At 65.1% G+C, this 57,486-nt stretch carries 49 protein-coding genes, 1 tRNA gene and 1 other RNA gene (1 of these 51 cut by a window edge); 30 read left to right on the top strand and 21 right to left on the bottom strand.

The window, feature by feature from the left end; all coding sequences use genetic code 11:
* On the top strand, positions 1–266 hold the end of the coding sequence (gene thyX / locus MLE18_RS02120; RefSeq protein ID WP_243366920.1) for an FAD-dependent thymidylate synthase. The gene continues 475 nt to the left of window position 1, outside the view; the window shows 266 of its 741 coding nt (coding positions 476–741); its start codon lies off the left edge, out of view; the stop codon is at positions 264–266.
* A 115-nt stretch (positions 267–381) separates the two neighbouring features.
* Here thyX and pabB read toward each other — a convergent pair whose 3' ends face one another.
* From pabB to MLE18_RS02100, 4 genes are all read right to left on the bottom strand, one after another.
* Complete coding sequence (gene pabB / locus MLE18_RS02115; RefSeq protein WP_243366918.1) at positions 382–2,115, bottom strand: aminodeoxychorismate synthase component I; 1,734 nt, start codon at positions 2,113–2,115, stop codon at positions 382–384.
* 272 nt (positions 2,116–2,387) lie between these two features.
* Entirely contained in the window at positions 2,388–3,308 is a 921-nt protein-coding gene (locus MLE18_RS02110; protein ID WP_243366916.1) for a DUF1848 domain-containing protein, read from the bottom strand.
* Positions 3,305–4,981, bottom strand: coding sequence for a glycoside hydrolase family 3 protein (locus MLE18_RS02105; RefSeq protein WP_243366915.1), 1,677 nt, complete (start codon positions 4,979–4,981; stop codon positions 3,305–3,307). Before MLE18_RS02105 ends, MLE18_RS02110 begins: the two co-directional genes overlap by 4 nt.
* Before the next feature lie 122 nt (positions 4,982–5,103).
* Positions 5,104–6,429 carry a malic enzyme-like NAD(P)-binding protein gene (locus tag MLE18_RS02100; protein WP_243366913.1) on the bottom strand — a complete coding sequence of 442 codons (1,326 nt, stop codon included), beginning with the start codon at positions 6,427–6,429 and terminating at the stop codon, positions 5,104–5,106.
* Positions 6,430–6,562: 133 nt separating this feature from the next.
* Between MLE18_RS02100 and MLE18_RS02095 the strand changes: the two genes are divergently transcribed.
* From MLE18_RS02095 to MLE18_RS02030, 14 genes are all read left to right on the top strand, one after another.
* A complete protein-coding gene (locus MLE18_RS02095; protein ID WP_243366911.1) occupies positions 6,563–8,125 on the top strand; it encodes a glycosyltransferase family 9 protein in 1,563 nt (520 codons plus the stop codon).
* 81 nt (positions 8,126–8,206) lie between these two features.
* A complete protein-coding gene (locus MLE18_RS02090; protein WP_243366909.1) occupies positions 8,207–8,815 on the top strand; it encodes a DUF8043 domain-containing protein in 609 nt (202 codons plus the stop codon).
* A 17-nt stretch (positions 8,816–8,832) separates the two neighbouring features.
* Positions 8,833–9,183: a hypothetical protein gene (locus tag MLE18_RS02085; protein WP_243310165.1), complete on the top strand. Its 351-nt coding sequence runs from the start codon at positions 8,833–8,835 to the stop codon at positions 9,181–9,183.
* A 220-nt stretch (positions 9,184–9,403) separates the two neighbouring features.
* Entirely contained in the window at positions 9,404–10,570 is a 1,167-nt protein-coding gene (gene ercA / locus MLE18_RS02080) for an alcohol dehydrogenase-like regulatory protein ErcA (RefSeq protein WP_243366907.1), read from the top strand.
* Positions 10,554–12,242, top strand: a complete 1,689-nt coding sequence (locus tag MLE18_RS02075) for a PAS domain-containing sensor histidine kinase (protein WP_243366905.1) — start codon at positions 10,554–10,556, stop codon at positions 12,240–12,242. Before ercA ends, MLE18_RS02075 begins: the two co-directional genes overlap by 17 nt.
* Before the next feature lie 113 nt (positions 12,243–12,355).
* A complete protein-coding gene (tig, locus tag MLE18_RS02070) occupies positions 12,356–13,678 on the top strand; it encodes a trigger factor (RefSeq protein ID WP_243366903.1) in 1,323 nt (440 codons plus the stop codon).
* 1 nt (position 13,679) lies between these two features.
* On the top strand, positions 13,680–14,288 hold the full coding sequence (gene clpP / locus MLE18_RS02065; RefSeq protein WP_243366900.1) for an ATP-dependent Clp endopeptidase proteolytic subunit ClpP: 609 nt from the start codon (positions 13,680–13,682) through the stop codon (positions 14,286–14,288).
* Positions 14,289–14,346: 58 nt separating this feature from the next.
* The gene (gene clpX, locus MLE18_RS02060; protein WP_243366898.1) at positions 14,347–15,600 is read left to right on the top strand and encodes an ATP-dependent Clp protease ATP-binding subunit ClpX; all 1,254 of its coding nucleotides are present in this window, start codon (positions 14,347–14,349) and stop codon (positions 15,598–15,600) included.
* Between the two features lie 169 nt (positions 15,601–15,769).
* Positions 15,770–16,354, top strand: a complete 585-nt coding sequence (locus tag MLE18_RS02055; protein ID WP_243366896.1) for a hypothetical protein — start codon at positions 15,770–15,772, stop codon at positions 16,352–16,354.
* 199 nt (positions 16,355–16,553) lie between these two features.
* A complete protein-coding gene (locus tag MLE18_RS02050; protein WP_243366894.1) occupies positions 16,554–17,366 on the top strand; it encodes a papain-like cysteine protease family protein in 813 nt (270 codons plus the stop codon).
* 196 nt (positions 17,367–17,562) lie between these two features.
* Positions 17,563–20,019 carry an endopeptidase La gene (lon, locus tag MLE18_RS02045; RefSeq protein WP_243366892.1) on the top strand — a complete coding sequence of 819 codons (2,457 nt, stop codon included), beginning with the start codon at positions 17,563–17,565 and terminating at the stop codon, positions 20,017–20,019.
* Positions 20,020–20,377: 358 nt separating this feature from the next.
* Positions 20,378–20,893: a 4Fe-4S dicluster domain-containing protein gene (locus tag MLE18_RS02040; RefSeq protein WP_243366890.1), complete on the top strand. Its 516-nt coding sequence runs from the start codon at positions 20,378–20,380 to the stop codon at positions 20,891–20,893.
* Between the two features lie 203 nt (positions 20,894–21,096).
* Entirely contained in the window at positions 21,097–23,946 is a 2,850-nt protein-coding gene (locus tag MLE18_RS02035) for an FAD-binding and (Fe-S)-binding domain-containing protein (protein WP_243367470.1), read from the top strand.
* 562 nt (positions 23,947–24,508) lie between these two features.
* The gene (locus MLE18_RS02030) at positions 24,509–26,470 is read left to right on the top strand and encodes a monovalent cation:proton antiporter family protein (RefSeq protein WP_243366888.1); all 1,962 of its coding nucleotides are present in this window, start codon (positions 24,509–24,511) and stop codon (positions 26,468–26,470) included.
* A 356-nt stretch (positions 26,471–26,826) separates the two neighbouring features.
* Here the strand turns inward: MLE18_RS02030 and MLE18_RS02025 are convergent, their stop codons facing one another.
* From MLE18_RS02025 to MLE18_RS02015, 3 genes are all read right to left on the bottom strand, one after another.
* Positions 26,827–27,540, bottom strand: a complete 714-nt coding sequence (locus MLE18_RS02025; protein ID WP_243366885.1) for a FlgO family outer membrane protein — start codon at positions 27,538–27,540, stop codon at positions 26,827–26,829.
* A 195-nt stretch (positions 27,541–27,735) separates the two neighbouring features.
* On the bottom strand, positions 27,736–27,996 hold the full coding sequence (locus tag MLE18_RS02020; RefSeq protein WP_243366883.1) for a hypothetical protein: 261 nt from the start codon (positions 27,994–27,996) through the stop codon (positions 27,736–27,738).
* 7 nt (positions 27,997–28,003) lie between these two features.
* Complete coding sequence (locus MLE18_RS02015) at positions 28,004–28,930, bottom strand: FlgO family outer membrane protein (RefSeq protein WP_243366881.1); 927 nt, start codon at positions 28,928–28,930, stop codon at positions 28,004–28,006.
* Between the two features lie 206 nt (positions 28,931–29,136).
* Between MLE18_RS02015 and MLE18_RS02010 the strand changes: the two genes are divergently transcribed.
* The 7 genes from MLE18_RS02010 to MLE18_RS01980 all read left to right on the top strand — a co-directional run bounded on the left by MLE18_RS02010 (position 29,137) and on the right by MLE18_RS01980 (position 34,981).
* Positions 29,137–30,141 carry a sulfite exporter TauE/SafE family protein gene (locus MLE18_RS02010; RefSeq protein WP_243366879.1) on the top strand — a complete coding sequence of 335 codons (1,005 nt, stop codon included), beginning with the start codon at positions 29,137–29,139 and terminating at the stop codon, positions 30,139–30,141.
* 118 nt (positions 30,142–30,259) lie between these two features.
* The gene (locus MLE18_RS02005; protein ID WP_243366877.1) at positions 30,260–30,637 is read left to right on the top strand and encodes a desulfoferrodoxin; all 378 of its coding nucleotides are present in this window, start codon (positions 30,260–30,262) and stop codon (positions 30,635–30,637) included.
* A gap of 3 nt (positions 30,638–30,640) precedes the next feature.
* On the top strand, positions 30,641–31,156 hold the full coding sequence (locus tag MLE18_RS02000) for a ferritin (RefSeq protein ID WP_243366875.1): 516 nt from the start codon (positions 30,641–30,643) through the stop codon (positions 31,154–31,156).
* A 116-nt stretch (positions 31,157–31,272) separates the two neighbouring features.
* Positions 31,273–32,952, top strand: coding sequence for a 2-oxoacid:acceptor oxidoreductase subunit alpha (locus MLE18_RS01995; protein WP_243366873.1), 1,680 nt, complete (start codon positions 31,273–31,275; stop codon positions 32,950–32,952).
* Between the two features lie 8 nt (positions 32,953–32,960).
* Positions 32,961–33,812, top strand: a complete 852-nt coding sequence (locus MLE18_RS01990; protein ID WP_243366870.1) for a 2-oxoacid:ferredoxin oxidoreductase subunit beta — start codon at positions 32,961–32,963, stop codon at positions 33,810–33,812.
* Positions 33,813–33,860: 48 nt separating this feature from the next.
* Positions 33,861–34,208 carry a cytoplasmic protein gene (locus tag MLE18_RS01985; RefSeq protein WP_243366868.1) on the top strand — a complete coding sequence of 116 codons (348 nt, stop codon included), beginning with the start codon at positions 33,861–33,863 and terminating at the stop codon, positions 34,206–34,208.
* Positions 34,208–34,981 (top strand): alpha/beta fold hydrolase, encoded by a 774-nt coding sequence (locus tag MLE18_RS01980; RefSeq protein WP_243366866.1) that lies wholly within the window; start codon positions 34,208–34,210, stop codon positions 34,979–34,981. Before MLE18_RS01985 ends, MLE18_RS01980 begins: the two co-directional genes overlap by 1 nt.
* A 23-nt stretch (positions 34,982–35,004) precedes the next feature.
* On the opposite strand, the gene glpX is transcribed toward MLE18_RS01980, so the two are convergent.
* The 7 genes from glpX to MLE18_RS01945 form a co-directional block, all read right to left on the bottom strand.
* The gene (gene glpX, locus MLE18_RS01975; protein WP_243366864.1) at positions 35,005–35,988 is read right to left on the bottom strand and encodes a class II fructose-bisphosphatase; all 984 of its coding nucleotides are present in this window, start codon (positions 35,986–35,988) and stop codon (positions 35,005–35,007) included.
* A 195-nt stretch (positions 35,989–36,183) separates the two neighbouring features.
* Positions 36,184–36,474 carry an RNA recognition motif domain-containing protein gene (locus MLE18_RS01970; protein ID WP_243366861.1) on the bottom strand — a complete coding sequence of 97 codons (291 nt, stop codon included), beginning with the start codon at positions 36,472–36,474 and terminating at the stop codon, positions 36,184–36,186.
* Positions 36,475–36,730: 256 nt separating this feature from the next.
* Positions 36,731–38,725, bottom strand: a complete 1,995-nt coding sequence (tkt, locus tag MLE18_RS01965) for a transketolase (protein WP_243366859.1) — start codon at positions 38,723–38,725, stop codon at positions 36,731–36,733.
* A gap of 19 nt (positions 38,726–38,744) precedes the next feature.
* Positions 38,745–39,179 carry a ribose 5-phosphate isomerase B gene (gene rpiB / locus MLE18_RS01960; RefSeq protein ID WP_243366857.1) on the bottom strand — a complete coding sequence of 145 codons (435 nt, stop codon included), beginning with the start codon at positions 39,177–39,179 and terminating at the stop codon, positions 38,745–38,747.
* 121 nt (positions 39,180–39,300) lie between these two features.
* Positions 39,301–40,128: a hypothetical protein gene (locus MLE18_RS01955; protein ID WP_243366854.1), complete on the bottom strand. Its 828-nt coding sequence runs from the start codon at positions 40,126–40,128 to the stop codon at positions 39,301–39,303.
* Positions 40,125–41,792, bottom strand: coding sequence for a tetratricopeptide repeat protein (locus MLE18_RS01950; protein WP_243366852.1), 1,668 nt, complete (start codon positions 41,790–41,792; stop codon positions 40,125–40,127). Before MLE18_RS01950 ends, MLE18_RS01955 begins: the two co-directional genes overlap by 4 nt.
* Positions 41,793–41,799: 7 nt before the next feature.
* Complete coding sequence (locus MLE18_RS01945) at positions 41,800–42,855, bottom strand: sigma-70 family RNA polymerase sigma factor (RefSeq protein ID WP_243366850.1); 1,056 nt, start codon at positions 42,853–42,855, stop codon at positions 41,800–41,802.
* 115 nt (positions 42,856–42,970) lie between these two features.
* Here MLE18_RS01945 and MLE18_RS01940 point away from each other — a divergent pair, with 115 nt between their 5' ends.
* Genes MLE18_RS01940 through MLE18_RS01905 form a run of 8 tightly spaced genes read left to right on the top strand, consistent with a single transcriptional unit; the run spans position 42,971 to position 50,752 of the window.
* Positions 42,971–45,373, top strand: a complete 2,403-nt coding sequence (locus MLE18_RS01940) for a homocysteine S-methyltransferase family protein (protein ID WP_243366849.1) — start codon at positions 42,971–42,973, stop codon at positions 45,371–45,373.
* 57 nt (positions 45,374–45,430) lie between these two features.
* The gene (locus MLE18_RS01935) at positions 45,431–45,901 is read left to right on the top strand and encodes a TlpA family protein disulfide reductase (protein ID WP_243366848.1); all 471 of its coding nucleotides are present in this window, start codon (positions 45,431–45,433) and stop codon (positions 45,899–45,901) included.
* Position 45,902: 1 nt separating this feature from the next.
* Positions 45,903–46,370, top strand: a complete 468-nt coding sequence (locus MLE18_RS01930; protein ID WP_243366847.1) for an N-acetyltransferase — start codon at positions 45,903–45,905, stop codon at positions 46,368–46,370.
* Between the two features lie 3 nt (positions 46,371–46,373).
* Positions 46,374–46,904, top strand: a complete 531-nt coding sequence (gene hpt / locus MLE18_RS01925; protein ID WP_243366846.1) for a hypoxanthine phosphoribosyltransferase — start codon at positions 46,374–46,376, stop codon at positions 46,902–46,904.
* A 4-nt stretch (positions 46,905–46,908) separates the two neighbouring features.
* Positions 46,909–47,874: a DUF3426 domain-containing protein gene (locus MLE18_RS01920; protein ID WP_243366845.1), complete on the top strand. Its 966-nt coding sequence runs from the start codon at positions 46,909–46,911 to the stop codon at positions 47,872–47,874.
* A gap of 3 nt (positions 47,875–47,877) precedes the next feature.
* The gene (gene radA, locus MLE18_RS01915) at positions 47,878–49,215 is read left to right on the top strand and encodes a DNA repair protein RadA (RefSeq protein WP_243366844.1); all 1,338 of its coding nucleotides are present in this window, start codon (positions 47,878–47,880) and stop codon (positions 49,213–49,215) included.
* Positions 49,216–49,258: 43 nt separating this feature from the next.
* Complete coding sequence (locus tag MLE18_RS01910) at positions 49,259–49,867, top strand: TetR/AcrR family transcriptional regulator (protein WP_243366843.1); 609 nt, start codon at positions 49,259–49,261, stop codon at positions 49,865–49,867.
* Positions 49,868–49,924: 57 nt separating this feature from the next.
* On the top strand, positions 49,925–50,752 hold the full coding sequence (locus MLE18_RS01905) for a hypothetical protein (protein WP_243366841.1): 828 nt from the start codon (positions 49,925–49,927) through the stop codon (positions 50,750–50,752).
* A 335-nt stretch (positions 50,753–51,087) separates the two neighbouring features.
* On the opposite strand, the gene cysS is transcribed toward MLE18_RS01905, so the two are convergent.
* The 7 genes from cysS to MLE18_RS01870 form a co-directional block, all read right to left on the bottom strand.
* Entirely contained in the window at positions 51,088–52,545 is a 1,458-nt protein-coding gene (gene cysS / locus MLE18_RS01900) for a cysteine--tRNA ligase (RefSeq protein ID WP_243366839.1), read from the bottom strand.
* A 57-nt stretch (positions 52,546–52,602) separates the two neighbouring features.
* Positions 52,603–53,817: a 2-C-methyl-D-erythritol 4-phosphate cytidylyltransferase gene (gene ispD, locus MLE18_RS01895; protein WP_243366836.1), complete on the bottom strand. Its 1,215-nt coding sequence runs from the start codon at positions 53,815–53,817 to the stop codon at positions 52,603–52,605.
* 157 nt (positions 53,818–53,974) lie between these two features.
* An RNA gene (rnpB, locus tag MLE18_RS01890) (RNase P RNA component class A) lies at positions 53,975–54,343 on the bottom strand.
* Between the two features lie 32 nt (positions 54,344–54,375).
* Positions 54,376–55,125: a zinc ribbon domain-containing protein gene (locus tag MLE18_RS01885; protein ID WP_243366834.1), complete on the bottom strand. Its 750-nt coding sequence runs from the start codon at positions 55,123–55,125 to the stop codon at positions 54,376–54,378.
* Between the two features lie 37 nt (positions 55,126–55,162).
* Positions 55,163–56,185 (bottom strand): Nif3-like dinuclear metal center hexameric protein, encoded by a 1,023-nt coding sequence (locus tag MLE18_RS01880; RefSeq protein WP_243366832.1) that lies wholly within the window; start codon positions 56,183–56,185, stop codon positions 55,163–55,165.
* 125 nt (positions 56,186–56,310) lie between these two features.
* Positions 56,311–56,386 (bottom strand) — tRNA-Ile (locus MLE18_RS01875).
* Positions 56,387–56,455: 69 nt separating this feature from the next.
* Complete coding sequence (locus tag MLE18_RS01870; protein WP_243366830.1) at positions 56,456–57,349, bottom strand: NAD(P)/FAD-dependent oxidoreductase; 894 nt, start codon at positions 57,347–57,349, stop codon at positions 56,456–56,458.
* Between the last annotated feature and the right edge of the window lie 137 nt (positions 57,350–57,486).

Here is a 57,486-nt window from a genome sequence, read left to right as displayed (position 1 = left end):
TCGTGCTGCCCCAGGCCGCCGAGACGCGCATCGTGGCCACCATGAATTGCCGTTCGCTGTTCAACTTCTTCGAGCACCGCTGCTGCCGTCGCGCCCAGTGGGAGATCCGCGCCCTGGCCGACAGGATGCTCACCCTCTGCCGCTACGTGCTGCCCGAGGTGTTCCGCACCGCCGGGGCCAAGTGCGAGAAGCTGGGCTATTGCCCCGAGGGCGAGAAGTTCTGCTGCGGAAAGTATCCCACCGACCCCAAGGCCGCGAGGGTCTAGTGTGGCGTTCTCGGATTAATGCTCAACGAATCAGCCGGAGAATGTACAAAAACCATTGAGTTGAATTTTGAAAAACATATTCATGTTTTTCAAAATCGCGACGAGCCCCGGCCGCTCAGCGGTCCCGCTCGCGCACCAGGGCAGGCATCCAGCGGCGCAGGGAGTTGACCAGGAAGAGGCGCTTCGCCCTGCGCACGTCATCCGCGAACAGGACGCGCTCCCGCACGCGCCCCGAGCCCAGCAGCCGCTCCCGGAACACGCCCCCCAGCAGCCCGCATTCCAGCGGCGGGGTCCAGAGCCCCTGGCCGTCGTCCAACACCACGTTGGCGCGGGTGCTTTCCGTCAGTTCGCCCCGTTCGTTGAAGAGCAGCATGTCCCAGGCGTCCGTCACGCCGCGCAGGGCGTCGTCGTACATCCCGCGATCCGTGGTCTTGTGGAAAAGGCGCGTGTCCGCGCTGTTCACGGGCGCCTGGCAGAAACCCACCGTGACCGTCGCCGGGGCGGGGTCCAGGGGGTGGACCTCGACCGTCGCTCCCCCGTCGCGCCCGTACAGCAGCCTCACCCTCCATGAGCCATCCAGATACCCGGCGATGGCATCCCGCAGTGCGGCCAGCACGTCTTCCCGCCTGAAGGCGATGCCGAAGTGCCGCGCGCTGCGCGAGAGCCTGTCCAGGTGCCCGCGCAGGTAGGCCAGACGGCCGTTCTCCAGCAGCAGCGTCTCCAGCAGGGTGATCTCCGGGCCTGGCTCGGTGAGGAAGCGGGCCTTGTGCAGGCACTCCTCGTATTCACCCTCAGGGGTTGAATCGTAGGTGACGCCGCTGCCCACGTGGAACACGGCCTTGCCGCGCTCCCGGTCCAGCTGGACGGTGCGGATGGGCACGTTGAACACCGCGTCGCCCCCCGGCCCCACGTAGCCCAGGGCCCCGCAATAGACGCCGCGCGGGTGCGGCTCCAACTCGTCGATGACGCCCATGGTGCGCAGCTTGGGCGCGCCCGTGACCGAGCCGCAGGGGAACAGCGCGCCGAGGATGTCCGCCAGGCCCATTCCGGGCTTGAGGCGCGCCCTGATGCTGGAGGTCATCTGCAGCACCGTGGGGTACTCGCTGACCTGGAACAGCCGCTCCACCTTCACCCCGCCCGGCACGGAAATCCTGCCCAGGTCGCTGCGCAGCAGATCCACGATCATCACGTTCTCGGCCCTGTTCTTTGGGCAGGCGGCCAGATGGCGCATCGCCTCCACGGTCTCCTGCCGGAAGCGGCCCTTGGGGGCGGTGCCCTTCATGGGCCGCGTCAGGATGGCGCGGCCTCTGCGCCGGAAGAACAGCTCCGGCGAAAAGCTCAGCAGGGCGAAGGGCCCCATGTCCAAGTAGGCGGACCAGGGAGCGCCCTGGGCTTCGCCTGCAGCCTGGAACCAGGAGAAAGCGTCGCCCTGGAATTCCGCTTCCAGCGGGAAGGTGTAGTTGACCTGGTAGGTCTCGCCCTGGCGGATGTATTCGCGGATGCGCCGGACCCCGGCTCCATATTCCTCCGGCCTGATGGCCGCGCGCCAGGGGCCAACGCGCCAGGGCAAGGCCGGTGACGTTTCCGGCCTTGAAGTGGGGTGGGAATATATGGCGGCCCAGAGCAGGGGCAGGGGGGCGGTGTTCCTGCCGGGCATGGCCGGATGGAAAGCTTGGCCAGCTTCGTAGGCCAGAGCCAGCACGGCCCAGGAACCCTCGGAGGTGGCCGCCTGAACGCGCTCGATGCCTGCCAGTACGCCCGAAGCGTCATGCGCGGCGATGATTTCCCGGGGGGAGTCGAACGACAGGGACCAGCCGCCCCGAGGCGAGAAGCTGCGGAAAACAGCCAAGCCGGTGTGGACAGGACCCTTGGAAGGAACTGCGGAAAACATGGGGCGGACCATGCCGAAAGCCTGCCGGGTTGTACAGCCCGACTGCCTTCAGGGGCAGGGCGGGTGCGGGCGGGGCGGCGGTGAGAGTTCTTCCGGGGAAGCGCACCAGGTTCATATGCCGGGCGGGCACAAGCTGGGTGGCGGCGGCAGCCCTCGTGCGATGCCGGGATCGATGCGTCGGAAGGCGCAGGCCGGGCATTTCCGCCTTGCTCCGAGGCTTGGCGTATCCCTCAGATGCCGGGCAGGAGTTGGCGTTGTTCTTGCGCCTGGGGCTCCCAACGGCCCAGCATGGAGGGCGAAGCCGGGTCGTGCGCGGCGCGGTTGCGCCGGGCCAGGGCGAAATCGCGGGTGGCGTAGCAGTAGGCGCAGCCCGCCGGGCAGGCGTCGTACATGCCGATGTCGCGGCTGGGTGCGCAGCGGCAGGCCGGGCGTTGGCTGGCGTCCTTGCCAGCGGATGTTTCCACTTCGAACAATCGCTTGATGAGACCCGCGTCGATGCAGGCCCCCGGGACGAATCCCAGCGCCTCAAGCCCCGCCTCGTCCGCGCAGGATGCCGGCTCCATGCCGCAGCCGTGCGCCATTGCCGCCATATCCTTGAACATAGCGCCAACGGCCCCCTCCCCGGGGGCGAGAAGATCCACTCCCGCCGCCGCCAGCCTGCGCCGCGCCTTGCGGTAGGGCTCCATCAGGCTCACCGTGACCCGCCGGGTGTTGCCCTCCAGCTCCCGGCAGAGGGCCTCGAACATGCGCAGGTGGTAGTCCGTCCCGGCCGACGCGCAGAGCAGCACGGGATCGTAGCGCCAGAGCACGCGCTCCGGGCCGATTTCGCCCGCCAGCCGCCGGAATGCCTCGATGCGTTCAACCAGGGGAGGCATGCCGGGGTGGATGGCGGAAGGGTACTCCAACAGGGTGAACTGGAAGACGCTTGGCAGGCCCAAGCGGTCCAGCTCCGCCAAATGCGGGATCATGGGTCTTGGGTCGCGCGTCCAGAAGACGATGGCTTCCACGTCCTTGGCGGCCAGGCTCACCCGGCTCACCTGGAGGGCGTTGAAAGGGTTTGGCACCGCGCACCACCCGGCCCGCGCCCGCTCCAGGAACCACGCGGCGTAGTGCGCGGGCAGGTCGGCGCGCCGGGTGGCGCTGACGATCACTGCAAGCGCACCGGAAGCCGTCCGGGCATGGGGGAGGTCCCGGCCAGGGCGCGGCAGAGGGCCTCGATGGAAACGGGCACGTCGCCGTAGGTGGCCAGGCAGGTGGGGGCGGTCGGGAACAAGCCCGCGTCGTAAGGTCCGCCCAGGGAGACGTGGATCACGTTCTGGGGCTTCATGGCCAGCATGGTGCGCACCAGGTTCTGCTGGGCCTGGTTGCGCGTGGCGTCGTAGGTGAACACCACCACCTTGTCCATCCCGGCGGCGGCGTCGGCGGCTTCCCGCAGTTCCTGGGCCGAAGGCTCGCGCGATGTGCGCATGAGCGTCGCGCCCTTGGGCAGCGAGAGTGAGGCCACGGGGTCGAAGCCGTTGCGCTCGGGCCAGAGCACCAGGGCCTTGTCGGCGGGCTTGAGGGGCAGCATCCGGGTGCGGTCGCGCAGCAGGGTGATGCTGTCCTGGGCGATCTCCAGGGCGGCCTGACGGTCTTCGGGGAGGCCCACCTGGAAGGCCACGGCAGCGCTTTTGTCGCCAATGGAGGCGGCCTGGAGGATGCCGTAGCGCTGCTTCACGGCCAGGATGCGGCCCACGGCCTGGTCGATGCGGGCCTGGGGCAGTTCTCCGGAGCGGGCGGCGGCCAACAGGGCCTCGTAGGCCTCGATCTGCTGCTGCGGCTCGTGCCCGATGTCGGCCCCGAAGAGCAGCACGTCCGCTCCGGCCTTGGCCGCCAGCACGGCGGCCCGCACGGTGCCGACGCCCTTGGAGAGCGCGCCCATGCCCAGCGAATCCGTGACGATGAGCCCGTCGAAGCGCATCTGGCGTCGCAGCACGCCCTCCAGCACCGGCTGGGAGAGGGTGGCGGGGGTGTCCGGGCGCGGGTCCAGTGCGGGGACCTCCACGTGGGCGGTCATCACAGCGGGTGCCTTGGCCGCGAAGGCCGCGCGGAAGGGCGCGAAGTCCACGCGCTCCAGTGTCTTCTTGTCGTGGTCGTTCAGGGGGAGGCCCAAGTGGGAGTCCACCGAGGTGTCGCCGTGTCCGGGGAAGTGCTTGGGCGTGCAGATCATGCGGGCCTGCGCATAGGCCTCCACTGTGGCCGCCGTGAGCCGCGAGACGGTGTTGGGGTCCGAGCCGAAGGAGCGGATGCCGATGACCGGGTTGGCCGGGTTGGAGTTGACGTCCGCCACGGGAGAGAAGGTGGTGTTGATGCCCAGCGCGGCAAGCTCCTTGGCCATGATCCTGGCGGCGGTGCGGGCGTGCTCGCGGTTGCCCGTGGCCGCGATGGCCATCTGGCTGGGGAAGAGGGTCACGCCGTCGCGCAGGCGCACCACGGGGCCGCCCTCCTGGTCGATGCCGACGAACAGGCCGATCCCGGCCGGTGTCTTGGCGGCGTCCGCCTGAAGCGCGGCGTTGAGGTCCGCCACCTGCTGCACGTTCTCCACGTTGCCCCAGGAGGAATAGAGGATCACCCCGCCCAAGCTGCGCTGGCGGATCATCTCGGATATTTCGGGGGACAGGCCGGGCCCTTTGAAGGCCACGAGCATCATCTGGCCGATCTTATGCTCCAGGCTCATGGAGGCGAGCAGGGCATCCACGGATGGCTCGGCAGCGCAGGCCGGGGCGGGTGTGAGCGGGCTCCAGAGCAATGCGAGCGTGAGCAGGGCGATAGAATAGAGTTTCATGCGGACTCCCTCTGTCGCGACACTACACGATGCCGGGCGGGAACGGAACAGGCAGGCGCAACGCACGAAAAAAGGGGCGCGCCCTGCGGCGCGCCCCGTGAAGGCGAGGTCGGCAACCGGGGCTAGAAGCCCAGGTTGTAGGTGTCGATGAAGGCGTTGATGCGCTTGTGCTCGGCGTCGATGCGGGCGCGCAGGTCCTTCTTGTACTGGGCCATGTCCAGCTTCTTGGTGGCCACGCCGGTGTCGATGGCGGCCTGGGCCACGGCGGGGGCTTCCCATTCAAGCAGGCGGAAGTCCAGGGCCTTGGGGATCACGTAGTCGATGCCGAAGGTGGCTTCCTTGATGCCGTACATGGCCAGGATCTCGGCGGGCACGGGCTCTTTGGCCAGGGCGGCGATGGAGCGGGCGGCGGCCAGCTTCATTTCCTCGTTGATCTTGCGGGAGCCGGCGTCGAGGGCGCCGCGGAAGATGAACGGGAAGCCGGAGACGTTGTTGACCTGGTTGGGGAAGTCCGAGCGGCCGGTGCCCATGATGGCGTCGGGGCGCACGGCCTTGGCGTCGGGGTAAGGGATCTCGGGGTCGGGGTTGGCCATGGCGAAGATGATGGGGTTCTTGCCCATGCTCTGGACCATCTCAGGCTTGACCATGCCCTTGACCGAGAGGCCCAGGAACACGTCGGCGCCGACCATGGCTTCGGCCAGGCTGGCGAAGTTTTTCTTCTGCTTGTCCGCGAAGTACTGCTTGGTGGGGTGCAGATCCTTGCGGGTGGTGTTGATGTGGCCTTTGGAGTCGAACATGGCGATGTTCTCGAGCTGCACGCCCAGCTTCTCGTAGAAACGGGAGCAGGCGTTGGCCGAGGCGCCAGCGCCGGAGACGACCACGCGCAGGTCTTCGATGTTCTTGCCAGCGATCTCGGCGGCGTTCAGGATGCCCGCGCCGGAGATGATGGCGGTGCCGTGCTGGTCGTCGTGGAAGACGGGGATCTCAAGCTCCTCAATGAGGCGCTGTTCGATCTCGAAGCACTCGGGGGCCTTGATGTCCTCGAGGTTGATGCCGCCGAAGGTGGGCTCGAGCATCTTGCAGCAGGAGATGACTTCGTCGGCAGTCTTGGCGTTGATGTTGATGTCGTAGACGTCGATGTCCGCGAACATCTTGAAGAGAACGCCCTTGCCTTCCATAACGGGCTTGCCGGCTTTGGGGCCGATGTTGCCAAGGCCCAGCACCGCGGTGCCGTTGGAGACCACCGCCACCAGGTTGGCGCGGTTGGTGTACTCCCAGACCTTCTCCGGATCGTGGTAAATGGCCATGCACGCCTCGGCGACGCCGGGGGAGTAGGCCATGGACAGATCTTTCTGGTTGCGGCAGGGTTTGACGGGAACGACTTCAACCTTGCCGCGGCGACCGGCGGAGTGGTAGAGAAGTGCTTCCTCTTTGGTGAACAAAGCCATCAGCGACCTCCAAAATGCGGCTCATGCGTTAAGGAACGGGCGAGTTGGCGAACGGGCGCAAAATAGGTGAGTCCAGGGTATATTGCAACTTCTTTCATAAAGCTGAAATTTTCTTCATATTGCCCAAACAACCATGCGTACCCTCGTCATCAACCTGACGCGCTTCGGCGACCTTCTCCAGACACAGCCGGTGCTTGCCGGATTCAAGGAAGCAGGACACACCACTGGTCTGCTCTGCCTGCAGAACTTCAGACAGGCCACGGGACTGCTGCGCCATGTGGACGCCGTGTACGACATCCCGGGCGCGAGCCTGCTGGCGGCCCTGGACCAGTCCTGGCCGCGGGCCCTTGGCGGCTGCCTGGCCTGGATGGACGCCGTCAGGCGCGATTTCGCGCCGCAGCGCGTGGTGAACCTGACGCCCTCGCTGCCCTCCAGGCTCATCGCCCGGTCCATGAACGCCGAAGCGATCATGGGGTTCGGCCTGGACGAGCTGGGCTTCGGCACCTACTCCACGCCCTGGGCCGCGTTCCTGGAAGGCTCCGCCCTGCACAGGGGGTCGAGCCCCTTCAACGTGGTGGACCTCTTCCGGCGCGCTGCACACCTCGGGAGCGCGGGCGGCAGTTTCGAACTGGCTTCCCCGGCTGACGCCGATGCGGCGCATGTGGCCGGGATGATCGCCGCGCAGGCGGGGGTGGAGCACGCTGGACTCCTGGGGCTGCAGTTGGGCGCCAGCGCGCCCAAACGCCAGTGGCCGTCTGCCAGCTTCGCCGAGGTTGCCTCGGCCGTCTGGCGGGAACACCGCCTGCTGCCGGTGCTGCTCGGCTCCAAGGATGACAGGCATCTGGCGGAGGCCTTCGCCGCCGCCACGGACGTACCCCACGCCAGCCTGGTGGGCGAGACCAGCCTGCCGCAGCTCGCCGCCGCGGTATCCGGCCTGCGCCTGCTGCTCAGCAACGATACGGGCACCCTGCATCTGGCGGCCGGCCTGGGCGTGCCGGTGCTGGGCCTCTTCCTCTCCACGGCGCAGCCCTTCGACACCGGCCCCTACCGCCCCGGCTCCTGTTCCCTGGAGCCGGACATGGCCTGCCACCCGTGTTCCTTCTCCCATGAGTGCGCCGAGTCTTGGGCCTGCCACGGCAGCGTCACCCCGGGGGCCGTGCTGCACTTCCTGGGGCGTTACCTTGGCGGCGGGGGATGGCCCGAGGCCCGTGGGCTCGGGGTGCGGGCCTGGGAGACCGTGGTGGACGAGCACGGCTATCTCGACCTCCGTTCGCTCACCGGGCACGGCGACGGGGAGCGCGCCGCCTGGAACCGCGTGCAGCGCACCTTCTGGCGGCAATTTCTTGACGCCGCCCCCGTGGAGCTGGGTTCGGAAGAAGCCCCGCACCTGCCCGAATCCCTGAAAGCGTCCCTGCGCCCCGCGCTGGACCAGGCCGGAGGGCTGCTTGCCGTTCTCATACAGCAGGCCAGGGTGCTTGGCGCCGTGCCGCGTCCGGCCATGCGCACCAAGTTCATGGCCACCTGGCAGCGTCTGGAGACGGTCTTCTCCTCCCATCCGCTGCTGCTGCCGCTTTCCCATCTCTGGCTGCGCCTCTCGCAGGAAGGAGCCACGGGCCTGGACCACATCCAGGATTTCGCCGCGCGCACAGCCTCCCTGGTGGCCGCGCTGTCCGCCGTCGTCTCCCCCCGCTCCTGAAGAGCCTGTTGGCATGCTCCTTGTATGGGTACGGTGCAGGAATTTTTTGCCACACCGTCACATCCTTGAGGAGGGAGAGACATGATCGCCGTGGACGGCCGGGAAACCGGATTACACATCCAGGACTTCGAGAACCTGGAGCAGATTCTCGTCAAAGTGATGGAAGACAAGCAGTATGATGGCCGCATCGTCACCGACGTGCTGGTCAACAGCGAGCCTTTCTCCGAAATTTACCCCCACCAGGCCGAGGACGTGGAATCGTCGGACATCGAGTCCGTCGAGCTCATCACCGTGGCCACCACCGAGATGGCCGTGAACATCACGCGCGAGCTCTACAAGGTCATCACCCTGATGGACCACGGCGCGCGCCGCGTGGCGGACCTGTTCCGCAAGGCCGACGACGGCGAGGCCCTTGAGGTCTACCAGGATCTCATGGACGTCACCCGCGACTTCCTGGGCATGGTGGGCGTGCTGCGCGACGAATTCAGCCTGAAGCGCTCCCGCCAGTTCAACGAGGCCGCCGACGACCTCTCCGGGCTGTTCTCGGAGATGCTGGAGGTCATCGAGAGCGAGGACTGGATCCTCCTGGCGGACCTGCTGGAGTACGAGTTCACCCCTTCCGTCGAGAGGTGGAAGAAGATCGTTGCCCAGCTGCGCGAGGACATCAAGGACGTCGCCCGCGCGGCGTAACCAAAGGCGGCATCGCTATGAAGGATGAGATAGACATCCTCGATCAGGCCCTTGAAACCGGACGCCTGGAACTCGGCCAGCTCTGCGAAGGCGAAGTCGAGGAGGCGGAACGCCTGGCCCATGAGCGGTTCTCCCTCATGGAGGAAGCCTGGCGCATGCGCGATCCGAAGCGCATCGGCGAACTCAAGGAGAAGCTGCTCCAGCTTCAAAGCCTTCAGGGGCAGATCACCTCGGAGGCCCGCAGGCTGCACGAGGCCATCAAGCGCGACCTGCTGAAGGCGAAGCAGGAGAACCAGCGGCTGACGGGATATCGCTCGTCGCTTCGCGTCTCTCCTCTTGGCAGCAGGTTTGTGGACAAGGTCGGCTGATTTGCTTCGCGCGGGCCGGAAATCGCTCCGGCCCGCGCTTTTCCCATCCCGGTTTCTCCTCCCGCGGGCCCGCCAGGCGTCCGCTACATTCCCAGCTGTGCTCCAGCTCTTATGAAGTCAGTGTCATTATGCCCAGTGCATGTGGGACATTGCTTTGACTCACCAAGAACATCCGTGGTATCTTTAACACCAGCCAGTCACCTGTAACGAGGGGTGGATCATGGAATGCGCGCCCGGGCTGGAGCTGAGGAAGTTCGTCGCACCCGAATTCGTTTTCGGACTCGGCGCGTCGGAATTGACGGCGCAATACGCACAAAACCTCGGCGCCAAGCGTCCCATGCTGGTAACCGACCAGGGTGTTGTGGACACCGGCTGGGCCGGCATGGTCGAAGCGTCCCTGCGGGCTGCGGATCTTGATTGCGTCGTATTCAGCAATGTCACTGCCAACCCCAAAGATTTCGAGGTGATGGCGGCTGCGGAGATCTTTCGGGACAAGGGCTGCGACGCCCTGGTAGGCCTCGGCGGCGGCAGCGCCATGGATTGCGCCAAGGGTGTTGGCGTGGTCCAGGCCAACGGCGGTGACATCCTGGATTACGAAGGCGTGGACACGATTCCCCGCGCCCTGCCTCCCCTGGTCTGCGTACCCACAACCTCAGGCAGTTCGGCCGACGTCTCGCAGTTCGCCATCGTCTCCGACACCAGGCGCAAGGTGAAGATCGCCCTGGTCAGCAAGATGCTCGTGCCCGACGTCTCGCTCATCGACCCCAGGCTGACCGCCACCATGCCGCCGGATCTCACTGCCAACACCGGCCTCGACGCCCTGACCCACGCCATCGAGGCCTACGTCTCAAACGCCAGCGCCCCCGTGACGGACCTGTTCGCCCTCGAGGCGGTCCGTCTGGTGGGCAAACACCTGCCTCAGGCCGTGGCTGACCCCTCCGACATGGAAGCCCGCACCCAGATGAGCCTGGCCAGCCTTGACGCCGGCCTGGCCTTCTCCAACGCCATCCTGGGCGCGGTGCACGGCATGGCGCACAGCCTGGGGGGCCTGCTCGACCTGCCCCACGGCCAGTGCAACGCCATTCTGCTGGCGCCGGTGGCGCGCTTCAACTTCCCATCGGCCCCGCTGCGCTACCGGGACATCGCCCTGGCCCTGGGGTGCGACGTGCGGCACGGCGCGGACAACGAGGTGCTCGAAGCCCTTGACGCAGCGCTGCGCTCCCTCAACGAGCGCGTGGGCATGGGGCAGTCCCTGGGCGACCTGGGTGTGACCCGGGGGGATATCCCCAGACTTGCCGAAATGGCCATGCAAGACCCCTGTCTGCTCACCAACCCCCGCAAGCCGACACGGGCGGACATTGAGGCGATCTATGAGTCGGCCCTTTGACGAAGATGAGCAGGGCGGACCCGGACCGGAGGCTCCGGGCAACCGCGACGCGACGCGTGACAAGCTCATCGGGCTGGGCGAGCGCTCCATGCGCAAGAGCTACTACCCGGAGTTGCGCGAGCGTATGGAGCAGTTGGAGCGTTTCCGGCAACTGCTCGACATCGCCAGCGACCTGATCTTCCTGGTCAATGCCGACACCACCGTCATAGCCGACCTGAACAGGACCGCCTGCGACAAGACGGGCCTGGCCCGCGAACAGTTGCTTGGCTCCAGGCTCTCGTCCCTGCTGGGGGAACGTTCCTTCTCGACCCTGACCGACCTGAACAACCCGCAGACGCCCGGCGGGCGCGGCGCGGCTTTCATCTCCAGCCTGCCCCAGCCCGGGGGAGGGCGCTTCCCCGTGGAAGTGAGCGTGAGCGTGCTCGGGGTCGGCAAGCAGACCATGGCCGTGGTGGTGGCCCGCGACGTGACCGTGCGCCTGCGGGCCCAGGCCGAACTCAGGCACGCCCGCGACCTGTTGCGCACCATTGTGGACGCCATGCCGTCCACGTTGTTGGTGGTAAACGGCGAAGGCGCCGTGACAATGGTCAACGCTCACGGAGCGCAGTTGCTCGGTCAGCACACCACTGACATACAGGGGCGCCAGCTCGGGGAGGTGCTGCCCTGGCTGCCTGACCTCGGGCCGGCTTTGGGCCAAACGTTGAAGGACGGCCAGCCGCGGGTTCTGCGCAAGATGCCCGGCAAGCGGGGAAAGGAGCCCGCCTGGTACGACGCCACCCTCTTCAGGCTCGGTGACGGAGCCGAGGCCGAGGCTGCGGCGCGCTTGGACGACGTGACCTCCCGTGTCCGTCTGGAAGAGATGCTCATGCAGACCGAGAAGATGCTCTCGGTCGGGGCGTTGGCCGCGGGCATGGCCCATGAGATCAACAACCCCCTGGCGGGCATCCTGCAGGGCGTGCAGTCCGTCACGCGCAGGCTCTCGCAGGAGCTGGAGCCGAACCGCCGCAGCGCCGAGCGCGCCGGGATCGACCTGGCGGCCTTGAAGAACTACATGGAAGACAGGGGCGTCACGGAGCTGCTGGAGTCGATCCAGTCCTCCGGCGTCCGGGCATCGCGCATCGTCTCCAACATTCTGGAGTTCAGCCGCCGCTCCGACGCCAGCAAGGCGCATGTGCAGCTCAGCTGTATTGTGGACAAGGCCCTTGAACTGGCCGTGAGTGAATTCGACCTGCAGAAGAAGTACGATTTCAGGCATATCGAGATCATCCGCCAGGACGCCCAGGACCTGGTTTCAGTCTGGTGCGTGCCGACGCAGATCGAACAGGTGGTGCTCAACCTGCTCAAGAACGCGGCCCAGTCCCTGGCAGCCGCCGGGACGCAGAACCCAACCATCACCGTGAGCACCCACTCGGCCGAGGGCATGGCCTGCATCGACGTCACTGACAACGGCCCAGGCATGGACGAGGCCACGCGCGAGAGAGTTTTCGAGCCGTTCTTCACCACCAAGGCGCCAGGGGAGGGCACCGGCCTGGGCCTCTCGGTGGTCTACTACATCGTGGTGGAGCAGCACGGGGGCAGAGTGGCGGTGCGCAGCGATTCCGGCGTAGGCACCACCGTAAGCGTCAGGCTGCCGTTCGAGCCTCCCCAGCCCTCTCTGGGCAACGCGGGCTGACCCTGCCGGCTTCCCTCTCCGGCGTGGCCGGGAAGGGGGGTTTCCTTTTGCGGGGAATTGCTCTACACAAGCCCCTTTATCCGTACAGTCATATTTTGAGGAGACAGGGTCCCATGGATTACAACGTCACCGAAGTATCCCCGGTCGAAACCAAGATCGAGGTCAAGGTTCCGGCAGAAGAGATCAACGCCGCCCTCGCGGCCACCACGGCCATCTATCGCCAGAACCTGGATCTTCGCGGCTTCCGCAAGGGCAAGGTCCCCTCCAGCCTTGTGGAGTCCAAGTTCCGCAAGCAGATCCTGCGCGAAGCGGCCAACGAGCTGATGAACGTGCACATCAACGAGATCATGTCCACCCTGAAGTACCTGGCCATCGCCAAGCTGGACGTCTCTCCCGTTGAACTCGAGAAGAACAAGGATATCGAGTACACCATCAGCTTCGAACACGCCCCCAACTTCGAATTGCCCGCCTACAAGGGCCTGGCCGTCGAAGAAGAGGAGGCCGCCGCCAGCGAAGAGGAAATCGCGCAGGTCATCGAGCGCATCCGCACCAACATGGCCGAGCTCAAGGTCATCACCGACGCCCACCTGCCCAAGGACGGCGAGGTGGCCATCGTGAGCTTCCGCGCCACCGACGAAGACGGCGCCGAGGTGCCCGGCGTCAGCGCCGAGAACTTCCAGCTCGTTCTGGGCGAGAAGCAGGCCCTTCCCGAATTCGAGGAGCTTGTGAAGGCCACCATGCCCGGCGGCTCCAACTCCGGCAAGATCAGCTTCCCGGCCGACTTCATCAACCAGGAGCTCGCCGGCAAGACCGTGGACATGCACATCACCCTCCACATCACCAAGGAGCGCGTGCTGCCCGAGATGACCGACGAGCTGGCCAAGCAGGCCGGCAACTTCGAGACTGTTGAGAAGCTGCGCGAAGCCATCTCCAAGTCCTACGTGCAGAGCCGCCAGCAGCTGCACCGCGCCGCCGCGCAGAAGAAGCTCCTGGATGGGCTGCTGGCCGGCGTCGAGTTCGAGCTGCCGCCCGCCCTGGTGGAAGAGCAGCTCAACCTGCTCGTGGGCGACGCCAAGCACAAGATCGAGCGTCAGGGCAAGGCTCCCGAGGCCCTCGGCAAGACCGACGAGGAGCTTCGCCAGGAGATGGAGCCCAAGGCCAAGGAGATCGTCAAGGCCCAGATCTTCCTGCTCAAGCTCTCCGACAAGGAAAGCATCGAGACCACCCCGCAGGAGATGGACGCCTACTTCATGCAGGTCGCCTCCCGCACCGGGCAGGACGTGCTTGCCGTGAAGCAGCACTACGAGCAGCAGGGCCTCATCGTGCCCGTGCGCGACAAGATTCTGGCGGACAAGGCCATGGAATTCATCTATTCTCAGGCCAAAATCACGAAGGTTCCCGCCAAGGCCGAGGCCGAGGGAGCCAAAGGAGAGTAGGGTGTTCGCTCAGATCCCTATCGTCATCGAGACCACCGGCCGCACCGAACGCGCCTACGACATCTATTCGCGACTGCTCAGGGACAGGATCATCCTCCTGGGCACGCCCATAGACGACCACGTGGCCAACGTCATCTGCGCGCAACTCCTCTTCCTGGAGTCCGAGGACCCCAAGAAGGAGGTCTCGCTCTACATCAATTCCCCCGGCGGTTCCGTGACCGCCGGGATGGCCATCTATGACACCATGCAGTTCATCTCCTGCCCCGTGTCCACCCTGTGCATGGGGCAGGCCGCAAGCATGGGCGCGCTGCTTCTGGCGGCAGGAGCCAAGGGCATGCGCTCGGCCCTGCCCAACGCCAGGATCATGATCCACCAGCCCTCCGGCGGCTTCCAGGGACAGACCACGGATATTGACATCCACGCGCGCGAGATTATTCGCATGCGTGAGAGGCTCAACGAAATCCTGGCCAAACATACTGGCACGGATATTGAAAAAATCAGGGAAGACACCGAGCGCGACTACTTCATGACCCCGGAAGATGCCTGCAAATACGGCCTCATCGACAAGGTCATCGTAGCCCGCGAAACCCTGGCTGTAGAATCAACCTAGGCTCTGTTCCTCCGGGGCCGGCAGAACCTGCCGCCCGGGTGACATCAGGGAATACGCCATGACCAAGAAGAAGACCCCAGTCTCCTCCGACCTGTGCTGCTCCTTCTGCGGCAAGAACCAGGACGAGGTGCAGCGCCTCATCGCAGGACCGGACGTTTACATTTGCGACGAGTGCGTCTCCCTCTGCAATGAGATCATCGCCCAGGAGAGCCTGAACGAGGAGGCGGAGGACGGCAAGCTGCTGCCCCCCGCCGAGATCAAGCGGCTCCTGGACGAGTACGTCATCGGGCAGGATCAGGCCAAGAAGATCCTGGCCGTGGCCGTGCACAACCATTACAAGCGGGTTTTCTATTCCGGCGGGGCCAAGGGCGACGACGTGGAGCTGGACAAGTCCAACATCCTGCTCATCGGTCCCACCGGTTCCGGCAAGACCCTGCTGGCGCAGACCCTGGCCCGCATCCTGAAGGTGCCCTTCGCCATCGCGGACGCCACCACCCTCACGGAAGCGGGCTACGTGGGCGAGGACGTGGAGAACATCCTCGTCCAGCTGCTCCAGAACGCCGACTACGACATCGAGGCCGCCTCCAAGGGCATCATCTACATCGACGAGATCGACAAGATCGCCCGCAAGTCCGACAGCCCGAGCATCACCCGCGACGTCTCCGGCGAGGGCGTGCAGCAGGCCCTGCTCAAGATCATCGAGGGCACCGAGGCCAACATCCCGCCCAAGGGCGGGCGCAAGCACCCCCAGCAGGAGTTCATCCGCCTGAACACGGCGAACATCCTGTTCATCGTGGGCGGCGCGTTCATCGGGCTGGACAAGATCGTGCAGCAGCGCAACCGCGGAGCCGCCCTGGGCTTCGGGGCCAAGCAGGACGGCGTCCGCGAGGAGGACGTCTCCAAGCTGCTGTCCCAGGCTCACCCCTCCGATCTGGTGAAGTTCGGCCTGATCCCGGAGTTCGTGGGCCGCATCCCCATCATCACGTCGCTCACGGAGCTCAGCGAGGCGGACCTGATCCGCATCCTCACCGAGCCCAAGAACGCGCTGGTGAAGCAGTACATGAAGCTCTTCGAGCTGGACAAGGTGCGCCTGCGCTTCACCACCAACGCGCTCACGGCCATCGCCAAGAAGTCCATCGAACGCAAGACCGGTGCCCGCGGCCTGCGCAACGTGATGGAATCCATCATGCTGGAGATCATGTACCAGCTGCCTTCGCTCACCGGGGTCACCGAGTGCGTGATCAACAAGGCCGTGGTGGAGAAAGGGCAGGAGCCCCTGCTGTTCTACCAGCAAGAAGTGAAGAGCGCCTAGCGGACCGTGACCCAAGCAATGACCGAAGCCCCTCCCGCAGTCAGCGGGAGGGGCTTTATTTTTTTGGGGGGCTAGTTGACGCAGTGGCGCTATGTGCTGTATGATAAAAAAATAAACAAAAATCATTCTGCGAGTTGGCGAAGTATTGCAGATATATATGGAGGCGGTGATGTCTGATAATTCTACAAAGCTGGTGCTTTATGGGGCTCTTGCCCAAGCCGGAATCGTAATACTTGCTTCTGTGATTATACCTGCAATGATAAATCTTAATTCTGCACGTGAGCAAGTGTTGCGAGCTCAGTCTGAGAATAGACAAGCGTCCGCGAAGTCGTTTATCGAGGATTATGTAGCGATGTATACAGCATATATTAAGTTCGCAAAGTATTCAATAGTACAGGCTGGCGTAATCCCGTTTGAGTATGAAGGTTTAAAAGATGGCGAAGCTAAAGAGCTGAAGAATAAATTCTATGAGATGTATTGTAATAAGTCGAGTGCACTGGGTTTGCTGGCCGCCATGCCGCATATCTTTGCTGATGGGACTGAGCAGGGGGCGCAAGTTGCGAGCGAAGCATCTAAGTTGTTAAGTGCAACCGATAGACTTGTTAATATCAATCTAGGCTCTAAAGACGCTCGCACTGAATTAGAAGCTGCGGGAAATGAAGTTAGGTCTGTTTTTCAATCACTCATTGGGTGCATGTATGCTGCAATTCGGTCGTCTCAAGAGAAATATAGGGATAGATGGTTTTATATGTAAACAAAGGAGGGTGCTTTTATGCGTGTTTTTATTATGCGATTTTTGTTCGTATTATTCATATGTTTTCTTTGTTCATGCTCCAGGTATGGACAGTTAAGCTCACCATGCCATGATTGTCCTCCGGTCGTTGGTGGTTATTTTGTTAATTAAACTAGTCCTTGCGTTTGGAAGGGGTCGCTTTCCTCGTTGGTGAGCTGTTATGAAATATTTACGACTTCTCTTCTTATTATGTTTGCTTGTCATGTTTGTTGGCTGCGGCGTAGAACATTCAGGTAATTCCGGGAGGATTCCTGTTGTTTCACTCGCAACAAAAGTCTATTCATATAATCAATTCCCAGGGCAAAGGGAAAGATGCGTTCCCAATGATAAAGTCATTGGCTTGGCGTTAGGTGGTAGGACTTTACTTAGGCAACTTGAACCGAATTTATTCTATGTGGGTTCTGATGCAAAAAAAATCAAATATGTTCCACAGAAACCTGGCGCAAGTGACTGTTGGTCAGCGTGCCTATCGACAGTGATTCTTGCTGAATATGGTGATAAAACCTCCGATCCCTACGCTATTAAGACTTTAAATTCTTTGTCAGATGTAACAGATGCTGGTAGTCCGTTTGATGTTTATTGGTCAATGTTGACGTCATCTAAAGATGTAAGACTTTCAAGTCCTGCATCTGCTACGCAGATTATTTCTGCACTTTCCGAGAATCATATGCTGTTGGCTGGTAGGAGGCAGTCTGGAACAAACGTTGGGCATGTGGTTTTGGTTGTTGGGGCTACGTTCTCAGTCGGTCACTCTGCAGGCACCGGGTTTGTACCTTTTTTTCATGATTTTGTTGTGATCGATCCCGCTGAAGGGCTTATTAAACCTGTCGATGCTGTTAGCTTTATTGAAAAATTAGATTTTGTTGCAAGTTATGATAAAAAAACGAATGAATTTTACCCGTTAGGTTTTCTAAATCAAATTTTTGGATCTATCGAGGCTGCTTCATTTTGCCGGAAATCATCGGGCCTTTAGCTAGTATCTTTTCTGCTTTGTTTGAATGGCTAGCTGCTTTTCATTCTGTCAGATATTGTAGCCCGTTGAGCCTAAATTTTTTCTACTCATCCTCCAGATTTGACTTTTTCCCCGCCTGTCTTACTCTCAGCCCTTGTGAGTTACGCTGCTCCGCCGGTGCTTTCATCCGGCGGACAACACTGCCCAGGAGGCATGCATGACCAGCTTTTTCTCCGATGACCAGCCCCGTCGCATGGAGCGCCTTCGCCTTCCGGTGATGAGCCTGCGCGAGGTGGTCATGTTCCCCCGCTCCATCGTGCCCTTGTTCGTGGGCCGGGAGGCCTCCATCAAGGCGATCGAGAACGCCGTATCGAGCTACGACAAGAAGATCTTCCTGGTGGCGCAGCGCGCCCCCGAAACCGAAAAGCCCCAGCCGGACGACCTGTTCCGCGTGGGCACCGTGAGCAAGATCCTCCAGATGCTGCGCCTGCCGGACGGCACCATCAAGGTGCTCTTCGAGGGCCTGTACCGCGCCGAGTGGGACGATGACGGCATGGAGGGCTTCGAGGACGACTTCCCCACCGCCCGCGTCACCCGCATGCAGGAGGACGACGGCGAAGGCAGCGAGGCCGAGGCCCTGGTGCGCACCGCCCACGAGGCCATGGAGCACTACGGGCGCATCAACAAGAAGCTGGCGCCCGAGACCATCCTGGCCATCAACGCCCAGACCGCGCCCGGCCGCCTGGCCGACGCCGTGATGCCCCACCTGAAGGTGGACTACATCAAGAAGCAGGAAATCCTCGAGCAGCTCGACCCCAACAAGCGCCTGGAAGAAGCCTTCGCCCTGCTGCAGGGCGAGATCGAGATCTCCTCCATCGAGAAGAAGATCAAGAGCCGCGTGAAGCAGCAGATGGAGAAGAACCAGCGCGAGTACTACCTCAACGAGCAGCTCAAGGCCATCCACAAGGAAATGGGCCGCGACGAGGACCCCCTGGCCGAAGTCGCGGAGTTCGAGCAGCGCCTGGCCGAGAAGGACATGCCCGAGGAAGCTCGGGAGAAGGCCCTGCGCGAACTCAAGAAGATGAAGCATACCCCGCCCTCCTCGGCGGAGTACACCGTGGTGCGCAACTACGTGGAATGGATCCTGGACCTGCCCTGGAACGTGCTCCAGCCCGTGGACATCGACGTGGCCAAGGCCAAGGAGATCCTCGACGCGGACCACTACGGCCTGGAGAAGCCCAAGGAGCGCATCCTGGAGTACCTGGCCGTGCAGAGCCTGGTGGAGCAGCTCAAGGGCCCCATCCTCTGCCTGGTCGGCCCTCCCGGCGTGGGCAAGACCTCGCTGGCCAAGTCCATCGCCAGGGCCATGGGCCGCGAGTTCGTGCGCCTCTCCCTGGGCGGCGTGCGCGACGAGGCCGAGATCAGGGGCCACCGCCGCACCTACGTGGGCGCGCTGCCCGGCAAGATCATCCAGTCGCTCAAGCGGGTGAAGTACAACAACCCCGTGTTCTGCCTGGACGAGGTGGACAAGATGTCCACCGACTTCCGTGGCGACCCGTCCGCAGCGCTGCTGGAGGTGCTGGACCCCGAGCAGAACTCCTCCTTCGGGGACCACTATCTCGACCTGGACTACGACCTCTCCAAAATCTTCTTCATCACCACGGCCAACGCGCTGCACACCATCCCGCTGCCGCTGCAGGACCGCATGGAGATCATCCGCATCCCAGGCTACCTGGAGACGGAGAAGCTCTCCATCGCCAAGCAGTACCTGGCCCCCAAGAAGATCAAGGAGAACGGCCTCAAGCCCGAGAACGTGACCATCACCGAGGAGGCCATCCTCGAGGTCATCCGCCGCTACACCCGCGAGGCGGGCGTGCGCAACGTGGAGCGCGAGCTGGCTTCGCTGTGCCGAAAGACCGCGCGCAAGCTGGTGGAAGGCGGCGACCGCGAGGCCAACTTCACCATCACGGACAAGGAGCTGCCCGAGCTGCTGGGCGTGCCCAAGTTCCGCCACGGCGAGATGGAGGAGGAGCCCCAGGTGGGCGTCTCCACCGGCCTGGCCTACACCGACGTGGGCGGCGAGATGCTCCTGGTGGAGACGGCGCTGATGCCCGGCTCCGGCAAGGTGGAGATCACCGGCAAGCTGGGCGACGTGATGCAGGAGTCGGCCCGGGCCGCGCTCTCCTACATCCGCTCCCGCTCGGCGACCTTCGGGCTCAAGCCGGACTTCCACAAGGAGATCGACATCCACATCCACGTGCCCGAGGGCGCCACGCCCAAGGACGGCCCTTCCGCGGGCATCACGCTGGCCACGGCCATGGTCTCGGCCCTGCTCAACATGCCCGTCCGCAACGACCTGGCCATGACCGGCGAGATCACCCTGCGCGGGCGCGTGCTGCCCATCGGCGGCCTGCGCGAGAAGCTCCTGGCCGCGCACAGGGGCCTGATCAAGAAGGTGCTCATCCCCGAGGAGAACGCCAAGGACTTGAAGGACGTGCCCGAGGCCATCCTGAACGGGCTGGAGATCGTGGAGGTCAAGCACATGGACCAGGTGCTCGAGCAGGCCATCCTCTGCAACGACGCCACCAAGCTGTTCTGCGGCAGGGACGAGGGCGTGCAGCCGCTGGCGCTGAGCCTGCTCAAGGCCCAGTTCCAGGATTTGACCCGCCACTAGGACATCAAGCATCACTTGAAGAAATGAGGCCCGCGACGGTTATCCGTCGCGGGCCTTTTCGCGTCTTGCGGGCTTGCCGTTTGGCTGGTTCCAGCCGCGGCCTCTGCAGGGCTGGCCCCGCTTCGGCTCACCGCGTCTGAAACGTGGAAAGCATACAAGCGCCCTGGAGTTGCCGGTTACCGTCATGACCTCGCGGAGCGCAGCCATTCGGGGCATGCTGCATGCGGGCAGGGCACCAGGCTCGTACCTACCGGGTATGGTATGGAATGTCGCACCGGGGAGATACATTCCGGACGTTGCCGGTCTCCATTTACAGATTCCTGGGACGTAGTATTGTTCATGATAGGGGGGATTTGTCATGAGCAACTACATCATCATTCAGGACGCGGACAAATGCGGTCATTGCGAGGTCTGCGTGGCCAAGTGCATGAAGTCGAACCACTTTCCTGCGCGTGTGCGCATGGCCGACGTGGTGTCGCCGCACCACACGAAGGTCGGCACGCACCATTTCGCCTTCCTTTCCTGCCACCATTGCGAGAACCCCTTGTGCGTCGCGGCATGTCCGCACGGGGCCATGCAACGCACCGAGACGGGCGTTGTGCGGGTCTCGGAGGAGAATTGCCACGGCTGCGCCAGCTGCGCCCATGCCTGCCCCTGGCACGTGCCCAGGGTGCTCGGGGACACCCCGACCGTGAAGTGCAACCTCTGCGACGGCAGGGCGGCATTGGGAGAGACCCCTGAATGTGTCCATACCTGTCCTCACGGGGCGCTGCGCCTGGTCCGCGTGCAGCAGCTCTCCCGCGAGGGCAGGGAGGAGTACGCGCAGAAGTTCATGCTGCGCAACTTCCTCAAGGGCCAGAACATCGAGGGCTGAACCGAGCTTCGGTCGCGGCGGGCGGGAAGTCGGCCTTCAAAGCCGAATTCCCGGCCCGCCCTCGAGGGGGCGCCGCATTGGCCGCCTCGGGGTGATGCCTTTGCCGGAAGTTCCGGGGGCGCTTCCCAGATGGGCGTTTTCAGGATAGATTTCTGAAAATCACCCCCGTCGGCATCTTCCGACCGCACAAGGAGCACCTCATGATGCCCCAGACCGACGATTGCAACCGCCTGCCAGGAAACTATCAGGAATTTCACGACCGCGTAGCGGTCTTCATCCCGCAGGAGCGCATCTTCTGCGGCCCATTCACCAATCTGGCCTACGGTGACGACGCCAGCTTCTACAGGCTGGTGCCCAAGATCGTGCTCAAGCTCCGCACCCCGGAGGAAGTCTCCCAGGTGCTGTCCGATGCCAGCGCCCTCAAGGTGCCCGTGACCTTCCGCACGGCCGGGACGAGCCTCTCCGGCCAGGCCGTCACGGACTCGGTGCTCATCTACCTCGCGGGGGCCTGGAAGGGCCTGCACATTCATGACGAGGCGGACTTCATCAGCCTGGAGCCCGGCGTCATCGGGGCCGAGGCCAACTTCCAGCTGGCGCCGTTCAACAAGAAGATCGGGCCGGACCCGGCCTCCATCAACGCGGCCATGATCGGCGGCATCGCGGCCAACAACGCCTCGGGCATGTGCTGCGGCACCGCCGAGAACAGCTACAAGACCGTGGAGTCCATGAAGCTCATCTTCGTGGACGGCACCACCCTGGACACCGCCGACCCGCGCTCCCGCGACGCCTTCCTGGACGGACACCCCGCACTGGTGCGCGAGCTGGAGGCCATCCGCGACGAGATCGCCGCCGACCCGGCCCTCATGGAGCGCATCCGCCGCAAGTTCAAGATCAAGAACACCACGGGCTACGGCCTGAACTCCTTCGTGGACTTCCACGACCCCATCGACATCCTGCTGCACCTGATGGTGGGCTCCGAGGGCACCCTGGCCTTCATCTCCGAGGTGACCTACCGCACCGTGCCCGAGCACCCGCACAAGGCCTCGGCCATGCTCTACTACAAGGACATCTTCAGCGCCTGCCAGGCCACCATCAAGCTCAAGAAGGGCCCGGTCTCCGCGGTGGAACTCATGGACAGGGCCTCCCTGCGCTCCGTGGAGGACAAGCCCGGCATGCCCGCCTTCCTCAAAGGGCTGAGCGATGAAGCGGCGGCCATCCTGGTGGAGACCCGCGCGCCCGAAAAGCAGGAGCTGCTCTCCAACATCGAGGCCATCCAGGCCCTGGTGGCGGACATCCCCACCGTGCACCCCATCACCTTCATGGACGCCCGGGAGGACTACGAGAAGCTCTGGAACATCCGCAAGGGCCTGTTCCCCTCGGTGGGCGGCGCGCGCACCCCGGGCACCACCGTGGTCATCGAGGACGTGGTCTTCCCCATCGAGTCCCTGGCCCTCGGCACGGTGGAGCTGCAGCAGCTCATGCACAAGCACGGCTTCCCCGAGGGCATCATCTTCGGCCACGCCCTGGAGGGCAACCTGCACTTCGTCTTCTGCCCGGACTTCAGCAAGCCCGTCATGGTGGACAACTACCAGAAGCTCATGGAGGAAGTGGCCGAGATGGTGGTGGGCCGCTACGACGGTTCGCTCAAGGGCGAGCACGGCACCGGCCGCAACATGGCCCCCTTCGTCGAGATGGAGTGGGGCAGGCAGGCCTACGCCGCCATGGTGCGCCTGAAGAATGCCTTCGACCCGGAGAACCTGCTCAACCCCGGCGTCATCATCAACGACAACCCCCATGTGTACCTTGAGAATCTCAAGCCCATGCCCGCGGTCAACGAAATCATCGACCGCTGCATCGAGTGCGGCTTCTGCGAGCCCGTCTGCCCCTCCAGGAGCATCACCACCACCCCGCGCCAGCGCATCGCCCTGCAACGCAACATGGTGCGCCTCCGCAACTCCCACGATGACGCCCTCATGAAGCGTTTCTGGGAGGAGTACGCCTACTTCGGCGAGCAGACCTGCGCGGCGGACGGGCTCTGCTCAACGGTGTGCCCCGTGGCCATCGACACGGGCAAGTTCACCAAGGAGCTCCGCGCCAGCCAGACCACGCCACGGTCCAGGAAAATAGCCCAGGGCGTGGCGGACAACTTCGGCTGCGTGCTGCGCGGATTGCGCATGGGCCTCAAGGTGGTCAACGCCCTGCACGGGGTGCTGGGCACCTGGCTCATGGGGCAGCTGGCCGAGTCCGTGCGGGATCTCTCCGGCGACCGCATCCCGCTGTGGACCAAGTGGATGCCCAAGGGCATCACGCCCCCGCCCTTCAAGGACACCACCGGCCAGCCCGAGCGCGAGGTGGTCTACTTCCCCAGCTGCGTTGTCAGGTCCATGGGCCCGGCCAAGGCCGACCCGGACCAGCGCGCCGTGTACGAGGCCATGCTCTCGGTGCTGCGCAAGGCCGGGTACGGCGTGCGTTTCCCTCAAAATCTGGATGAGCTTTGTTGCGGCATGGCGTTCGAATCGAAGGGCTTTTTCGACCAGGCCGACCAGAAGGTCCGCGCCCTGGAGGCGGAGCTGCGCCGCGTGAGCGACAACGGGCGCATCCCCATCCTCTGCGACACCAGCCCCTGCCTCTACACCATGCGCCGCAAGATCGAGCCGGACCTCACGCTGCTGGAGCCCGTGGAGTTCATCCACGACCACCTCATGGACAAACTGCGCTTCACACCCTTGCCGGACTCGGTGGCCATCCACGTGACCTGCAGCTCGGTGAAGATGGGGCTCACGGCCAAGTTCAAGGCCGTGGCCCAGGCCTGCGCAGGCAACGTGACCCTGCCGCGCGGCATCAACTGCTGCGGCTTCGCGGGCGACCGGGGCTTCAACATCCCCGAGCTCAACGAGGCCGCCTTGGATGGCCTGAACGAGGCCCTGCCGCCCGACGTCACCGGGGGCTATTCCAACAGCCGCACCTGCGAGATTGGCCTCTCCAAAAAGAGCGACATCGCCTACCAGTCCATCGTCTATCTGGTGGATCGCGCCACCGCGCCCCTGAAATAGCCTGACCCGCCCCGGAGCTTCGGTACGCCGAAGCTCCGGGGGACTCTCTGTCAGGCCCTTGTCCGGCCATTGCCCTTTCTCGGCCATGTCCTAGCCTGATTCGCCCCGGCGGATGCTTGCTGTTGTCCGGTCCGGCCAGGCCCGCGCTTTGTCCGATCGCAGCCGGGAATCCGCCGTCATCATCCGTCATCCCCTGATCCTGGCTGGAACCGTCATCTGGACCTCACAACTCAAGCCCTGATCGGCCGCAAAGCGACCAGGACAGAAATGTGGCCCGCAACGGGCGGCGCCGTTCAACTCCGTTTCAAGGTGCTGCTCATGCTCTCCCCAAGAACAGAAGGCCATCCCGCGCGGCGCAATCTTCATCGGCTATGTGCATCGCGCCCAATGGTCACTCCCGTGCCAGGGGAACGCCTGAGCTGCATTGCGGCGTGGAGCGCGGCAACGATTCAAGCCGGCATAATGAAACCGCACGTACGATCCCGCGCATCCAACCTCTCCGGGGTGACAGCGGCAGGCCGCTACGCTATCCTTGGCCGCAAGAAACTTGTGGAGTTATTGCATGGATATATCGTTGCTTTCCGACCTTGTATTGATTCTTGCCATGAGCGTGGGCGTCATGTTCGTCTGCCTGAAGATGGGGCTGCCTCCCATCGTAGGCTTCCTTGTGGCGGGTGTGGTCTGCGGCCCTGGCGGCTTCAAGCTGGTGGGCTCCGTGCACCAGGTCGAAATGATGGCGGAAATCGGCGTGATCCTGCTGCTGTTCTCCATCGGCGTGGAGCTTTCGGCCTCTGAACTCATGCGCCTCAAGCGCCCGGTGTTCATGGGCGGCTCCATACAAATTGGGCTGACCATCGCCATGTTCGCGCTGCTCAGCGTGGCCGTGGGCTTCGGGTTCAAGAAGGCTGTGTTCCTGGGTTTCCTGGCCGCGCTGTCCTCCACGGCCATCGTGCTCAAGCAGCTCCAGACCCGCGCCGAGCTGGAGAGCCCCCACGGCAGAGTGGCCCTGGCCATCCTGATCTTCCAGGATTTGGCCATCGTGCCCATGATGCTGCTCACGCCCTTTCTGGGCAGCACGGGGGGCGACCTGGTCAGCTCCCTGGGCATGATGCTGCTCAAGGGCGGCGCGGTGATCGCCCTGGTGCTGTTGCTGGCGCGGTACGTGGTGCCCAGGCTGTTCCTGGCCGTGGCCAGGGCGCGCAGCCGGGAGCTGTTCCTGATGGCCTCCATCGTGTTCTGCCTCTCCGTGGCCATGCTCACGGCGGGAGTGGGGCTGTCGCTCTCGCTGGGCGCCTTTCTGGCCGGCCTGATGCTCTCCGAGTCCGAGTACGCCCAGAACGCCCTGGAGGGCGTGCTGCCCTTCAAGGACGTGTTCACAAGCCTGTTCTTCGTTTCCGTGGGCATGCTGGTGGACGTGAGCTTCCTGCTGCAATACCCGCTGATGGTGCTCGGCGCGGCTGTGGCGGTCATCCTGCTGAAGTCCGTGGCCGCGGGCGGGGCGGTCATGTCCCTGGGCTACCCCCTGCGCACGGCGATCCTGGGCGGTTTGGGGCTGGCCCAGGTGGGCGAGTTCTCCTTCGTGCTGGTCAAGGTGGGCGTGCAGGAGGAGCTCATCACCGGGTTCGGCTACCAGCTCTTCCTGGCCTCCAGTGTCATCACCATGGCGGTGACGCCCTGGCTGATCCAACTGGCCCCGGTGGTGGCCAACCGCGTTTGCGGCGCGCCCAAGGCCAAGGCCGGAAAAGCCCACGACGAGACGGAACTCACAGATCACCTCATCATCGCCGGTTTCGGGCCGGGAGGCCGCCAGATAGCCAACGCGGCCAAGCGGGCGGGTATTCCCTATCTGATTCTGGAGATGAACATCGACACCGTGAAGCGCGAGCGCAAGGCCGGGGAGACCATCCGCTACGGGGACGCCTCCTATCCGGCGGTGCTGGAGCATGCGGGCATCCACAGGGCGCGCGTGATGGTGATCGTGGTCTCGGACCCGACGGCGGTGCGGCGCATGGTGGGCACTGCCCGAGGGATGAACCAGAATCTGCGCATCATCGTGCGCACCCGTTTCGTGGGCGAAACCGAGGAACTGCTGCGCGTAGGGGCTTGCGAGGTGGTGCCCGAGGAGTTCGAGACCTCCATCGAGATATTCACCCGCGTGCTGGTGGAATACCTGGTGCCCAACCAGATGATCGAGCGCTTCATATTGGAGGCGCGGGGCAAGAACTACCGGATGCTGCGCACCCCGGACCTGCCCACGGACGGCCAGAAGCTCATGACCCCGCAGCTCTCCGGCATGGATCTGGCCGTGTTCAGTGTGGAGGAAGGGTCGCCGGTGCAGGGCAAGTCCCTGATGGAGGCCAACATCCGCAAGGAGCACGCGCTGACCGTGGTGGCCGTGGACCGCGCGGGGAAGATGCACATGAACCCCGACGGGGAATTCACGCTGGAAGCGGGCGACCTGACGTACGTGTTCGGCAGCCAGGAGGACGTGGTGGACAAGTCCTGGCTGTTCAAGACGGCGTAGGAGGGCGTCAATGCGGTGACGCCGTCCTTTAGCGGATGGGTTGCCGAGGGCGTTTGAATAGTGGTTGTAGGGTCCCGCCGGGGCCTGCGCAGGGCCGTCTTCGCCGATATATTTGAATAATATCGACCAGACGGCCCGGCGCAGGCCCCGGCGCGTTTCAGGGCGGCGAGATAGGGAGGCAAGAGAGGGCAGGGTTCTGCCGAGGGGGATGCGTGCGGTTTCAGTAGTCGAGCTGCCAGCTTTGTTGGCGCTGCCGGTACTGAAGTCTGACGACCCCGGCGCGAAGCGGTAAAGGATTCCTAAGGAACGAAGTTCCTTAGGCCGCCGGAGGCGACCCGTCCCCTTTCTTCCTCCCCTTAGGGCAGCAGGAAGTTGGGCACCTTCTGTCGGGTGGTGCGCCAGTCGCCCTGCGGTTCCATATACGGGTCCGCGCTGGTGTCCGTGCCGGGCGTGGTGACCACGGTGGGCCGCACGTTGCTCTGGCCGGGCGTCCGGCTCTGGTTCAGGTAGGCCACGGGGCGGCTCATGGGGATGACCTTGCTGGACTTGGCCAGCACATCGTTGTTGCGGGCGTCCAGCACCTCGATGTTGAAGCGCACGCCGTAGGGGCTGCTCACGTAGGTCCCGGTGAGCACCAGGGTGCTCTGGAACTGCTTGGTGGCCAGCTGGCGCACGTCTCGGGAAAGCATGAATTCGCCCTGGGCCTTGTTGAAGACCACTTCGGACGTCTTCCTGATCTCCTGCACGTAATAGCCCTTGGCGGTCATGGCCGAGCCCAGCTCCTCCGCGAGGGCCCTGGAGAGCGGGGTGGCCTGGCCCATGTTGTTCAGATCGGACGGGGTGGTGACGATGAGCCATTGCAGGCCCCGCGTGGTGGACTGGCCCACCCCAAGGCGAGGCGCCAGCTGCGCGTCGAGTTCGTCGGCGATGATGCGGGCGGTCTGGGGGTAGTATTCGTTCATGTCCGGCTTGTCCCCGCCGAAGGAGGGGATGAGCGAGGCCATCTCGCCGTTGGCCATGGGAGCGCAGGCGCTGATGGAGAGCAGGATGAGCAGGGCGGCGTATCTCATGGTCGTTTCCTCGGCCGGTCAGAGTGCAGGAGTTGCCTTGGCCGCAACCATGCAGGGTCCGTGCCGTATGTCGCCATGTCCGTGGGCGGCATGCCCGGCACGGAGCGGGCATGCATATTTGAAGAATGCCGGCTCCGCTCCGCGCCGGGCAGGCCGCCCACGGACACAGCGCGTCTCAACACGTCAAAAGTCTCTTCAGCGCTCCTCGCGGATGGCGCGGTCCATGGCGGCTATTTCAGCCTGGCAGCGCCGGGACATGTCCATGTCCCGGGAGGTGGCCAGGGCCAGCTGGAACTGCTCGCGGGCCAGCAAGTAGCGGCCCTGCTGCTTGTAGCGCAGGCCCAGGGCGTAGCGGTCCAGGCTGTGCGGGTCCTGCGGGATCACGGCGAGGCCCTTGCCCTGGCATCCGGATAAAAGGGCTAGGCAGAGCAGGAGGGCGGCGATGGTGTTCCTCATGGCGTGCCTACTTGCCCGGAGCCTGGGCCGGCTGCGCGGGCTGGGCCTGGGCCTTGGCGTTGGTGTCGATGGGCTCGCAGCCCGGCGGGCAGGGCTGCTTGGGCTTCTTGGACGAGGCCTTTTTGCTGCCGGTGCGCGTGCCCGGCTTGGCCTTGGCGGGCGATGGCGTGTACGGCGCGGCGGGCTTGCCGTAGGCGCCGGGCGGGTCGTTCACGTCGCGCGCGCCGATGAGCGTGGGCAGGCGCGGCTGCATGGCCCCGGGTTCGGGCAGGCCGAGCATCCTGCGCAGGGTGGGGGTCATGGGTATAAGCACGGACCCGGTGCGCAGCACGCGGCCCGATGGCTCCACAAGCCGGGCGTTGACGAAGATGTTGTCGCGATCCACGTAGTAGGAGCCCGCCAGCACGGCCAGACTCTCGACCGGGCCCTTCTTGCCCTTGGCGGCTGCGGGCGCGTTGCCGCGAGCCTCCTTGACCGGGAAGCCCCGGCTGTTCATCTCGTAGATCATCTGCTCGCCCAGAAGCCGCCCGAAGGATGACGTCTGGCGCGAATCCTGGTCCACGAAGGCCGAGGGCACGCTGGAGACGCCCGCAAGGGGAGAATCGCCCGTGATGCCCTTGGTGATCTGGGAGGCCAGCTCACGCGCGTAGAGCCTCAACTCCTCGGCGTCGGCCCTGGACGGGGATGCTGGCGGCAGGGGCGGCCCCGGCGCGTAGTTGACGTAGCCGCCCGAGGCGTCCGGCACCAGATAGCCCTGCGAGACGCCGGGAGTGGAGCGCACCCGCACGCCGGACACGCCGTTGATCGTCGTACCCTGGGGCTTGGAAAGTTCCACTTCGGCCCCGGGGTCGACCGGCCCCGCGGTCTGGGCCGCGGCCGTAACGGCCCCGAGAGCCAGCGTGGCGAGCGCCGCGAGGAAAACTGTCGCGCGCATGGCGGTTCCTCCAATGGTTTGCCGTCCTATCGGCCGGGAAGCAAAACCCTTTAGTCGAGGGCGGCAGGAATTACCCTGTAGCCCTAGCTGGAATAAAAACGCAAACTCCGTGCCGAGATTGTAGACAGGCTCCACATGAGCGGCTAGAGAATGGTCACGGACATTGTGAAATTGGTGACTATCTTCGAACAACAAGCGAGGACGCCATGTATTTTCCGGTAGCCGGCATCGAAGTATCCGTGTGGGTTCCGCCTCTGGTGGCCTTCGCCGTGTCCTTCTGCACCTCCATGGGCGGCGTGTCCGGCGCCTTTCTCCTGCTGCCCTTCCAGATGAGCGTGCTGGGATACGTCTCGCCGTCCGTCTCCGCCACCAACCAGGTTTTCAACATCGTGGCCATCCCCAGCGGGGTGTACCGCTACATCCGCGAAAAACGCATGGTCTGGCCCCTGACATACGCCACGGCCCTGGGCACGCTGCCCGGGGTGTTTCTGGGGGCCTACATCCGCGTCAAATATCTGCCGGATCCCAAGAACTTCAAGATGTTCGCCGCGGCGGTGCTGGGCTATATCGGGCTGCGGCTCGTGCGCGACACCTTCTTCAAGAAGGCCCCGGCAAAACCCGCGCCGGGTTCCGGCCCCGGCTGCTCCATGCGCGACGCCGCCAAGCCGGTGAGCTGCGCCCAGAAGAACGCCCTGCAGAGCTCCGTGGCAATGGGCGGCACGGCCTGCGGCCCCCAGGGGAACCTTATCGATTCCATGGCCGTTTCCGAGTCGAAGTATTCGTTCAAGCAGGTGGAGTTCGTCTTCCAGGGCGAGCGCTACTGCTTCTCCACAGGCGGGGTGCTGCTCATGAGCCTGATCGTGGGCGTGGTGGGCGGCGTGTACGGCATCGGCGGCGGGGCCATCATCGCGCCCTTCTTCGTGGCCTTCTTCGGGCTGCCGGTCTACACCGTGGCGGGCGCGGCGCTCATGGGCACCTTTTTGACCAGCGTCTCCGGCGTGGTGTTCTACCAGGCCATCGCCCCGTTCTGGCCCGAACTGGCCGTGGCCCCGGACTGGACCCTCGGGGCGCTCTTCGGCCTGGGCGGCTTCGCGGGTATGTACGTGGGGGCACGTTGCCAGAAATACGTCCCGGCCAAATATATCAAGGCCTTTCTTTCGGCGTGCATCCTGTTCCTGGCGGCGCGCTACGTTTACGAATTCCTCAAATAGCCCCCGCTGAAAGCCCTTGCGAAAACCGCTCGAAAGTGGTTTAGCTGGTGAAGATGCCCGGCCGCCCATTTTTCGTGGCGGCCGGCCTTTCACCTTCGTCATAAGCAAAGGAGACACCATGTCCGAACTGCACGGCATCTACAAATGCGCGCTCTGCGGCAACATCGTTGAAGTTCTGCACACCGGCGACGGCGATCTGGTCTGTTGCGGCGAGCCCATGAAGTATTTCGCGGCCAATACCGTTGACGCCGCCAAGGAGAAGCACGTCCCCGTGATCGAGAAGACCGCCAACGGCTTCAAGGTCAAGGTCGGCAGCGTGGCCCATCCCATGGAAGAGAAGCACTGGATCGAGTTCATCGAGGTCTTCGCTGACGGCAAGGTCTACCGCCAGGAGCTCAAGCCCGGCATGGCCCCCGAAGCCGAGTTCTGCATCCAGGCCGAGAAGATCGTGGCCCGCGAGTACTGCAACCTGCACGGCCTGTGGAAGGCGGAGTAGCCCATGCTCAGCGACAAAATGAACCAGGCCCTCAACGACCAGGTCAAATGGGAGCTGTGGTCCTCCTATCTGTACCTGTCCATGGCCTCCTACTTCGAGGAGATGGGCCTCATGGGTTTCGCCAGTTGGATGAAGGTGCAGGAGCAGGAGGAAAAGTTCCACGCCACCAAGTTCTACAACTACACCTTCGAGCGCGGCGGCCGCATCAAGCTCCAGACTCTGGAAGCCCCCGAGAACTCCTGGGCCAGCCCTCTGGCCGCCTTCCTGGAGACCCTCAAGCATGAGCAGGGCGTCACCGCGCGCATCAACGCGCTGATGGACCTCGCCATCGACGAGCGCGACCACGCCACCGCCTCCTACCTGAAGTGGTTCATCGACGAGCAGGTGGAAGAGGAGGCCAGCGTGCAGGACGTGATCAACAAGCTCAAGCTGGTTGAGAACGACCCCTCCGCGCTTTACATGCTGGACAAGGAACTGGCCACCCGGGTGTTCACTCCGCCCACCGGGGCCAACGCGTAAGCACGGCGGCCCGCACATCACAGCGCAGCCCTTTGGCGGGTTGCGGCATGCATCATCAAAGCGGTCGCCGGATAACCGGCGGCCGCTTCGCCTTTTTTCGACCTGGAGGGTATTTCATGTCGGACACATGCGTTTCGATCGTCATAGGCGGCGAGGCCGGCCAGGGCCTCGTGACAGTGGGCGATTTCCTGGCCAAGGCCCTGGTGCGCGCGGGGTACGAGATCGTGGTCACGCAGGACTACATGTCCCGCATCAGGGGCGGGCACAACACCTACGCCATCCGGGTCAGCCACGAAGCCATCCACGGCCCCAGGGAAAGCATCGACCTGCTGGTGGCCCTCAATGCCGAGACGGTGGCCCTGCACCGCCCCCAGCTCACCCCCCGGGCTTTGGTGCTGGCGGACGAAACCATCGACCGCCTGGGGCATCCGGGGCTCTCCATCCCCTTCAAGACGCTCTGCCCCAAGCCCATGTTCGAGAACGTGGCCGCCCTGGGCGTGCTGGCGCAGCTGCTCTGCCTGGAGCGCTCCTGGCTGGAGGGGCTGATTCGGAGCGAGTTCGCCAAGAAAGGCGATGAGGTGTTGCGCCAGAACCTGGACGTGTTCGCCGCCGCGCAGGGCTGGGCCGCCGGGCAGAACGCCACGTTCAGCTGCATGGCCCCCCCGGTGCGCACCGAGAAGCGCCTGTTCATGAACGGCAACGAAGCCATCGCCTTCGGCGCGCTGGCCGCGGGTGCGAATTTCTGCTCCTACTACCCCATGACCCCGGCCACCTCCGTGGCGGCGACGTTCGTCGCCAAGGGAACGAAGATGGGGATGCTCATCGAGCAGGCCGAGGACGAGATCGCGGCCATCAACATGGCCCTGGGGGCGTCCTATGCCGGTGCGCGCGTGGTGGTGCCCACGTCGGGCGGCGGTTTTGCCCTGATGGTCGAAGGGGTGAGCCTCGCGGGCATGACAGAGACCCCAGTGGTCGTGGTGCTCGCCCAGCGGCCGGGCCCGGCCACCGGCTTGCCCACGCGCACCGAGCAGGGCGACCTGAACATGGTGCTCTACGCCGGACACGGCGACTTCCCCCGGGCGGTCTTCACTCCCGGCACGCCCGAGCAGTGCTTCGAGCTGACCTACCGGGCCGTGGACCAGACCGAGAAGTGGCAGAGCCCGGTGTTCGTGCTTACGGACCAGTTCCTGGCGGATTCCTACCGCGCCGTGGTTCCGTTCGACCTGGACTCCCTGCCCGCAGTGAGCGCGCCCGGCCTGACTTGCGAGGACCCCGCCGGATACAAACGCTACGCTCTCACCCCAAGCGGCGTCTCCCCCAGGCTGGTGCCCGGCTTCGGCGAGCACCTGGTGGTGCTGGACAGCGACGAGCACACCGAGGACGGCCACATCACCGAGGATCTGGCCGTGCGCGTCCAGATGGTGGACAAACGCATGCGCAAACTCGAAGGGCTCGTGGCGGACGTGGTTCCCCCCACGTTCACAGGCGACGAGTCCCCCTCGACCCTGCTGGTGTGCTGGGGGTCGGCTGTGGGCGCCGCGCTCGAAGCCGCGCAGGATCTTCGGGCTGCGGGCAAAAGCGCGGCTGTGCTGCATTTCGGGCAGGTCTATCCCCTGAACCCGGAGCAGTTCCTGCCCATCCTGGAGCGTGCCGGGAGGGCGGTGATGGTGGAGGGCAACCACAGCTGCCAGTTGGCGCGCCTGATCCGCCAGGAGTCCGGCTACCATTTCAAAGATACCGTCACCCGCTACGACGGCCTGCCCCTCACGGCCAGGTACATCCTGGACAGGCTGTAGGAGTCGCTATGATACCTCTGGAACAGTACGGCGAATTCGAAACGGCCTGGTGCCCTGGCTGCGGCAACCACGCCATCCTCAAGGCCGTGAAGAAGGCCCTCTCCGCGTTGGACCTTCCCCCGCACAAGGTGCTCTTCGCCTCGGGCATCGGCCAGGCGGCCAAGGCCCCGCACTATCTGCGCTGCAACGCCTTCAACGGCCTGCACGGGCGCAGCCTGCCCCCGGCCCAGGGGATTGCGCTCTCCAACACGGAGCTGACCGTCTTCGCCGAAAGCGGCGACGGCTGCAGCTACGGCGAGGGGGGCAACCACTTTCTGGCGGCGCTGAGGCGCAACGTGACCATGACCTACCTGGTGCACGACAACCAGATCTACGGGCTCACCAAAGGCCAGGCCAGCCCCACCACGGCCCAGGGCCAGAAGACCAAGTTCCAGCCCGACGGCGCGCCCTCCATGCCCTTCAACCCCGTGGCCGTGGCCGTGACCATGAACGCGCCCTTCGTGGCGCGGGCCTTCGCTGGCGACATTGAGCACCTGGCGGAGATCATCGTCCAGGCGGCCCGGCATCCGGGCTTCGCCCTGGTGGACATCCTCCAGCCCTGCGTCTCGTTCAACAAGGTGAACACCTACGCCTGGTACCGTGAGCGCTGCCAGAAGCTCGAGGCCGACTACGACCCCACGGACTGGGGGGCGGCCATGCGCAAGGCCCAGGAGTTCGGAGAGAGGATACCCATCGGCGTGATCTACAAGGGGGAGAGGGTTCCGTTCGAGTCCCGGCTCAATCCGGCGGTGCGGCGGCCCCTGGCCACCTCCAGGGCGGATATGGGTCAGTTGAAGAGCATTCTGGAGGAGTACGTCTAGGGTGCATGGCAGGCGCGGAGGCAGACACCGCACCGGGAGGAAGAAGGTATGAACAAGATAGCGCTGTTCGCTTTCAGGGCAGAAATTCCCTGCTTTCTCCATGTGATGCTCAACGCCATCGACCTGCGCGAGAAGGGGTGCGAAGTTGAAGTGGTACTTGAAGGAGAGTCGCCCCTGGTGCTGGCCGAGCTTTCCAGGGCGGAGCACCCCATGCACGCGCTGTTCGAGAAGACGAAGACCCTCGGCTTGATCGCCGGGGTGTGCCGCGCCTGCGCCCTTGCCACCGGGTCGATGGAGGCCGTGATGAAGGAAAGCCTGCCCCTGATCAACGGCATGCACGGGCATGTGGGCATGGCGGACTATGTTCTGAAAGGATTTCAGGTGATAGTATTCTGATGGCTCAGACTCCGCTTGGCATTCATTATGAAGTGCACGGTGCTGGACCGCCGCTGGTGCTTCTTGCTGGCCTGACCATGGACGGCTCCTCCTGGAGTGGCCTACTCAGGCAGTTGACCCGTCATTTCCTGGTGTTGACGCACGACCCGCGCGGTTCCGGCAGGTCGGGCGCCCCGTTGGCCGGGTTCAGCGTCGAGATGATGGCCGAGGACGCCCTTTCCGTCATGGATGCCCAAGGCGTGGACAAAGCCCACGTGCTGGGCTTCTCCCTGGGCGGGATGGCTGCCCTGGACCTGGCGGCCAAGCACGCCGGGAGGGTCGGCAGGCTGGTGCTGGCATCCACAGGGATGAAGATGCGTCCGGGCAGGGTGATGGCCATGCGCCTGGCGCAGCAATTGCTGGCCGAGGGCGGCAGCATGTCGCAATCTCTCGGGGCGATGTTGCCCTGGCTGTTGGGGGACCGGGCTCTGTCGGAAGGGCGGCTTGCGAGGGCGTTCGCTCTACGCAGGCATCCACTGAACGCCGAAGGCTTCGGAGCCCAGTGCGAAGCCCTGGAAGCCTTCGACGGTCATGGATTGGAAGCCAGCGTCACCGCGCAGGCACTGTGCATCTCGGGCGACGAGGACATCCTGCTGCCGCCGGCCGAGAACGGCTTGGCCGAGGCGTTCCCCGACGCCCGCCACGTACTGCTGGCAGGGTGTGCCCACATGTCCTACATGGAGCGCCCGGAAGCTTTCGCGAGCGCTGTCCTGGATTTCCTTCTGTCGCGCTGACGGATCGTATCACAAAAAGACAATCAATCGTATTTCACGGCGCTGAACTTCATCAGCTTGTCCCAGGTGTGGTGCGACTCGATGCGCCGCATGGTGCCCGTCTTGCCGCGCAGCACCAGGGAGTGGGTCACCGCGCCGCGTCCCGTGAAGCTGACGCCTTCAAGCCAGGTGCCGCCGGAGATGCCTGTGGCGGCGAAGAAGGTGTCCTCGCTGGCGACGAGCTCCTCGGTGGTGAGCACGCGCTTCAGGTCGTACCCTGCGTCCAGCAGGGCCTTGCGCTCCTCGTCGGACTGCGGGTCCAGCCGGGCCAGCATCCTGCCGCCCAGGGCGCGGATGGCGCAGGCCGAGAGCACGCCTTCAGGGGTGCCGCCGGTGCCCATCATCACGTCCACCATGTCCTTGGGGTCGATGGCCATGAGCGACCCGGCCACGTCGCCGTCGGTGTGCAGCTGGATGCGAGCCCCGGCGGCGCGGATATCCGTGATGAGCCGCTGATGGCGGGGCTTGTCCAGCACGAAGACCACCAGATCGTCCACGTCCTTGCCCAGGGATTTGGCCACGGCCTTGAGGTTGTCGGCCACGGGGGCGTCCAGGTCCACCGAGTCGCGCGCGCCGTGGGGCACCACGAGCTTCTGCATATAGTAGCTCGGTCCCGGGTCGAACATGGAGCCCTTGGGGGCCAGGCCCACCACGGAGATGGCGTTGGGGCGGCCGTAAGCCAGCAGGCGGGTGCCCTCCACGGGGTCCACGGCCACGTCCACTGCCGGACCGGAGCCGGAACCCACGGCCTCGCCGTTGAAGAGCATGGGGGCCTCGTCCTTTTCGCCCTCGCCGATGACGATGAGGCCCTGGATTTGGATGGAGTTGAAGCTCAGGCGCATGGCGTCCACGGCGGCCTGGTCTCCAGAGTTCTTGTCCCCCTTGCCGAGCCAGCGGGCGCTGGCCAGGGCGGCGGCTTCGGTGACGCGGACGAGTTCGAGTGCGAGGTTGCGGTCAGGGGCTTCCATGGCGTGCTCCGGGTGATGTTGTGGCGGGAGGGTAGTTAAAAATGCCCGGGCAGTAAAGGGCGGTCGGTCAGCGCGCCGCCAGTTGCCGCAGCCCTCTGTAATGGCCTGCCTCGAAGTGGCCCGGGCGGCTGCCCGGCAAGAAAAAGCCCCGCGCTCCTGGGAGCGCGGGGCCGTGATCGCTGTGCTGACCTGGGATTACCAGGGGCGGCGGTTGGAACGATCGCCGTAGGAGGGGCGGGGGGCGCGCTCCTGGGCTTCGTTGATCTTCAGGGTGCGACCGCCGAAGCTCTGGCCGTCGAGGGCCTCGATGGCGGCCACAGCGCCTTCGTCGTTCATCTCGACGAAGCCGAAGCCGCGCAGGCGGCCGGTTTCGCGGTCTGTGATCAGGGCAACCGAGAGAACCTCGCCGTAGGGGGAGAAGTGGGCGCGGACGGAGTCCTCAGTGGTGGAAAAGGGAAGGTTGCCGACGTAAAGTTTCTTGGACATGTGCGATACGCTCCAATTAAGTGTTGGCATTCATTCTCATCAGACCAGGAGCGAAGCACATGCTAAGACCCAACCTCAATGATGACCGATGCCTGAATTAGATTTAAGTTATACCATTCTTGCGAACAAGTCAACATCCGTCATTGATTAATAAGTTCATAAGATTCCATTCGATCTAAATAGCTGAGGATATGAGCAGAAAAAAAACGGGGAGGCACAGGCCTCCCCGGTTTTGAGGGCGTCTGACGAACCCGGGCTAGGCCTGGGCCAGCTTCTTACGTATGCGGTCGATGCAGCTTTCCGCGGTGAAGCCGTATTCCTGGGCCAGGCGCTCGGCCGGAGCGGAGTGGCCGAAGTGGGAGAGCCCGATGACCAGGCTGTCCAGGCCCACGTATTTGTACCACAGTTCGGGGCGTCCGGCTTCGATGGCCACGCGCGCGGTGCACTGCCTGGGCAGGACGGCCTGCTTGTACTCGTCGGGCTGCTCGTCGAAGAGTTCCATCGAGGGCATGCTCACCACGCGCACCTTGCGCTCGGTGAGTTCCTTGGCGGCGGCCAGGGCCAGGTGCACTTCGGAGCCGGAGGCCAGGATGATCAGGTCAGGCTCGCCGCCGGGGGCGTCCAGCAGCACGTAGCCGCCCTTCCTGGCGCCGTCCGTGACTGCCGGAAGCTGGGCAGGGTCGAACACGGGCAGGTTCTGGCGGGTGAGCAGCAGGCTGCTGGGGCGCGTGGTCTGGGTCAGGGCGGTCTCCAGGCAGAGGGCGGTCTCGATGGCCTCGGCGGGGCGCAGCACCAGCATGTTGGGGATCAGCCGCAGCGAGCTGACATGCTCGATGGGCTGGTGGGTGGGGCCGTCCTCGCCGACCCAGAAGGAGTCGTGGGTGAAGACGTGCAGCACCGGCAGCTGCTGCAGGGCGGACATGCGCAGCGCGCTGCGCTCATAGTCGGAGAACATCAGGAAGGTCGCACCAAAGGGAACCAGCCCGCCGTGCAGGGCGATGCCGTTGCAGATGGCGCCCATGGGAAACTCGCGCACGCCGAAGGGCAGGTTGCGGCCCAGGGGAGTGGATGTGTTGAAGTCGCCCGTGGTCTCACGGAACTTCATGGTCTGGTTGGAGGGGTCCAGGTCGGCGGAGCCGCCCACCAGGATGGGCAGCTGCTCGATCAGGGCGTACAGGCACTTGCCCCAGGCGGAGCGGGTGGCAACCTTGCTGCCCGGCTCGAAGGCGGGCCAGGCGAAACCGCGGTTGCCGGGGGAGCGTTTGGTGATGCGCCAGAGGTCCTGGAAGGCCTCGTCGGCGTCGAGCTTCTTCTCGAAGGTCTTGGTCCATTCCGCGGCGGCGGCGCGCAGGGCGGGGAAGCGCGTGCGGAAGTGCTCCACGGCCTCCTCGGGCAGGTAGAAATCCTTGTCGTCGGGCAGGCCCAGCTTGCGCTTGGTGGCCGCGATCTCCTCGGCGGGCAGGGGAGCGCCGTGGGTCTCGAAGTCGCCCTCGCGGCTGGCAGTGCCCTTGGCCATGGTGGTGTGCCCGATGATCAGCGTGGGGCAGCTTGAGTCGAGCTGGGCCTGCATCACGGCTTTGCGGATGGCTTCATGGTCGTGGCCGTCCACGTCGATCACGCTCCAGCAGAAGCCCTCGAAGATCTTGCGGTAGTCGGTGCAGTCGCAACGGGTGGTGGGGCCGGCCAACTGCACCTTGTTGGAATCGTAGAAGACGATGAGCTTACCCAGCTTCCACAGTCCGGCCAGGGAGGCCGCGCCCAGGCAAACGGGCTCCTGCAGGTCGCCGTCGGAGGCCAGCACGTAGGTGTAGTGGCTGCAGATCTCCTCGCCCATGCGCGCGCGCAGCATGGCCTCGGCGGTGGCCATGCCCACGGCCATGGCCAGGCCCTGGCCCAGGGGGCCGGTGGTGGCCTCCACGCCGGGGGTCATGTGCTGCTCGGGGTGGCCGGGCGTGCGGGAGCCGAACTGGCGGAAGTGCTTGAGGTCGTCAACGGTGAGCACGCCGGCCAGGGTCAGCAGGCTGTAGAGCAGGGTGGACTCGTGTCCGGCGGAGAGCACGAAGCGGTCGCGGTTGAACCACTTGGGGTCGTCGGGGGAGTACTTCAGGAAATCCTTGAACAGGACGTAGGCGAAGTCGGCGGAGGACATGGCCCCGCCGGGGTGGCCGGAGTTGGCCTTGCGCACGGCGTCCATGACGAGGCCCTTGATCACGTTGACCGTCAACCGGTCCTTCTCGGCAAGCGCGGACATATGCGGTTCCTTGTTGTGATTAAAGAGAATCGAAGAGGTCGATGCGGCGCTGGTGGCGTCCGCCCTCGAACTCGGTCTTGATGAAGGTTTCCAGGACGGATTCGGCCAGGCCCGCGCCCATCCAGCGCTCGCCAAGGCAGAGCACGTTGGCGTTGTTGTGCAGGCGCGTCATGCGGGCCATGTACTCGTTGGCGCACAGCGCGGCGCGGATGCCCGCGCGGCGGTTGGCAGCCATGGACATGCCGAGCCCGGTGCCGCAGATGAGCACGCCCAGGCACTTGTCGGCCAGGACGCGGCTGCAGAGCTTTTCGGCGAAGAGGGGGTAGTCGCAGCTCTGGAGGCTGTCGCAGCCCACGTCCACGACCTGCACCCCGAGTTTGGAGGCGAAAGCCTTGAGTTGTTCCTTGAGGGCGAAGCCCGCGTGGTCGGAGCCGAAGATGACGGGTGTGCTCATGGCTGATATCCGTGACTGGTTTGCGCCAGGGGCGCGCTGTGTCCGATCCCCGGGGCGGGGCCTCCGGGATGGCGGTCCGTACTGGCCTTGGCCGACCGTGCGGACCTGGGCCGGAAAAATCCTAGGGGATGTCCGGCGTCTGGAAGTCGCCTTCGCGGTCCAGGGGGATGTGGCGCGCCTGGGGCGGTGGGGTGAGTTCCAGAGACTGCAAGGGCATGGGCTCCGCGCTCAGTTCCAGCTTCTTGACGCGCAGGACGGCCTGAACGCCCCCCGGCGTGGTCAGCGTGATGAGCTGGGCCATGGGGGGCCGCCCGGCCTGAGAGGGCGCGAAATCGGCGAGCTCGACGTTCCAGGGTTCCACGCCCCGGCCGGTGAGATGAATGGGTTTTCCCTCGAAGTCAAGGGTGAGGGCGGCCACCGGCGAGGAGGCCGGGAAGGAGTAAACGAAACCGTTGGGGATTTTTTTCACGCTCGAATAGTTGGGCGGCAGTATCAGCCCGAAGCTGCCCACGCTGACGGCGGCCAGCTCCTTCATGCCGAACGGGAAGGGCATCCCCAGGCGGGAGAGGGCCGCCTTGGTGCTCGTGTGGGTGAAGGCCTGATTGGCGGACGGATACACCGCCAGCCAGCCTTGCGCGTCCTCCCGCCACATGGAGAACACCTGCCCCATGCCGGTTGAGAGGTCCAGGCGCAGGGGCCTGTCCAGGTTGCCCCAGAAGCGCGCCAGCAGGCGGGCAGACTTCTTGGACGACTGCAGGGAGAGGCTGGCCGTGAGCGTGAACGACTTGGCCTGAGCCCCCCCGGCCATGAGCTGGGCCCAGAGGGCCTGGGGCTGCGGGCCTTCGCCCGCCCCGGTAGCCGTCGGCTTGGGCGCGCAGCCGCTCAGGGCGGCCAGGCACAGCGCGGCCAGAAGCAGGGCGCGCCAGGCGTTGGCGGCGCTGCGGATCATTTCAGGCCGTCCAGCTTGCGTTTGATCTCGTTGGCGTTGGAGGGCTTCATCTCCAGCGACTTCTTGTATCCGGCCTGGGCCTGCTTGCGGTTGCCCATGGCGGCGGCGATATCGCCGTAGTGCTCGTAGATGGCCGGGTCCTCGACGGTCTTGGATACGGCGCGCTGGATTTCGGCCCAGGCCTGCTTGTTGTCGCCGCGCTTGAAGTGCACCCAGGCCAGGGTGTCGATGTAGTAGGGGTTGTCGGGGCTCACCACCAGGGCCCGGGTGATCAGGTCCAGGGCGCGGTCCAGGTCGCGGCCCTGCTCGGCCAGGGCGTAGGCCACGAAGTTCAGGGCGTCGGGGTTTCCGGGGGCTTGGGCCAGCACCTTCTCCATCATGTCCAGGGCCTCGTCCTGGCGCTTCAGGCGCTCCAGGGAGACGGCGTAGCGGTACACGGCGTCGGCGTTGCCGGGGAAGGCGCGCACGGTGTCGGCGTAGGCGGCCGAGGCCTTCTCCAGGTCGCCCTGCTTGTCGTAGAGCACGGCCTCCAGGAAGCGGTACTCGATGCGGTCGGGAAAGAGCTGCCTGCCTTCCTGAATGAGGGGCTTGGCCCGTTCGAACTGCGTGGCGTCGATGGCCAGTTGGATACGGGTGCTCAGGGCCTTGTCGTAGAGCTTGTTGTCCTTGGGGATGCGGGAGAGCAGCTCGAAGGCCTTGTCCAGGTTGTTCTCCTTCTCCACGGCCAGCATGGCCTGGATGAACAGAACGTCCGGGTTGTCGGGCTGGTCCTGAGAGAGTTTGTCCAGCACCTGGGCCGCGGCGTTCTGATAGCCCGCGTCCACGAATATGCCCATGACCTCGAAGAGGAAGGAGCGGTCGTTGGGGGCTTTCTCAAGCAGAGCCAGGGCCTTGTCGGGCTTCTTCTGCTTCAGCGCCAGGCGGATGAGCCTGATCCAGAGTTCGGGGCTGTCCTCGCCCAGGTCGAGGATGCGGCGGTAGGCCTCCTCGGCCTGCTTGAAGTCGCCCGCTTTCTCGTACTGGAAGGCCAGCTCGGACCACGCGGCCATCTGGTTGGGGTCCTCGCGCAGGGCTTGGCGGAGCTTCTCGGTGGCCTGCTTCTGCTTGCCCATGGCGTTGTAGGCCTTGGACTCGTAGTAGGCCATGGCCGGGGTGCGGCGCTCCTTGGGGAGGGAGGCCATGAAGTCCAGGGCTTCCTGGTTCTTTCCCGCCCCGACCATGATGGAGGCCAGCTCCTGGCTGGCGGTCTGGTCCTTGGGGTGCGCGGCCAGATACTTGCGCAGCACGGCCATGGCCTCGTCGTAGCGTCGCTGCAGCAGGAAGGAGTTGGCCATGTAGAAGTGGAGGGTCTTGTCCTCCGGGTAGACGGCCAGGCCGCGCTCCAGCACCTCGCGCGTCTTGTCGGGCTGGGCCATGCCCCAATAGATGTTGGCCAGGTCGCGGTAGAGTTCCGGGGTGGGCGCGAGCTCAATGATCTTCTCCAGCACGGCAGCCCCCTGCTGGGGTTGCCCCTTGCGGGAGAGATCCTGGTAGATGAGGAAATAGTAGTCCGCGGCGGCCTGGGGGGAGAGGCCCCTCTCGGTCACGTCAGCGGGCGCGGGTTTCTTCGGGGCGCAGGCGGCAAGGCCGAGCGCCAGGGCGATGACGAAGGCGTATCTGAACATGGGGGCTTCACTCTTCTTTGCGGATCCACTCTGCCGAGAAGTCGCCTATGCGCTTGACGAAGTGGCTGCGGATCTTTTCGAGCAGTCTGGTCTCGATCTGGCGCACCCGCTCGCGGGTGATGCCGTACTTGTTGCCGATTTCGCGCAGGGTCACCGGGGAGTCGGAAAGGATGCGCTGCTCCAGCAGGTCGCGCTCCTTGTCGGAGAGTTCCGGGATGATGCTCTGCAGGTGTTTCTCCACCAAGCCCGCGATCTCGTCCTTGGCGAGCATGTCCTCGATGCCGGGGGTGAGCGCGGGCAGGTAGTCCAGCCGGGTGGAGGTGGAATCGTCGCCCAGGGTGATGTCCAGCGAGAGGTCGTTGCGGGCCATGCGCTGGTCCATCTCCAGCACGTCGGCCTCGGAGACGTTGAGGCTCTTTGAGATGTTGCTCGCCGACGGGTCGAAGCCCTGCGAGGTCAGGCGCTGGCGTTCCTTGTTCAGGTTGTAGAACAGGGTGCGCTGGGCCTGGGTGGTGCCGATGCGCACGAGCCGCCAGTTGTCCATGATGTATTTAAGGATGTAGGCCTTGATCCAGTAGGCGGCGTAGTAGGAGAACTTGATGCCCTTCTCGGGGTCGAACTTCTTCACCGCCCGCATGAGCCCCACGTTGCCCTCCTGGATGAGGTCCGCCACGTTCTGGGCCCAGCGGCGCTGGAAGTCCATGGCGATCTTCACCACCAGGCGCAGGTGCGAGGTGACCAGGCGGAAGGCCGCCTTCTGGTCACCCTCGTCGCGCACGCGGCGGGCAAGCTCGAACTCCTCGTCGGGCTTGAGCATGGGGAACTTGCTGATCTCGCGCAGGTAGGCGTGCAGGTTGTCCCGGGAGGCGGCGGGCACATGCTGCACCTTCAACGCGGGGAGGTTGGCCTCCTCGTCGAGGCCGGCCTCTGCGACGAGGGCGGCATCGTCGTCGTCGGGGGAGTCTTCCGTTTCGGGCGAATAAAGGTCGTGCTCCGAAGAAACCTCTTCGGCGTCCGCAGGAAGGAGTTCTGGCTCCTCGGGCTGGTTCGTGCTGTTGCTCATGTACTTGTCCAAGTGGCGTAAAACGCTGGAAGGTATTATCCATACGCTTTTCATTTGCCGGATTCAACGATTTTCAGTACGAGAACGTGGCTCGGACCCCCAAGGAGGATGACTGGTGGCGGATTTTCGCAAAGCGCTGTCGGACGGCGGCATCATAGTTTTCGACGGTGCCATGGGCACGTTGCTTCAGGCCAGGGGGTTGCCCCCGGGTGCATCCCCTGAACTGTGGGGCCTCGACAACCCGGGCATGGTCCGCGCCGTCCACGAGGACTACCTCCGCGCCGGCGCCCGCGTTGTGACCTCCAACACCTTCGGCGGCACCCGCTTCAAGCTCCCCCCCGGCACGGACATCCGCCGCGTGAGCCGCGAAATGGCCCTTGTGGCCAGGCAGGCCGCTGGCGACGCCAACTTCGTGGCGGGAAGCGTGGGCCCCACCGGCCACTTCATCGAACCTCTGGGCACCGTGACCATGCGTGAGATGGTGGCTGCTTTCGCCGAGCAGATCAGGGGCCTCGTGGAAGGCGGGGCGGATCTTATCATCGCCGAGACCCACTTCGACCTGGCCGAGGCCAAGGCCGTGGTGCTGGCCACGCGCGAGGTCTGCGACCTACCCGTGGCCGTGCTCATGACCTTCGAGCCGGCCGGCTCCCTCACCGGGACGCCTTCGTCCGTTTTCGCCGACACCATGCAGAACCTCGGGGTGGACCTGCTCGGCGTCAACTGCGGACTGGGCCCCGAGCAGATGGTCCAGGTGGCCAAGGATTTCCTGCCCCGCATCGACACGCCGTTCTTCATCAAGCCCAACGCCGGGCTGCCGCGCCTGGAAAACGGCGTGACCGTCTACCCCATGGGTCCCGACGAGTTCGCCGATCACATGGTTCCCTTCCTTGATATGGGCGCCAAGTGCGTTTCGGGTTGCTGCGGCACCACGCCCGCGCACATCCAGGCCCTGGCCAGGCTGGCCGAAGGCCGCGCCTGGAGCAGGCCCGAGCCCGCCGAGGGCCGCCCGCTGGTGGTCACCTCCCGCTCGCGCTCCGTGTGCATCGGGGTTGGGCTGCCCGCCGTGTGCATCGGCGAGCGCATCAACCCCACGGGCAAGAAGGTCCTCACCGAGGAGCTGCAGGCCGGGGAGTTCACCGAGGCCCTGCGCCTTGCCGAAGAGCAGGTGCAGGCCGGGGCCGGGCTGCTGGACGTGAACGTGGGCGCCCCCATGGTGAAAGAGGATGAACTGCTGCCCCGGCTGGTCAAACAGCTCTCCAGCCGCTTCCTTACCCCCCTGTGCCTGGACAGCACCAAGGCCGAAGCCCTGGTGGAGGGCCTGTGGTCCGTGCCCGGCTCCGCCCTGGTGAACTCCATCAGCGGCGAACCCGGCCGCATGGAGGAGCTCGGCCCCCTGTGCAAGCTGCACGGCGCGCCCTTCATCCTGCTGCCCCTGGCTGGCAAGAAGCTCCCGGTCACGGCCGCGGAGCGCATCGCGGCCATCGAGGCGTTGCTTACGAAATCCGACGCTCTGGGCATCCCGCGCAGGCTCGTGCTGGTGGACGCCCTTGCCCTGACGGTTTCCTCCAAGCCCGAGGCCGCCCGCCACTGCCTGGAGACCATCCGCCACTGCGCCAATGTGCTCAAGCTGCCCACGGTGCTGGGGCTTTCCAACATTTCCTTCGGCCTGCCCGCGCGCGAGCTGCTCAACTCCACGTTTCTGGCCATGTGCCTGGGCGCGGGAATGGGCGCGCACATCTCCAACCCGTCCACGCCGCTGCCGCGCGAGGTGGGCTTCGCCTCCGAGGTGCTTCTGGCGCGCGACCCGCAGGCCGGACGCTTCATCGAGGCCTGCTCCGGCTGGAAATACGGCGGGGGCGAGGGCGGTGTCACAGCCAAAAAGGCCGCCGTGGAGGTGAAGACCCTGCGCGAGGCCGTGGTGGCCGGGCGCAAGGCCCAGGTGCTCGAAATGGTGGAGGAGGCGCTTACCCGCGGGGAGGCTCCCGACGCCATCCTCAACCAGGAGCTCATCCCGGGCATCATGGACGTGGGCGTGCTCTACGAGCGCAAGGAGTACTTCCTGCCCCAGCTGCTCCTCTCCGCCGAGACCATGCAGGCCGGGTTCGCCCGCCTCAAGCCCCTGCTGGAGGCCGCGAACAAGGGGGCGGTACGGCCCAAGGTCGTGCTGGCCACCGTTGAGGGCGACATCCACGACATCGGCAAGAACATCGTGGGCCTGATGCTGGCCAACCACGGCTTCGACGTGCTGGACCTGGGCAAGGACGTGCCCGCCGCCCGGATCGTGGAGGCCGCCAGGGAGCAGGGGGCGCGCGTGATCGGCCTTTCCGCCCTGATGACCACCACCATGGTCCGCATGGAGGACACGGTGAAGCTGCTGCGCGAGAACGGCATGGATCAGAAGGTCTTCGTGGGCGGGGCCGTGGTCTCTGAGGCCTATGCCCGGTCCATCGGCGCTGACGGCTACGCCGCCGACGCCGTGGAGGCCGTGCGAGTCGCTAAACAGCTCATGGACGCCTAGGCCGAGACGTTATATATTTGGCCGGTCCGTCAACAATCCAACGAATCAATGGTTGCCATGTATAAATATTCATTCGCTTTTCTGCTGTGTGTCCTGCTGCTCGGCAGCTCCCTGGCCCAGGCCCAGAACAGGCCCGAAGCGCTGATCTCCAGCCAGGACATCATCAAGGCCGTCAGCCAGGCCAAAGGCAAGGTCGTGGTGGTGAACTTCTGGGCTTCCTGGTGCCCTCCATGCCGCCAGGAAATCCCCGACTTGATCGAGCTTCGCAAACGCATACCCGAGAACAAGCTGCTGCTCATCGGCGTGAGCATCGACCAGGACCCCGCCATGTTCTCCAAGTTCGCGTCCAAGGCCGGGTTCAACTACCCCGTCTATCTGGCAAAGGCCGATGTGCCCCAAGCCTTTTCGCTGCGCTCCATCCCGCGCACGATGGTGTATTCGCCCAAGGGCGAGATGGTCAAAGCCATCGAGGGTTTCGTCACCGGAGCCGAGCTGGAGAAAATGATCAACAAGCTGCTGGGCTCCTAGAATGGCGGAGTACTTCCTGCGCAAGGCGCGCATCGAGGACGTCAAGGCCATCCACGCCCTGCTGATGGATTCCGCGCGCGGCGAACTGCTTCTGCCGCGCTCCTTCACCCAGCTGTACTCCCACCTGCGTGACTTCTACGTCCTGGCCTCGCGCGAGGGCAAGGAGGTCAAGGGGTGTTGCGCGCTCTCGCTGTGCTGGGAGAATCTGGCCGAGATTCGCTCCCTGGTGGTCCACAAGGACCTGCAGAAGCAGGGCTGGGGCCGCAAGCTGGTGGAAGCCTGCCTCTCCGAGGCGGTGACCCTGGGCGTGTACAAGGTGTTCACGCTCACCTACCAGAGCGAGTTCTTCAGCAAGATGGGCTTCGAGGTGGTCAGCAAGGACGAGCTGCCCCAGAAGGTCTGGGCGGACTGCATCCATTGCCCCAAATTCCCCGAGTGCGACGAAATAGCCATGAAGATGGAGCTGTAGGCGGTGTACGAGAACCTGATCCCCGTCATCACGCGCGAGGCCATCGCCAGCCGCGTGGAGGAGCTTGGCGCCGCAATCTCCGCCGAATATGCCGGGAAGGACCTCCTTGTGGTGGGCGTGCTCAAGGGCGCGTTCATGTTCCTCTCGGATGTTGTGCGCAGCCTGACCGTTCCCGCACGTGTGGATTTCGTGCGCCTGGCCAGTTACGGCTGCAAGAACTCCCCGGGGGAGCTCAAGTTCCTGCAGGACCTGGAGACGCCCGTGGAGGGCAAGCACATCCTGGTGGTGGAGGATATCGTGGATACGGGCCATTCGATGGCCCTGCTCCTGGATGTGTTGCGCGCCCGCAACCCCCTCTCGGTGAAGCTGTGCAGCCTTATCGACAAGGCCGAGCGGCGTCAGGCTCACGTGAAGGTTGACTTTTACGGATTCCGGCTGGCAAAGGGCTTTCTAGTGGGGTACGGCCTGGACTTTGCAGAAGACTACCGGTGTCTCCCGGCGGTCTATGAATTGCTCCAACCAAAAGGTTGCTGATGCCATGAAAGTCGAATGCCCGAACTGCCAGACGACGTACAACCTCCCCGACGAGCGGGTGGGGCAGGATGGCGCAACGGTCCGCTGCACGGTGTGCAAGCACAAGTTCCATGTGGACGCCCCCACGCCCGAAGATTTCCCCGGCTTCGGGGATACGGGCGCATCGCCCGTATGGCCCGTCCAGGGGGAGGACGAACCCGACGTCTCGAACGATTTCGCCAGCCATCTCGACGCTCAGCGCAAGAAAGATCCCTATGTCGACGCGGGGCTGCCGGGGGAAGACTTCACCTCGGCGGACTTCGCAACCATCGAATTCGGCAAGCAGGAGAAACCCGCTTCGGAAGGCCTCTCCCGCAAGTCGCTGATCCTGGCCATCCTCCTCGGCGTCGTGGTCCTGGGAGGGGCCGGGGCCACGGCCGCCTATTTCATGGAATTCTGGCCCTTCGCCAAGAAGACCCCGGCTTCAGCCATGGAGGGCGCTCCCCAGGCCGCCGATCAGTCCAAACAGCCCAAGAAGGAGCCCGCTCAGCAGCCGCAGGCCCCCAGCCATGTCGCCTCCCTCGTCATCGAGTCGAACCAGTACTACTTCACCGAGAATGAGAAGATCGGGAAGCTGTTCGTGATCGAAGGCAAGATCGTCAACAGGTCGCCCGTGGTGGTCGGCCAGGTGAAGATCGACGCCACGCTGCTCGACCCGGCGGACGCCCCTGTGCTGAGCAAGTCCATCACCGCCGGCCCCAAGGCCAGCAACTTCGAGCTCAAGACCATGCAGCAGGCCGACATGGAAGCGCGCCTGAACTCCGTGCAGGAGATCCTGCTCAACAACGGCAGCGTCAAGCCCGGGGAAGAGATTCCCTTCATGTTCGTGTTCCCCAACCCCCCGGCGAACCTGGGCAGCTTCTCCTTGACGGTCACCGATTACCAGGAGCTGGCGCCCCAGGCCGGCCAGCAGCCCTCCGACAAGAAGTAACCCGTGGCCAAGGCCCGCATCGTTTACGTCTGTTCCGCGTGCGGGGCATCGAGCCCCCGTTGGCGCGGGCAGTGCGATGGCTGCGGCGAATGGAACACCCTGGCCGAGAAGGCCGCCTCCCCGGCGCAGCCGCGCACGGCTGGCGCATCCCCGCTGTATTCAGACAAACCCGTCTCCCTTTCCGGCTTCAAGGCTGAAGCCGCGCCAGCCGCGCCCACCGGCATCCCTGACCTCGACCGGGTGCTGGGCAGCGGGATGCAGCCCGGCGCGGCCGTGCTCCTCGGCGGAGAGCCGGGCATAGGCAAGTCCACGCTGCTTCTTCAGCTGGCGGGGCAGGTGGCCTCCGCGAACCGCAAGGCGGTCTACGTTTCAGGCGAGGAATCCCTGGGTCAGCTGGCCGCACGGGCGCGCAGGCTGGGGCTTGACCATCCCGGCCTGCTGGCCGTGAGCACCACCAGCGCCTCCGACGCGGCCGCCGCCCTTGCGGAAGCCGACACCCCGGCCCTGGTGGTGGTGGACTCCGTGCAGACCATGGCCTCCTCCTACGCCGACGGCGTGCCCGGCAGCCCCGGGCAGGTGCGGGCCGTGGCTTCCGAGCTGGTGGACGCTGTGAAGCGCGGCAGCTCCACGCTGATCCTGGTGGGGCACGTCACCAAGGAGGGGCTCATCGCGGGGCCGAAAATCCTGGAGCACATGGTGGACACCGTGCTCTACCTGGAGGGCGACCGCCAGCACTTCTACCGCATCCTGCGCGTGTTCAAGAACCGCTTCGGCCCAACCGACGAGCTGATGGTGCTGGAGATGCTGGGCGACGGGCTTACCCCCGTGCCGGACCCGTCCACGTATTTTCTGGGCGAGCGCGACGCCACTGCCAGCGGCTCCGCTGTGGTCCTGGCGCTGGAGGGCAAGCGCCCCTTCGCCGTGGAAATGCAGGCGCTGGCCAGCAAATCCTACCTGGCCATGCCCCGGCGCACCGCCCTCGGGCTGGACCTGAACCGGCTCAACCTCCTGCTGGCGGTGCTGGAGAAACGCCTGGGCATCCAACTGGGCCAGTCCGACATTTACGCCAAGACGGGCGGCGGTTTGAAGCTGACCGATCCGGGGCTCGATCTGGGCCTTGTGGCGGCGGTGCTTTCCTCCTATTATGACAGGCCGCTGCCGCCGCGGGCCGTCTTCTGGGGGGAGGTCGACCTGAGCGGGCGCATCCGGCCCGTATCCGGTCATGACGCGCGGCTCAAGCAGGCCACGCGCCTGGGCTACGAACCCATTTTCCATCCCCCGGCCGAAGGGCGTGGCGTGGCCACCCTCAAGGATTTCCAGCGCGCCCTCTTCGGCGCGTGATTGTCCGGGCGAGCCGGACCCAAACCAAAACGGCGCCAAACAGATGACCCAGTCCGCTCTCAAACGCCCGCCCGGCAGGCCCCGCAGCGACGCCGCGAGGAAAGCCATCCTCGACGCCGCCAACAGCCTCCTGGAGGAGTCCGGCTACGCGAAGCTCTCCATGGAGGGCATCGCCGCCCGCGCCGGCGTGAGCAAGGCCACCATCTACCGCTGGTGGCCCACCAAGGGCGCGGTGGCCATGGAGGCCTTCCTCGGGGCCATCTCGCCGCGCATCGCGTTCCCGCACACCGAATCCGCCATCGCGGACGTCACCACGCAGATGCGCTCCCTGGTCCGCGCCTACCTGGGCGTGGACGGGCGCGTGGTCTGCGAGCTGATCGCCCTGGGCCAGTCCGAACCTGAGACCCTGGCCTCGTTCGTGGACGGCTACCTCAAGCCACGCCGCAACGCCGCCAAGGACGCGCTCCTGCGCGGGGTGAAGTCCGGTGAGATCCGGCCGGACCTGGACATGGACATGCTCGTGGACGCCCTCTACGGCCCCATCTTCAACAGGCTGCTGGTGCGCCACCTGCCGCTGGACGAGGATTACGCCGAAGGGGTGGCCCGCATCGTGTTCTCCGGAGCTGGCGCCAGCGCGCCCGCCTCTCGCTGAATTCCTCCGTATTATTCGAGGCTTTTCTCGCGGTTTGACGCCGATGGGAGGCGACGGATGCCGAGACTGTTGCTTGCGATCGTGCTGCTTGTTGCGTTCGCCCTGACTGCCCCATGTGCTTCTTCGGGGACCGAGGCGTCCGGGCCGGATGCCCTCACCCTTGCCCTCGAAGTGTTCAAGGGGGCGCGGGAGGATGCGCCCGGCGTCCTGAGGCTCGCGGAGGAGAAGGTGCTGCGCCGCCCGGGCGTGAAGGGGCGCACGGTGCTGCGGGCCGGTACCCGGCTGACGGCCTTCAACAGGGCGGACGTGCTCTCCGATGGACGGGCTTACGTGCTGCTGTTCATGGAGGCTGAAGACGCAGGGACGGACGTGCCCGGCGAAGGCGCATCCATGCTGGCGCTGTTCCGGGCTGGGGAATCCGAGCCGTTGGATGTGGTGGAGCTCAAGACGGACCAGTTCACCTCGCTCTCACGCCCCTTCATGACCTTCGGGGGCGGGCAGGCCTTCGTGGTGGCCAACTCCCATTTCAATTCCAATCAAGGCTACCAGGATGCGGCCCTGTTCCACATCCACAAGGAGCGCATCCGCAGGATCGCCACCGTTTTCACGCTCTCGGTGCGCGGCATGTGCCAGCGTTCGTTTGCCGAGAGCCTGAAATGGAGCTTCCCGCCCGATCCCGGCAGCCCGTATCCCCGTGTGCTGGCGGAGGTTACGCTGACAAAGGGCCCGGATACCGACGACGCCGTAGGATGCCCCAAGCCCAAGCGTGCCGCACCGCCCGCGACGTATTCCGACGAATACCGCTGGGACAGGGCCAGGGACCGCTTCGTGCTCGTGCGCGGGGGGCTGAGCGCGCTGGACGCCTTCAATCGCGACAAGTTCTGAGGCCGCCCGGCGGGTTGCTCAAGCCAGCGGAGAGACGCTGAACGGACCATTCCAGAGGGGTTTTCAAGGGGAGCTCCTCCCTTTGGCCGTCGGAGGATCCTCTCTGACCAGGCTCCGGTCTTGGCCTCTCCAGGGCCGGACTGTCCGCTGTATTAGAAGAACGTCAGCCATTCCGGCCCTGCAGAAGCCAAAACCGGACTTGTCACGGCTCACCGCGTCTGAAACGCGGCAAACAAACAGGGCAGCTCTCCTGAATTGCCTGTCGTCAGTCGAAAAAAAACGCCGGGCATCCGTGGGATGCCCGGCGTGATTGATCGTGTCGGTCGCGCGGGGAGCTAGGCCACGTCCCAGACGGCCCCGGCCGGGGTGTCCTTGACCTCCACGCCCATGGCGGCCAGTTCGTCGCGGATGCGGTCGGACTCGGCGAAGTTCTTGTCGGCGCGGGCCTGCTTGCGGGCGGCCAGCAGGGCTTCCACAGCTTCACCCCTGATGCCCTTGCGTCCGGCCTTGCTGTCACGCAGCTCAAGCAGGAACCCTGCGGGATCGCTGCCGAACACTCCAAGAATATTCGAGTATTCCTTGAAGTTCGAGCGGATGGACTCCAGCAGCTCCTTGCCGCCCTGGCTCTTGCGCAGGGCCTTGTCCTCCATGACGCGCCCGGCCAGGCGCACCATGCCGAACACGTGGCCGATGGCGGCGGCGGTGTTCAGGTCGTCCTCCATGGCCTGGCTGAACCCGGCGCGCAGGTTGGCGCATTCCTGGACCAGCTCCGCCGGGGCGGCCGCGCCGGACCACTTGGTCCCGGCCAGGGTCTCCTCGATCTGGGCCAGGGCGGAGTAGATGCGCTTGATGCCCTTTTCGGCCTCGTCCAGGGCCTCGGTGGAGTAGTCCAGCGGTGAGCGGTAGTGCGAGGAGATCAGGAAGAAGCGCAGCACCTCGGGCAGGCAGTAGCCGAAGATGTCGCGGATGGTGATGAAGTTGCCCAGCGATTTGGACATCTTCTCGGAGTTGATCTGCACGAAGCCGTTGTGCACCCAGTAGTTGGAGAACTCCTTGCCCGAGGCGGCCTCGGTCTGGGCGATCTCGTTCTCGTGGTGGGGGAAGACCAGGTCCTGCCCGCCGCCGTGGATGTCCAGGGGCAGGCCGAGCAGGTCCTCGCTCATGGCCGAGCATTCCAGGTGCCAGCCGGGGCGGCCGGGGCCCCAGGGGCTGTCCCAGGTGGGCTCGCCGGGCTTGGCGGCCTTCCAGAGAGCGAAATCCAGAGGATCCTTCTTCTCCTCGCCTGGGGCAACGCGGGCGCCCGCCTGCAGCTCCTCCAGGTTGCGCCCGGAGAGCTTGCCGTAGGGCTTGAAGGCCCGCACGCTGAAGTACACGTCGCCGGAGGGTGTGGCGTAGGCGTAGCCCGTCTCGATGAGGTGCTGGGCCAGCTTGATCATCTCGCCGATGTATTTGGTGGCGCGGGGTTCCATGTCGGCCCGGAGGATGCCCAGGCGGTCCATGTCCTCGTAGAAGGCGGCGATGTACTTCTCCGACACGGCTTCGGAAGTCGTCCCCTCCTGTTGGGCGCGCTTGATGATCTTGTCGTCGACGTCGGTGAAGTTGCGGGCGAAGCGCACGTCCAGGCCCGTGGAGCGCAGGTAGCGGACCATCACGTCGAAGACCACGGCCGAGCGGGCGTGGCCGATGTGGCAGTAGTCGTAGGCGGTGATGCCGCAGACATACATGGAGACCCGGCCTTCGTGCACGGGGGTGAAGGTCTGCTTGGAGCGCGTCAGGGTGTTGTAGAGCTGCATGTATGATCCTTGCTGGGCACGTTCGGGCAGGTTTCGTTGCAGAGCCCGCCCCAAAAGTCAAGCAGTGGCGCGGCCCACGGCGGTGGCCGTGGCGTAGGCCTTGATGCCCTGGCCGGAGCCCGTGAAGCCGAGCTTCTCCTCGGTGGTGGCCTTCACGTTCACGCTGCCCAGAGGCAGGCCCAGCAGCGCGGCCACGTTGCGGCGGATGTGCTCACGGTGGGGGCCGATCTTGGGAATCTGGGCCACGATGGTCAGGTCCACGTGCACCAGGGTCAGCCCGGCGGGCGCGAACCTGGCCAGCACCTCGCTGACCAGCACGGAGCTGGCCAAGCCGCTGAAGCGCGGGTCGCTGTCCGGGAAGTGCTGCCCGATGTCGCCCGCGCAGAGGCAGCCCAGCATGGCGTCTGCCAGGGCGTGCAGGAGCACGTCCCCGTCGGAGTGGGCCAGCACGCGCGGCGCGCCTGGGATGGGCGCGCAGCCCAGCACCATGGAGCGCACGCCTTCGCCCTCGGGGGTCTCGGGCGGGGCGTAGCGGTGCACGTCGTAGCCGAAGCCCACGCGGGGCAGGAGCATGGGCGGAGCCTGAGCGCCGAGCAGGCGCAGGTCCTCCGGGGTGGTCAGCTTCACGTTGTCCTCCGAGCCGGCGACCACGCGCACGGACATGCCCAGCGCCTCGGCCAGGCTCGCGTCGTCGGTGACGTCGATGCCTTCGCGCGCGGCCAGGGCGAACCCTTCGCGCAATACGTTCAATGCGACGCCCTGGGGAGTCTGCACGGCCATGAGGCGGCTGCGGTCCGGCGTGGCGGTCACCACCCCGGCCTCCACCTGCTTGATGGTGTCCTTCACGGGCACGGCGGGCACCACGGCGGGGGCGCCGTCTTCCAGGGCCGCGACCACGCGCAGGATCACCTCGGGTGTTATGAAGCATCGTGCGGCGTCGTGCACGAGCACGTGGGTGCAGCCGGGGGGCAGGGCGGCCAGCGCGTTCTCCAGCGAGTCCTGGCGGCGCGCGCCGCCAGCCACGGCCTTCCAGGCCAGGCCGAGGGGGTTGTCCGCGTCCAGAGCCTCCAGCTTGGGGAGCATGGCTTCAAGCTCGGCCGGGGGCAGGGCGAAGACCATGCCGCGCACCTGAGGCACGCGGGCGAAGGGGCGGGCGGCCTTCCAGAACACGGGCTCGCCGCCCGCGTCCAGGAACTGTTTGCTTGCCCCGAGCTTGGCGGGGGCCATGCGCGAGCCGCTTCCGGCCGCCAGAAGGATGGTCCAGACGTTCATGGTGCTGCGGGGTTGGGGTTGAAACTCAGGAAGCGCGGAGGATGCCTCAAAGCGGGGCGGTTGTCACCTTCGGCGCTCCGCTGGAGGCCGCCCGGCAAATGCCCTGGCCCCCAAAACCGAAACGCCCGCGGGCGCTGGCCCACGGGCGAAATCGGAAGAGGGGAGCCGGCCGTAAGCCGGATTTTGTGGCCGGAGCCCGAAGGCTCCGGTGCGATCATTCCTCTAGGGCGACGATTACTCGCCGCCTCAAGCAACCTACCCGGAAGCTTCGGCCGGGCCAGCCTCGAACGCTTCCCTATTTGGTCTTGCTCCGAACGGGGTATGCCTAGCTTACCGCGTCGCCGCGGCAACTGGTGGTCTCTTACACCACCGTTTCACCCTTACCCTGCGGCCGAGGCCGCAAGGCGGTCTGCTTTCTGTGGCGCTCTCCGGGGATCGCTCCCCCTGGGCGTTACCCAGCGCTCTGCCCTGCGGAGTCCGGACTTTCCTCCCCGGGTTTCCCCGCGGCGACCGCCTGTCCGGCTCCCCCTTCGAATATAATCGCGCGGCGCAGGGGGGCTAGGCCTCCTGGGCTTCCTCGGCCTTCTCCTGGCTCATGATGTGCTGGTCCCAGTAGATCAGGCGCTGGCAGTTGGGGCAGGAGAGAATCTGCTGGCCCTTCTGCAGCTCGATGAACGCCTGGGGCGGGATGGAGATGTTGCAGCCCGAGCACACGCCGTTGGTCACCGACACGATGACCGGGTTGGCCAGGCGCGAACGGATGAACTCGTAGCGCGACAGGATGGGCTTGGGGATCACGCCGCAGGCGTGGGTGCGCTGCTCGGAGAGCTCCGCGATGCGCTTCCCGGCCGCGTCAAGGCGGGTCTTCAGCCCGGCCTGGGCGGTCTCGAGGTCGGCGCGCAGCGCTTCGGTCTGTTCGGAGAGCTCGCGGTCCGCCGTGGTCTGGCGCTCGACCTCTTCGGCGAAGGCCACCTTCTCCTCGTCGCGGGAGCGATTGAGCTTCTCCAGGCTGTCCATCTCACGCACCATGGCGTTGTATTCCTTGGAGTTGCCCACCATCATCATCTTGCTCTTGGATTTCTTCATCCGGACGTGGTCGTCCTCGATGTCGGTCTCCAGGCGGGAGAGCTGGTCCGTCAGGTAGCCGAGCTTTTCGCGAACCTGGTCGCGCTGGGCCTCGACATCGCGGCACTTCTTTTCAAGTGAGGCGATCTCCTTGGGAGCGTTCTCCACTTCGGCGGTGAGGGAGATCATTTCGCCGTCGATCTGCTGCAGAATCACCAACTGTTCGATCTGTTTCTGATACATTGCCGTCTCCGTGTGGAATCGTTGCACCCAGGCGAGGCTAGGCGGGGTTGAGGACCGCGCGCATGGGGTCCGCGCTTGGGAAGAAGCGGACCTCGAGCCCCTTTTCGGAAAAACGTCCGGCAAAATCGCCGGCCAGACGCCGCATCATCTCTTCTTCAAGGCTCCTGTGCCCGACGTCGATGGTCAGGCCCAGGGGTTCGATGTCCAGGGCGGCGTGATGGGTCACGTCACCTGTAATGAAGACGTCCGCCCCTCTGGCGAACGCCTTGGCCGCGCAGGACGACCCGGAGCCGGTGCAGTAGGCCACGGTGCTCACGGTCTCGGGCTGCGCTCCAATGAAGGTATAGAAACTCCGGGGCACAGCCCGGCGCAAAGCGGCAAGGAAGGCCTCCCAGGCCAGCGGGGAGGGCAGACTGCCCACAAGTCCGTAGCCGAACGGCTCACCGGGTTCGGCCAGGCGCACCACGCCCGCCAGGCCGGTGACGTCCTCGTTGGCTTCCAGGTAGGCGCGCAGCTTCGGCCAGTCCGTCTCCGGGCAGGAGAACCCTTGAGGCGCGTGGCGCAGGGCGTCGCGGTCGAAATGGAGCCTGCCCACGTCGATGTCGGAAGGGAGGTTCAGCCCTTCGAAACCGTCGGTGGCCACCTCGCGGTAGAAGGCCATCACGCGCGGCGTGGCGCCCTGGGGGTCGACGATGGACCGGCCTGTCAGGCCGAGTTCGTCAGCCAGCCAGGCGGCGGGGCCGCCGGGAGCGCAGTCGAGGGTTGTGTGCGCGGCCACCAGCCAGGCGTCGCTCGTAAGCAGCAGCTTGAGCGCCGCGCGGTGGTCGCCCAGCGTGTCGGGCAGGCGCGGGGTCTTGCCCAGGGGATGGTGGGTGAGCACCATCTGCGCCCCCCAGCCCAAGGCATGCTCAATGGTCGTGGACGTGGGGTCCAGGGCCACGGCGAGGCGTGTGACTTCAGTCACGGGGGAGGCAACCTGCACGCCGCAGCGGTCCCATTGGGCGGCCATGTGGGCCGGAGCGGCGTGCTCGATGGCGGCGAAGATGTCGCGGATGTTCATATCGCTCAAAAAAGAAAGGCGCTTTCAGGGTATTCCCCTAGGAAAGCACCTTCCGGTGTGTACGGGTTGCGGCGAATGCCGGAAAGAAAGCGTGTGCGATCTTCCGCAACGAATCGTCCTTGAAGTGGTGGGCCTACCAGGGTTCGAACCTGGGACCACCCGGTTATGAGCCGGAAGCTCTGCCAACTGAGCTATAGGCCCCCAGTAAGTTATGAATCCACGCCAATAATACCAATCTTGGCGGCGTGTCAACCCTGGGTTTGCGCCCGCCTATTTTTTCAGGGATTTGACCCAGCTGCTGGCGGCCTTGGCGGCGGTGGCGCCTTCGCCCACGGCTACCGCGATCTGCAGGAAGCCGCCCGTGCAGTCGCCCGCGGCGAACACACCCGGGATGTTGGTCTTCATCTCGCGGTCCACCTCGATGAAATTCCCGACGCGCGTCACGCCCAGTGTGTAGGCGAAATCCGTGGAGGATGCCTCGCCCAGGGCGATGAACAGGCCGTCGGCCTTGAGGACGGTGCCGTCGGCCAGGGTCAGGCTGTCCATGGCCGGGCTGCCGCCGATGGCCGTGATGCCCTGCTCGATGATCTCGATGCCGGCGTCCTGCAGGCGCTTCAGGAACTCTTCGTCCATGGTGGGCTTTTTGCCCAGGGTGCAGACGCGCACGTCCTTGGTGTAATTGAGCAGTTCCAGGGCCTGGTTGGCCGCGAACACGCCCTCGCCGGCCACAACCACGGGCCTGCCCTTGTAGAAGTAGCCGTCGCAGGACACGCAGTAGGAGACGCCCTTGCCCTCGTAGTCCGCGATGCCGGGGATGGGCGGCCTGGAGCGGGAGACGCCCGTGGCCAGGATGAGCGCGTCGGCCTGGTATTCGTTGTTGTCCGTCTTGACCTTGAAGCCGCCGAAGTCGCCGTGGTGCACGCCCAGAACCCGCTCGCAGCGCAGGTCCGCGCCGAAGCCGATGGCCTGGCGGCGTCCCTTGTCCACGAGGTCGCGGCCGGAGATGGACTCTTCGAAGCCGAAGTAGTTGGCAATCTCGTAATCGCCCGCCACCTTGGGGTCGCAGCCGATCAGCAGGGTGCGGATGCCCGCCCTGGCCAGGTAGATGCCGGCGGAGAGGCCCGCGGGGCCCGCGCCGATGATGAGGCACTGTGTGTTTTCCATTCTGATCTCCGGAAGGGTGAAAAAGGCTCGTCTCTTCAATATACGCGGGCGGCCGAAAAAGGGAAGGGCGCCGGGAGGCCGGAAGCCAGACTGTTGCCACGCCCGGGGAAGGGGGATAAATTGAGGAGGATTCGCCA

It is taken from the genome of Fundidesulfovibrio soli (genome assembly GCF_022808695.1).
Lineage (GTDB): Bacteria > Desulfobacterota > Desulfovibrionia > Desulfovibrionales > Desulfovibrionaceae > Fundidesulfovibrio > Fundidesulfovibrio soli.
The sequence above is the reverse complement of the archived record's forward strand: the minus strand, read 5'-3'. Positions and strand labels throughout refer to the sequence as shown.

Coding starts and splice junctions, on each gene's coding strand:
- MLE18_RS02105 (WP_243366915.1), bottom strand. CDS start 4,981: ATGAAACTCTATTCTATCGCCCTGCTCACGCTCGCATTGCTCTGGAGC.
- MLE18_RS02100 (WP_243366913.1), bottom strand. CDS start 6,429: ATGGCTTTGTTCACCAAAGAGGAAGCACTTCTCTACCACTCCGCCGGT.
- MLE18_RS02095 (WP_243366911.1), top strand. CDS start 6,563: ATGCGTACCCTCGTCATCAACCTGACGCGCTTCGGCGACCTTCTCCAG.
- MLE18_RS02090 (WP_243366909.1), top strand. CDS start 8,207: ATGATCGCCGTGGACGGCCGGGAAACCGGATTACACATCCAGGACTTC.
- MLE18_RS02085 (WP_243310165.1), top strand. CDS start 8,833: ATGAAGGATGAGATAGACATCCTCGATCAGGCCCTTGAAACCGGACGC.
- ercA (WP_243366907.1), top strand. CDS start 9,404: ATGGAATGCGCGCCCGGGCTGGAGCTGAGGAAGTTCGTCGCACCCGAA.
- MLE18_RS02075 (WP_243366905.1), top strand. CDS start 10,554: ATGAGTCGGCCCTTTGACGAAGATGAGCAGGGCGGACCCGGACCGGAG.
- tig (WP_243366903.1), top strand. CDS start 12,356: ATGGATTACAACGTCACCGAAGTATCCCCGGTCGAAACCAAGATCGAG.
- clpX (WP_243366898.1), top strand. CDS start 14,347: ATGACCAAGAAGAAGACCCCAGTCTCCTCCGACCTGTGCTGCTCCTTC.
- MLE18_RS02055 (WP_243366896.1), top strand. CDS start 15,770: ATGTCTGATAATTCTACAAAGCTGGTGCTTTATGGGGCTCTTGCCCAA.
- MLE18_RS02050 (WP_243366894.1), top strand. CDS start 16,554: ATGAAATATTTACGACTTCTCTTCTTATTATGTTTGCTTGTCATGTTT.
- lon (WP_243366892.1), top strand. CDS start 17,563: ATGACCAGCTTTTTCTCCGATGACCAGCCCCGTCGCATGGAGCGCCTT.
- MLE18_RS02040 (WP_243366890.1), top strand. CDS start 20,378: ATGAGCAACTACATCATCATTCAGGACGCGGACAAATGCGGTCATTGC.
- MLE18_RS02035 (WP_243367470.1), top strand. CDS start 21,097: ATGCCCCAGACCGACGATTGCAACCGCCTGCCAGGAAACTATCAGGAA.
- MLE18_RS02030 (WP_243366888.1), top strand. CDS start 24,509: ATGGATATATCGTTGCTTTCCGACCTTGTATTGATTCTTGCCATGAGC.
- MLE18_RS02025 (WP_243366885.1), bottom strand. CDS start 27,540: ATGAGATACGCCGCCCTGCTCATCCTGCTCTCCATCAGCGCCTGCGCT.
- MLE18_RS02020 (WP_243366883.1), bottom strand. CDS start 27,996: ATGAGGAACACCATCGCCGCCCTCCTGCTCTGCCTAGCCCTTTTATCC.
- MLE18_RS02015 (WP_243366881.1), bottom strand. CDS start 28,930: ATGCGCGCGACAGTTTTCCTCGCGGCGCTCGCCACGCTGGCTCTCGGG.
- MLE18_RS02010 (WP_243366879.1), top strand. CDS start 29,137: ATGTATTTTCCGGTAGCCGGCATCGAAGTATCCGTGTGGGTTCCGCCT.
- MLE18_RS02005 (WP_243366877.1), top strand. CDS start 30,260: ATGTCCGAACTGCACGGCATCTACAAATGCGCGCTCTGCGGCAACATC.
- MLE18_RS02000 (WP_243366875.1), top strand. CDS start 30,641: ATGCTCAGCGACAAAATGAACCAGGCCCTCAACGACCAGGTCAAATGG.
- MLE18_RS01995 (WP_243366873.1), top strand. CDS start 31,273: ATGTCGGACACATGCGTTTCGATCGTCATAGGCGGCGAGGCCGGCCAG.
- MLE18_RS01990 (WP_243366870.1), top strand. CDS start 32,961: ATGATACCTCTGGAACAGTACGGCGAATTCGAAACGGCCTGGTGCCCT.
- MLE18_RS01985 (WP_243366868.1), top strand. CDS start 33,861: ATGAACAAGATAGCGCTGTTCGCTTTCAGGGCAGAAATTCCCTGCTTT.
- MLE18_RS01980 (WP_243366866.1), top strand. CDS start 34,208: ATGGCTCAGACTCCGCTTGGCATTCATTATGAAGTGCACGGTGCTGGA.
- glpX (WP_243366864.1), bottom strand. CDS start 35,988: ATGGAAGCCCCTGACCGCAACCTCGCACTCGAACTCGTCCGCGTCACC.
- MLE18_RS01970 (WP_243366861.1), bottom strand. CDS start 36,474: ATGTCCAAGAAACTTTACGTCGGCAACCTTCCCTTTTCCACCACTGAG.
- tkt (WP_243366859.1), bottom strand. CDS start 38,725: ATGTCCGCGCTTGCCGAGAAGGACCGGTTGACGGTCAACGTGATCAAG.
- rpiB (WP_243366857.1), bottom strand. CDS start 39,179: ATGAGCACACCCGTCATCTTCGGCTCCGACCACGCGGGCTTCGCCCTC.
- MLE18_RS01955 (WP_243366854.1), bottom strand. CDS start 40,128: ATGATCCGCAGCGCCGCCAACGCCTGGCGCGCCCTGCTTCTGGCCGCG.
- MLE18_RS01950 (WP_243366852.1), bottom strand. CDS start 41,792: ATGTTCAGATACGCCTTCGTCATCGCCCTGGCGCTCGGCCTTGCCGCC.
- MLE18_RS01945 (WP_243366850.1), bottom strand. CDS start 42,855: ATGAGCAACAGCACGAACCAGCCCGAGGAGCCAGAACTCCTTCCTGCG.
- MLE18_RS01935 (WP_243366848.1), top strand. CDS start 45,431: ATGTATAAATATTCATTCGCTTTTCTGCTGTGTGTCCTGCTGCTCGGC.
- MLE18_RS01930 (WP_243366847.1), top strand. CDS start 45,903: ATGGCGGAGTACTTCCTGCGCAAGGCGCGCATCGAGGACGTCAAGGCC.
- MLE18_RS01920 (WP_243366845.1), top strand. CDS start 46,909: ATGAAAGTCGAATGCCCGAACTGCCAGACGACGTACAACCTCCCCGAC.
- MLE18_RS01910 (WP_243366843.1), top strand. CDS start 49,259: ATGACCCAGTCCGCTCTCAAACGCCCGCCCGGCAGGCCCCGCAGCGAC.
- MLE18_RS01905 (WP_243366841.1), top strand. CDS start 49,925: ATGCCGAGACTGTTGCTTGCGATCGTGCTGCTTGTTGCGTTCGCCCTG.
- cysS (WP_243366839.1), bottom strand. CDS start 52,545: ATGCAGCTCTACAACACCCTGACGCGCTCCAAGCAGACCTTCACCCCC.
- ispD (WP_243366836.1), bottom strand. CDS start 53,817: ATGAACGTCTGGACCATCCTTCTGGCGGCCGGAAGCGGCTCGCGCATG.
- MLE18_RS01885 (WP_243366834.1), bottom strand. CDS start 55,125: ATGTATCAGAAACAGATCGAACAGTTGGTGATTCTGCAGCAGATCGAC.
- MLE18_RS01880 (WP_243366832.1), bottom strand. CDS start 56,185: ATGAACATCCGCGACATCTTCGCCGCCATCGAGCACGCCGCTCCGGCC.
- MLE18_RS01870 (WP_243366830.1), bottom strand. CDS start 57,349: ATGGAAAACACACAGTGCCTCATCATCGGCGCGGGCCCCGCGGGCCTC.